The sequence below is a fragment of the Brevibacillus panacihumi genome, from assembly GCF_003710985.1.
GTDB lineage: Bacteria > Bacillota > Bacilli > Brevibacillales > Brevibacillaceae > Brevibacillus > Brevibacillus panacihumi.
Genome location: NZ_RHHT01000002.1, coordinates 287,343 through 345,013 on the forward strand (window position 1 = coordinate 287,343; position 57,671 = coordinate 345,013).

The window sequence follows — 57,671 nt, forward strand, 5'->3', positions numbered from 1 at the left end:
ATGCGAGCGAGCCTGCACCAACCAAGACAGAGGAAACAAAAGAAGAAGCAAAATAAGCCTGACACGAGGGCGAAAGCCTGGTGACCGGCGACAAAATGCAGACAAAATAAAAGCACAGGACAAAAGACCGGTTTGGTCCATTGTCTTGTGCTTTTTTGCTGCTTTCAGATTAATACAGCCAAGCCTTATCCGGTTATTTGCCATCAAGAATGGGGACGAGCCCATCCATTCTGATTTCCTGATGATCGGCTCTCTGCGTGTCAATCTGGTAAACTTCTTTTTGCGGAACAGGATATGTTTGGATGAAGGTGCCATTTTGAGTTATTTCACTGTCATAGCCCACGCCGTCTACTTTCAGTTGGGTCTCTTCTGTCATAGCTTCCCCGGGCAGAACCACATGCAGCTTATGATTTTCGTAATACGCGTTCAGGATTTGACTGCTTTTGTTTCCAAATGGAGCTTCGATCGGAAATTTTCCATGTAGCTCCAATCTGAAACTTCCCGTTGTCATTGTAGAAATGGTTGCGCCATCGAACTTCAGTGCCAGCTTTTCCGGAATGGCGTCGAAGTACAAGGATGGAATCATGTCCAGATAGTAATCTTCAGCCGTAGCCGTACCACTATTCCTGTTTTGGAGTGAAGTAGGCTCAAGTGATGTATACTCCTTTCCCTGATCATCTACTAGACGGGGATTGATTAGGTTGCGAAGGGTATAACCGGCCTTTGTTTGAGCCTGCACCTGCACCCTCATAACGGTAGGAAATAATTGTACCTGTTTAACCGCAAGGCCCTGAAGGACTTCTTGGTCCCCCAATTGAGGCTTGTTCATCGTTGCAGGCTGTATATTTTTCCTTGCAGTGGCAACATCTTTCGGTAGCGGCAACGGTATTTCTGCGAGGACAGCTTCTTCATCAATTACCCTATCATGGAATGGCTTCTTGAAAAATTTCACATCGAGAACCGGGTTTGGTTGCTTTAAGATTGTTTCCATTGAATCCATCGTATCCCACTCATTTTTATTCTCTGACAGGTTGTAGTTTCCAGTGAAGACGAGATAGTGGGAACCATTGATCAGCTTCAATTCTGCTCTTCCGCTACCTCCTCGAATATTGACGTCGATATCAGAGCTGAGGGAGTAGTCGTCTTGATAGAAAATGAGGTGGGGGTACTGCTTTAAGTCTTTACCGGTAGCGAGTGCTTCCTTCACGAGTTGTTCTACTTTTTCTCCGGATACAAGCATGGTATACGTGATTCGCAGTTGGTCTACCATTACATCCTTGATTTCGACAGTATAGCCGTTTACTTCCTTTTTTACTGAAGGGAGAGTGGGATAACCGTTTTGGAGCGCATGGGAGAATCCCTTGTCAGGTTCAATCCATTCGAATTTTTCTGGCGCCTGGACTGTGCCAATCTTATCGACAATGCCGCTTACGAAGTTGTTCGGGTTCGCTACGTGAAAGAATAAAAGGGCAGAAACCGCAATTCCGATCGGCCAAGCTACTATGCTCCATTTAGGCATTCGGGTCTGCTTCTGTACCTGCTTCATTACTTTTTCTTCCAGTTCGTATGAGTGAAACGGGTATTTTTTTCGAATCTGTTGCTTGGCTGATTGGACAACCTCCCTCATCAGGCGATCTTCTCTCATTGCAAATCCTCCTTTGACATGATCTTCCTCAACTGTTTTCTTGCCCGATGCAATCTGGTTCGAACAACATCTTGTGAGACAGACAGGATGCGGGCTATTTCTTTTGTCGTCAAATCCTCATAATAGTGCAAAATGATAACTTGTCGGTACATGGGCAGAAGGGACATGATCATTTCTAAGGTATCTTCGCGATTCAGTCTGTTCTCCACTTCCTCCTCAACACTGTCTTTTGCGTGTTGATCGAGATTGCTGCCCAGGCGCTCATCCACCATCGTCCAGATGTTGCGGAATGTCCAGGAGCGAAAGTATTTTTTCGATTCGTTCATGGCAATTTTGAAAAGCCAATGCTTGATTTCTCCTTCTCCGCGAAAAGTGTCCAGCTTACAGTACGCCTTGATGAATACGTCCTGTGTGATATCCTCCGCCAGTGCATGGTCCTTGACTGTCAGGAAGAGCAGATGATAGATGCTTTCCCCGTATTGCTGCATCAGCCACTTCAAGTTCGCTTCTCGACTTTTGGGCAATGTGGTCGACAGTATTTCGATATCGTTCAATCGTTTCACCTCATTATTCGTTCCTACTAAGAATGATCCGGCAGAGGAGGGAAGTGTGACAAGAAAAGATATGACCGAAGCAGATATCGCCACTATGCATCGAATCCAAAGGTTTGTAAAGGAATGACAAGACACATTAGGGAAACACCAAGAAATGCAGTTCAGAATATAAAAAAATTGCCCTCCACCTTGCGATGCAAGGATAGAAGAGCGATCCACTTTGCTAAAAAGCAGAGCTTTTTCCACAATCGGAGGCTGTCGACTTTCTCGACAGCCTGGACCTTACGAGCATTCCGTCTTGCCTAAAAGCGAGAATTCCGAGGGAACCCCGACCCTACCTTCTGGGCTTGAAGTTTCTCGGTTTATGACCGGAATTGGCGGAATTGACACCCAATATTCCCCCGACACCGGCAATCACGAATGCGCCGATCAGGAAGAAAAAGGTCTCCCATTGCATGGGAGCGTCAAATCCGAGAAAACCGATCAGAAGCACAAACAAAAAATAGGTGAGTCCAGTCAGACCGCCGTAGTACCAACCCTTTTCTCCGCGTCGGCGGCCTGTAACAAAACCTCCGATCAAGAGTCCCAAGATATTGATGACGTACGTAAAATAGGGCAGGGAACTTTCGCGCATGCTTGTAAAGCTAAGCAGCAGAGTGGCGAGCAAGGCTCCTGTCAAGACGAGACCAAGCGTGTACATGAGTCCGGTCAGTACAGAGGTGGATGCACTCCGCACAGTATAACCCCCTTACTGGTCAAGTTTGTACCATCTATATGAGTGGCTTGGTCCACGTATTCATCTTCGCGTTGAACATTGGAAGGAATTTTCGTATGATGGATGGGAATCGGACGGGAGTGAGAAGAAGATGATTAAAACCTATTTTTACAATCACTCAGAGCAAAAAATGTATCATGACGTCGATCTCACGACCAAAGACCAATGGTTGAAGTCACCGGAAGACTTGCTCTGGATTGATTTGTATGACGTAGGGAACCAGGAGCTTCCCTTCATCGCTCAGATATTCGACTTTCACCCTTTGGCAATCGAGGATTGCCTGCACGTCAGTCCGCGTGCGAAGGTTGACAAGTACGATGACTATTACTTTTTCGTTTTTCACGCACTGCGGTACAACGAAGAAAGTGATAATGAGATCACCACTGTAGAACTGAACGTTTTTCTCGGGCCGAACTACATCGTCACCATTCACAAATCTCCGATGAACAGCATCGGAAGGATTGCCGCTGTGAGCCATCGGAACAATTCCTATTTAAATCGCGGCCCTGACTATCTCTTGTACGCGATTGTCGACGGGATTACGGACGAATACTTCCCGATCATTGACAGGATCTCCGTGCGGATTGACGAATTGGAAGACGAGATTTACGAGCATCAAATGGAAGAGATCACGGAAGAGTTTCTTGCCTTGAAGCGAACGATTATTTTGATCCGCCGCGTCATCATGCCGCAAAAAAGAATCTTCGCCAACGTGAATGGACGCTATTCATTTGATATCTCCGAGGAAAACGTACCGTTCTACACGGACTTGACGGACCACCTGGAAAGAATTTCGGACTCGACTGAGACGTTTCGGGATCTGGTAAATGGTGCGCTTGATACGTACTACACCATTATCAGCGCCAAAACGACGGAAACCATGCGTGTGCTCACGATGATTTCCACGATCATCCTCCCGTTGACTTTTATAACGGGGCTTTTGGGAATGAACACCTTCAGCTGGCTGGGTGTAGAGGCAGAGCCGTATATGCTCGTTATCGGCGTCGCCATCATGCTTATCATGACATTATCGATGCTGCACATTTTTCGAAAACGCAAGTGGCTGTAATTGGTGCTCATAGTTTTCACGCCCCCCGCACAAGAATAGAAAGAAAAGAGGCGGGGGGAATTTCTGTGGATAACATTACCGGACTATTGCTGCGTACCCTTTTTACCTACTTCTTTATCTTGATTTTATTGCGGCTCATGGGGAAAAGGGAATTGGGCAAAATGTCGGTTTTTGATGTGGTGATCTCGATCATGCTGGCAGAAATGGCCGTCCTGTCTATCGAGAATACGGACAAGCCACTCATGCATTTCTACCTTCCAATGCTGCTGGTCTGCGTATTGGAAATTGCCATGTCCTTCTTGTCGCTGAAAAGCAAAAAAGTACGGGATGTCGTGGACGGCTCCGCTGACATGATTATAGAAAATGGCGAGATCCGGGAAGAAGCGATGCGCCGGAACCGCTTGAACATGGACGATCTGATGGTTCATCTGAGGCAGAAGAACGTAAAAAATATTGCGGATGTGGAGTTCGCTCTTCTGGAGCCGACCGGCCAACTAAGCGTCTTTGTGAAGCATGACAAATCCTTCCTCACCAAGGGCGATCTGGGAATCAGGCCTCCGCAGCCTGCCAATCCTGTCACGTACAAGGGGCTGCCTATTCCGTTGATCCTCGATGGCAAGGTGAGGACAGAGGCCCTGCGCAGGATCGGGCAGAACGAGCTGTGGCTGAAGCGGGAAATCCGCAAGTACGGAATCAAGGACATCAAGGATGTCTCGTTTTGCAGCATCGACGATCAGGGCATTATGTACCTCGATAAAAAAGACTCAAAAAAAGACACGCCGCAGAAGTAACTCAGCGGCGTGGAAAAAAGAGGGATAGCTGTTCACCAATCCAAGGGATGCGGCGCACGTCCTGCCTGCCCAACACCCGAAAGGCAAGAAGCAGAAGAAGATAGAGGCAGGAGCTGGCAGGAATGCTGACCAACATGGCATATGCCTTGGTCTCGTGCGGCAGCCACTGATTGGCAATGTACGATCCACAATAGCCCATGATCAGCATGGCGACGCCGATTTTGGCGAACTCCCAGACATCGATGGCAAAGCCGATTTTTTTTACCAGGCTGGAAAAATGCAATAGCGTAACCAGTGTAATCCCGATATTGAGGGCGATGACAGTGCCGTAAATGCCAAAGCTGGGCTGGGAGGTAAAGGCAAACATGGCAGCAATTTTTACAATCGCGCCAATAAGTGTGTTGCGAAAGACGACCTGTGCATAATCCAGTCCTTGCAGGGCCGCAGCCAGCGGTGCTTGAAAGAACAGGAAGACCGAGAAGGGAGCCAGCCCCTTCAGAATCAGGCCGACTTCATGAAACTTGTCGCCGTACAGCAATGCGCAGATCGGTTCTGCAAAAATGGTCAGCAATACCGTGCAAGGTGCTCCGATTACGAGTGTAATGCGCATAGCTTGATAGATGCGCCGATGCACCAGTGGGGCATTTTTTTGATAGGCGGCTTCCGCTACAGCAGGAACGAGTGAAACGGACAAGGAATTGGTTAAAAAGGTGGGAAATAGCAAAAGCGGGACTGCCATTCCTGCAAATTGGCCGTACAGGCCAGTAGCATCGGCAATGGCGTAACCTGCGATAACCAGGGCAAACGGAACGAGCATCGGTTCCAGTACATAAGCGATGGAGCCAATCACTCGGCTCATCGTTACAGGCAGAGCAACGTGGATCAACTGCTGGATGCTTGCCGTTCCTGCTTTTACTCTTGTATAGAACGGCCTTCGCAGCAGCTGAGCGGTTTTTTTTCTGCTCCCTTTGCGGTATTGCCAAAAAATGTACAAGAGCCCGGCAGCTTCTCCGAAAATGATGCTCCCTACTGCCCCCGCGGTAGCATACTCGATGCCGTAGGGGAGGAAGGTCATCGTCATGACGGCTACCAGCGCCATGCGTACTACCTGCTCCAGCAGTTGAGAGACAGCGGTCGGAATCATGTTCTGCTTTCCCTGGAAGTAGCCTCGCAGGACCAGGGAGATCCCGGAGATGGGAATCACCGGAATCGCAGCGAGCATAACCACATGGGCACGAGCGTCGGCAAACAAGAGAGCAGCGAGTAAATCGGAAAATAGCAGAAGCGGCAAGCAAACAACCAGGCTGATACTGCCTGCTACCAATAGGGAGACGTAGAGAAAGCGGCGAGTCTGTCGGTAATCCTTGGCCGCTTCCGACTCGGCTACCTGTTTTGCGATCGCCACGGGCAAACCAAAAGTTGTCACCGTAATGAGAAAGTACAGAAGCGGCACAACCATCTGATAGAGCCCCATTCCTTCCGCGCCGATGATGCGGGAGAGAACGATCCTGTGGGCAAAGCCGAACAATTTTGTCACGCCGCCAGCCAGGATGAGGATAACCGTTCCGTAAAAAAAGGACTGTTTCATGGAAGGCTCCTTTGCATGGATAAATGTACTCCATACAGAATATGGACGTGCTGAGAAAGGCATGACTACTTTGAGGGGGAAATGAAAATGGATCTAGCGAGCAAGCAGGAATGGTTTTCGGAGGTAGAAAGCATCTGCCAAAGCAAAGCAGAAGAATTTGCTTTGCTTGGCTATGACAATGTCACGGCACAGGATATATGGGAATGCGTCACGCAAGGATACAAAGAAATCCCTCCGTTGCACCGCATGGTAAACGATATTTTGTCGCTGAAACCGAATAAATACATGAACTACCTCATGATTCAAATGTATCGCAATTCATAATGAAACTTTTTCCCGCTCTATTCGTACACCATCTAGATACGCATGACGGGAGATGGTTACCATGATTCGCCTAGCCTGCAATAATTGACACTTTTTTTCATCGTTCGCTATAATGGGCATATTGGTTTTCGTCTAGGACGGGACCCTTTGAGGAAAGAGGGGTATTACGACAATGGTGAAATGGGGAAGATTCGTCCTGTTTTTGGTTGTTGTGGCTTTGTTGGGCACATTAGTCGCGACGACGACCAGAGATGTAGCAGGAAACATTACGCTCGGTCTTGACCTGCAGGGCGGGTTTGAGATTCTGTACGAGGTAGAGCCGCTGGAGGCTACGCATAAAGTTGACATTGAACTGCTCAAGGCAACTGCGTACATGATTGAGAAACGGATTAATATCGGAGGAGTGGCAGAACCGGTTATCGTGACAGAATTGCCCAACCGCATCCGTGTTCAAATTGCTTCTCAATCTGCCGATCAGGACAAGCTCAGAGAACTGATTGGCAAGCCCGCTGTACTTACTTTCCGCGATGAGGCGGGAAATATTATCCTGCGAGGTAGTGACCTGGCTCCAAACGGTGCGGCAGTCGGCTATGACGACCTGAGACGCCCGCTGGTAACAGTCAAATTTTCCGATCCGAAAAAATTGGAAGACGTGACACGCGCCAACTTGCACAAACGCATGGCGATCTACCTGGATGAGAACATGCAAACCAATCCGGTGATTCAATCTGTGATCCCCGGGGGCAGTGCGCAAATTACAGGTGATTACACTCAGGAATCTGCACAGGAATTGGCGGATTTGCTCAACTCCGGTGCGATGCCTGCGAAGCTGATTGAGAAGCAGGTAACCTCTGTAGGGGCATCTCTGGGTAAAATTGCTTTGGAGAAAACGATTTATGCCGGTTACGTCGGAGGAGCTTTGATCGTCCTCTTCATGCTGTTTGTCTACCGCATGCCTGGCATGATCGCCAATATAACATTGGCTGGGTTCTGTTTTTTCTGTTTGGTCGTGCTTGATTGGATGGACGCGACTCTTACATTGCCGGGGATCGCTGGCTTTATCCTGGCGGTCGGGATGGCTGTAGATGCGAATATCATTACGTACGAGCGAATTCAGGAGGAAATCCGCTCCGGCAAGACGATTCTTTCGGCTTTCCGCGCGGGTGAGCGCCGTTCTCTAGTGACGATCCTCGACGCGCACATCACGACGCTGATTGCGACAGGGGTATTGTTCTACTTTGGTACAAGCTCGATCCAAGGCTTTGCCATCGTGCTCGCTATGACACTCATTGTAAGTATTATTACGAACGTGTTCGGATCTCGATTCCTGCTCTGGCTGGTAGTACGCTCCAACATGTTTAAAAAGCCGTTCTGGTTCGGAGTAAAGGAGAGTGAGATCGGTGAGCTTTGATAAAGACCATACAGTGATTCGATTTGACATCGTAAAGAATCGCCGGAAGTTCTTCCTGTTCTCCGGAGCGATTATCGTCCTGGGCTTGCTGTTTTCTTTGTTCCAGGGGTTTAACCTGGGCGTTGACTTCCAAGCCGGGACGCGGTTGGATATCTACGTCGGAAAGGAATTCGTCCCTGCCGATGTGGAAGCAATCTTGAAAGAGCAGCTGCCGGAAGCAAAGTTCTCCGCTGTGACGCCATATGGCACAAATCAAGCCTACACCCGTTTTGACCAGACGGTGTCATCTGATAAAATGATGGAAATCGAGCAAGCGCTGAAGGCCAAATACGGGGATCAGGTGACCAAGCAGGTCGCGACAGTAGACCCAAGCATCGCACGTGAAATGGTGAAAAAGGCTGCGATTGCAGTATTGATCGCCTCTCTCGGGATCATTGTCTACATCGCGTTTCGTTTCCAATGGCTGTTTGGTATCGCTACGGTCGTAGGGCTGGCGCATGACGTGATTATCCCCATTGCGCTGTTCTCTGTCCTCGGTCTGGAGGTAGATATCACCTTCATCGCAGCGATTCTGACCATTTTGGGTTATTCCATTAACGACAAGATCGTTATTTTCGACCGGATTCGTGAAAATTTGAAAACGATGAAGTCCAAGTCAGTAGAGGAACTGGAGCATCTGGTGAACGTTTCCTTGTGGCAAACGATGCGCCGCTCCGTTTTCACGGTGGCTACGGTATTCTTTACTGCCATGGCGATTGCAATCTTAGGTAGTGAGAGCATCCGCAACTTCTCGCTGGCGCTGGTATTCGGTCTGGTGAGCGGGACCTACTCCTCGATCTTCATTGCCGCCCAAGTATGGGTCAACCTGAAGGAGCGCAGCATGCTGAAGAAAAAACGGACAACCTCACCATCCAACTAGGCTGACAAACAAGCCGCGGGTTCTTCCCGCGGCTTTTCTACTCTTCGAAAGACAAGACTGCTGCTATTGTCAGTCTCCCTCTCCATCCACTATAATGAATAGGGGATTGGAGGAACGCCCATGCTGAAAGCGAAAACACGCTGGCAATTGGCCGCCTGCGATGAGCGTCTGGCGGAAGAGCTGGCAGCGCAAGCCAATCTGACTCCGCTGGTATCCAAGCTGCTGGTGATACGCGGCATCCAAACACCAGAACAGGCGCGCGATTTTCTTCAACCGGGGCCAGAACAATTTCACGACCCATTCTTGCTGGACGGGATGGAGAAAAGCGTGCACCGTATCCGTCAAGCAATCGAGAACAAAGAGCCGATCTGTATTTACGGCGATTACGATGCGGATGGTGTAAGCTCCACGTCGCTGATGGTACACTTGCTTCGCCAACAAGGAGCTGTGTTTGACTACTATATTCCCAACCGCTTTACGGAAGGGTACGGGTTACATAAAGAGGCATTGGCCCATCTGCAGGAAAGCGGATTCAAGCTGATTGTCACTGTCGACACAGGAATTAGCGCAGCAGAGCAGGTGGACTACGCTAAACAATTAGGTCTGGATGTCATCGTCACAGACCATCATGAACCTCCGGCGGTGTTACCGGAGGCATTTGCTGTGATTAATCCCAAAAAGCCGGGATGTTCCTACCCGTTTGATATGCTGGCGGGTGTAGGGGTAGCCTTTAAACTAGGGCATGCTTTAACAGGAAAACCCCCGCTTCATTTGGCTGACCTGGCCGCGCTGGGGACAATTGCCGATTTGGTCCCCTTGGTGGATGAAAACCGGGTATTGGCAAAACTCGGCTTGCAGCGCCTGAACCAAACGACCAATCCGGGCCTGCAGGCATTGATTCGCGTCTGCGGCCTTACAGAAAATGAGCTGTCTGCCGGACATGTCGGCTTTGCATTGGGACCGCGCTTGAACGCAAGCGGGCGGCTTGAGACGGCAGAGGCCGCGGTCAAACTGTTGGTTACGGAAGATCCACAGGAAGCCGATGCCTGTGCAGTCGAGCTGGACAATCTCAACCGCGAGCGGCAGGAATTGGTGCAGCAGATGACGGAAGAAGCGGTGGAGATGGTGAAAAATCATTTTCCCCTCGAGCAAAATCAGGTTCTGGTCGTCGCCAAAGAGGGCTGGAATGTGGGAGTGGTCGGCATCGTCGCTTCCCGCCTGGTTGAGCAGTTTTACCGTCCGACGATTGTGCTGGGCATCGACCCGCAGAAAGGTACGGCAAAAGGCTCGGCGAGGAGCATCGCTGGCTTCGACATGTATGAAGCGTTGACCGCCTGCAAGGAATGGCTACCCCATTACGGTGGCCACACGATGGCAGCCGGGATGACGCTGCCTGTGGAAAATCTTGATTTTCTGCGTCAAAGACTGAATGAGCTGGCGAGAGAATGGCTGACAGCAGATGATTTCATTCCGTTGACCAAGGTGGACGTCTCCCTGGAGCCGGAGGAGATCCATATGGACGCGGTTGAGGAGTTAGCCAAGCTAGCGCCATACGGCATGGGAAACCCCACGCCGCTTGTCATGCTTCAGGAAATGGAAACGACAGGGATGCGCGCAATCGGCAGAGAAGAAAATCATCTGAAATGCACCTTGATGCGTGAGGGCTGCAGTCTGGATGCGATCGGATTCAATTGGGCGCATGTGACACAGCATGTAACGCCAAAAGCAAGATTTCATGTGCTTGGGGAGCTGTCGGTCAATGAGTGGAATGGCAATCGCAAGCCCCAGCTGACCATACGGGACTTGTCCGTGCCGCATCGACAGGTTTTTGACTGGCGGGGGAGCCGCGACAAAATGGAGAAATGGCGGCAGTTAATGCTTGCGGAGGACTCCTTGACCCTCTTGTTTCGCGAGGAGAGTCTGGAGGCTCTGCATGGCCTCTTGACACCGCAGCAACGCCGCTTTGTGCATCTAGTCGAAACCTTCGAGGCAGAACCCGCAGATCAGCCTGGCTTTCGCAATCTCGTATTATACGATTTGCCCAGACGACGTGCTGATCTAGAACGAATCGTCCCCATCTGGAATCAGGCAGAGCGCATCTATTGTCTGTTCGGGGATCCTGATCTGGGGATGGAGAGGCTCTTTTGTCCGGGGAGAGAACATTTCAAGCAACTGTATACGTTTTTTATGCAAGTACCTGCGGTCAAGCATGAACATCTGGACGCGCTCGCGAGAAAGCTGAAGTGGAAACGGCATGACCTGGATGGGATGCTGGAAGTCTTTTGCGAATTGTCGTTTCTGGCAAAGGAAGCAGATCAGTATTGTTTCCAGCCTGCTGCAACCAAGCGTCCCCTGGAAAGCTCCATGCTGTACACTGCCTGGAAAGAAGAAGCCCAACTGGCGACCGAGCTGCTGCTCTCCTCGTCAGAAGGCTTGATACAAATGTTTCACCAATTGGTGGAGCCTGAGCCTGTCACTTAGGAGGAATTTTAGATGGATTTTAAACAATATATTCGCGTGATCCCTGACTTCCCGCAACCGGGAATTCGCTTCAAAGACATCACGACACTTTTGAAAGACGGTCCTGCTTATCATGCAGCGATTCAGGAGCTGGCTGTTTTCGCGCGGGAGGTAGAGGCTGAAGTAATCGCCGGTCCTGAAGCCCGTGGCTTTGTCGTGGGTGCGCCCTTGTCTTATGAGATGAAGATCGGCTTTGTTCCGATCCGCAAATCCGGCAAGCTGCCCTATGAGTCTATCAAGGCAGATTACAACCTCGAATACGGAAAGGATGCACTGGCGGTCCACGTGGATGCGATTCAGCCCGGGCAACGTGTCCTGATCGCGGATGATTTGTTGGCGACCGGCGGCACCATCGAAACGACGATTCAACTGATCGAGCAATTGGGCGGCAAGGTCGTAGGAGCAGCTTTCCTGATCGAGCTGGGCTACCTCGACGGACGCAGCAAGCTGGGGAATATCCCTGTTAAATCCTTGATCCAATACTAGTTTGTACCAGGAAAACGGGCATTGAGCCCGTTTTTTGCTATTTTGCGGCATTCTTCTTGTCTTTACCGGGGAAAGCACCTTTACAACCCGAACGACTTACAAGATAATAGGATGAAATAGATATTTACCGCATATTCGCGGACACGCAGCGATGACACGACCGTTCTTCACCGTACTTGACGCTTCCTCTAAAGGAGTATCGGCTTCTTCGAGAAGGCTTCTATTCAAGCTTTTTTATGAGAGGATAAGGGAAGGAACTATGATTACGGGTATTGATGAGGTAGTAAAAAAAGCGAGCACATATCTATCACCTGCGGACTTGGACATGATTTCGCGTGCATATGAGCTGGCAAACAAGGCACACGAGGGTCAGATTCGAAAATCTGGCGTTCCCTATATTATGCATCCGATCGCGGTTGCGGGGATTCTCGCCAACCTGCATATGGATGCGGTAACGATCGCGGCAGGCTTTCTGCACGATGTGGTAGAAGACACGCCGGTGACACTGGATGATTTGCGGGAGCAGTTTGGACCGGATGTAGCTCTCCTTGTCGACGGTGTGACCAAGCTTGAAAAAATCAAGTACAAATCGAAGGAAGAGCAGCTTGCTGAGAACCACCGCAAGATGCTGATCGCGATGGCACAGGATATTCGGGTGATCATGATCAAGCTCGCCGACCGTCTCCACAATATGCGCACCCTGCGCCATATGTCAGAGGAGAAGCAGCGGGAAATCTCCGATGAGACGCTGGAGATTTTTGCCCCGCTGGCGCATCGCCTGGGGATCGCGTCAGTGAAATGGGAGCTCGAGGATACTGCTCTTCGCTACCTGAATCCGCAGCAGTACTACCGCATCGTCAACCTGATGCAGAAAAAGCGGGTAGAACGTGAAGCCTATCTGAACGAGGCCTCCGCCACCATCCGGGAAAAGCTCGGGGAACTGAACATCGAAGCCGAGATTTCCGGACGTCCCAAACATATTTACAGCATTTATAAAAAGATGACGAAGCAGAACAAACAGTTCAATGAAATCTATGACCTGCTTGCTCTGCGTGTGATCGTAAACGACATTCGCGACTGCTATGCCGTGCTGGGCATTGTCCACACACTGTGGAAGCCGATGCCTGGACGATTCAAGGATTACATCGCGATGCCCAAGACGAACATGTATCAGTCCTTGCACACCACGGTGATCGGTCCGAAAGGTGAGCCTCTTGAAGTGCAGATCCGCACATGGGAGATGCACCAGACGGCCGAGATCGGGATCGCGGCTCACTGGGCCTACAAGGAAGGCAAGAATGTGGTTCAGGGCTCATTTGCGGAAAAATTGGGCAATCTGCGGGAAATGATCGAGGGCGGCTCGGAGGAAGCGCCCAACGCTCAGGAATTCATGGAGAGCCTGAAGCAGGATCTTTTCTCCGACACCGTTTTTGTCTTTACGCCAAAGGGCGATGTTGTGGAGCTCCCAAAAGGCTCTGTCCCGCTTGATTTCTCGTATCGGATTCACTCTGCTGTCGGAAACCGGACGATCGGGGCCAAGGTCAATGGCAAAATCGTTCCGCTGGATTATGCGATGAAGACCGGGGACATCGTCGAGATTCTCACTTCGAAGCATTCGTACGGACCGAGCCAGGACTGGCTGAAGATGGCGAAGTCGGCCCATGCTCGAAATAAAATTAAACAATGGTTTAAAAAAGAGAAGCGGGAAGAGAATGTAGCCAAAGGCCAGCAGATGGTCGAAGGCGAGATCAAGTCCCGCGGCTTTGACGTCAAAGAAGCGATGTCGGAAGCCAACCTGAAGGAAGCGGCTGCCCGGTTCAACTTTCAAGGGGCGGAGGACATGTTCGCGGCGGTGGGGTATGGCGGAATCACGGCTTCGCAGATCGTCACCAGACTGGTAGACAAGATGCGCCGGGAACGCGAGGAGCAAAATCCGGTCATCCCCGAGCACAAGCCGACACCATCCCCGTCTGTTACGAGAAGCGAGTCAGGGGTCAAGGTGCGCGGGGTAGACAATCTGCTGGTTCGCATCTCCCGCTGCTGTACGCCGGTTCCGGGCGATCAGATCATCGGTTTCATTACCAGAGGACGCGGCGTGTCGGTACACCGTCTGGACTGTCCCAACATCGCGACAGAGGACTGTTCGGAGCGTCTGATCGATGTGGAATGGGACACCGAATTCAAGCACAATTTCCATGTGGATATTGAGATCACCGGGAATGACCGCAGCGGCCTGCTGAACGATGTCCTTCAGGTCGTGGCTGAGACGAAGACCAACATCTCGGCCGTCAGCGGCAAGGCAGACAAAAACCGCGTGGCGACCATCCACATGACGATCTCGATCAGCAACGTCGATCACCTGCATAAAGTGGTGGAACGAATCAAGCGCATCAAGGATATTTATTCGGTACGCCGAATTTTAAGCACCTGATCCCTGGATGGATTAGGTGTTCTTCTTTGGCCTTCAGCGAGGGGATGAAGAAGAATAGGATGAAGAGGAGGAAGCTGCGTGCGAGTAGTCGTACAAAGAACCAGGGAAGCCAGCGTGACAGTAGCAGGAGAGGTCGTGGGGCAAATCGAACACGGCCTGCTATTGTTGGTAGGAATTACGCATGAGGATAGCGAAAAAGATGTGGAATTCGTTGCGGACAAGGTGGCGCACCTGCGCATCTTTGAAGATGAAGCGGGGAAAATGAATCATTCGGTGCTCGACACAGGAGGTCAGATCCTGTCTGTCTCGCAGTTTACCCTGTACGGAGACTGCAGGAAAGGAAGACGTCCCAATTTTATGAGTGCAGCCCGTCCGGAGCAGGCGGAGCCTTTGTATGAGCTGTTCAACAACAAGTTGCGGGAAAAAGGCTTGCACGTGGAGACAGGCCGTTTTGGCGCGATGATGGATGTGCGGCTGCTCAATGATGGACCTGTGACCTTGATCGTAGAATCCTAGCTTTCGAAAAAGGAAGGGGAGTGAACCATGGGGCAAGAAGCGCTTGTAATTGGAGGAACGGGCATGCTGGCCGATACCGTTCTGTGGCTTGTCGGACAGGGGTATCGGGTCACGGTGCTGGCCCGTGACCGCAAAAGGTTTGAGCAATTGCGGCAGGACCTGCCTGATCCACAGGCAGTGCATTTCATCCAGCTTGATTACCACCAGACGGCGGTGCTGAAGCAAGCAATGGAGGAATGGGTTGCCGAGACGGGCTCAGTCGATCTGGTCGTATCCTGGATACATTCGAGTGCCCCGCTGGCACTGGAGACGATTCTAGACGCTCTCTCTGTTCAGCGCAAGCCATGGCGATTGTTTCAAGTTTGCGGAAGCCGCGCCTGGAAAAATCCCCCGCAAGAGATTGCAAGGGAGCACGTGCTATTTCGACGCGTCATCCTCGGATTCATCCTGGAGGAACAGTCGGCGAGATGGCTGTTCAATCACGAAATCTCACAAGGCGTCATCGATGCGATTCGCTCGGATCAGCCGCTATCTATTGTAGGCACGGTAGAACCTTGGGAGAAACGCCCCATATGAAAAGCCCTCCGGCGACAGCTTGGACGAAAAATTGTCTAGCTGCCGAGCCGGAGGGCTTCTTTTGTCTAGTACACAGTTGTTTAGCCGCCTTGATTGCTCAGAGTGGCAAAGTATTGAATAATCCCTTTGTACAAGCCTTCCGCAGCCAACTCCTGCTGCTGCTCAGAGCGCGCGCGGATCTCGTCATTGTAGTTGGAGAGGAAGCTGATCTCTGCCAGAATCGATGGGGTTGGATTCTCCCGCAAGACGAAGTAATTGCCGAAGCGTGCGTTCATATCCTTGTAGTTGGTCGCTTTGACGATTTCATTTTGCACGAGGGAGGCCAGCTTGCTGGAATTGCCGTCGCTGTAGTAGAAGACGATCGTTCCGTTCGTCGCCGTGTTCGGATGCGTATTGTGATGGATGCTGACGAAGATGTCCGCCTTGTTTTGAATGGCGATGTCTACCCGCTGCTGCAGGGTTAATTTGCGGTCATCAGCACGTGTCATGACCACCTTGGCTCCTGCTGATTCCAGCTTTTTGCGCAGGATGAGGGCGACTTGGAGGTTGACGGTCTTCTCTAGTGTCGCAAAGCTTGAGCCGGTTGCCCCATTGTCATTTCCGCCATGTCCCGGATCAACCACGATCACCTTGTTGACCAGTTCATTGCTTTTCAGGACGGCCGGAACCCCGACAGCCGATACAAGCCAGCCTGCTACGTAACCGCTGGAGCCGTCCCCGAAGCGAATGTGGAACCAGTCTCCCTCAGTATTGACGATTTCATATTTCTCGCCTGTTTGAACCCGTTTCACGATCTCGTGCTGTGTACCAGGACCTTTGCGGATGTTGGTATCGGGATTGATGATCGTCACGTGCGGTCCGGCAGGTGTCGGATACTCGGGTATCGATACGGTGATAAGCCAGCCGGCGACCCATCCGGTTTTGCCTTCAGGGGTAGTGACCCGGTACCAGTCTCCTTGTTTTTGGACGATCGTCAGCTTCGTGCCGATGGCCAAAGTGGCCAGGACCGCGCTGGACGTATTGCCTTCACTGCGCAAATTGAGTCCGTCCGTGTTGACTGTCGCAGTTTGTACAGCCGGGGTTTGCGGCGTGTTGGGCGCCTGGACGTTCGGCTGGCTGCCGGTTGTTCCCGCATCAGGGACAGGCTGCTGCGATGGCGCGTCCTCCTCTGTTTTGATCCAGGCGTTGACTCCTTGATAAGGAAATTGGACCCAGCCATTTTGCTTCGCCACGACCGTAATCGTGGAGCCCGCGTGCAATTGACCGATCGCTGGCGTAGAAGAGTCCGGAAATGCGTAGATATAGGGAGCGGAGTCCAGCGTCAGGCTGGCGCCTTGGACTGTGTCCTGTTTGGGAACCTGTACCTGGACGGGCGGGAGCTGCGTCACTGGAGCTGTCGTTCCGGTATTGCCGCTCACACTGGTTCCGCCGCTACCAGAAGTCCCTTGTTCCTTGACCAGCCATGCCGCGACCCACCCCTTTTTTGAGCCGGGCAATTGTATTTCGATCCAGTCTCCGCTCTTCTGCAGGACTGCAAAGCGGGTTCCTGGATTGATGGTTTGAACGATCTGATGATTGGTTCCTGGGCCGGAGCGAACATTCAGGTTCTCCGTGGTGCTCTCTATCGTTGCTGTGGCTGAAGGCGCCGCAGAGGCGGGCGGATTACTGCCTGCCGATGAGGAGGCGACGAATTGGCCGGATACCCAACCGCTCTTGCCGTCGGGGAGCTGCACTTGCACCCAGTCATTTTGTTGTGATAAGACTGGCAAAACAGTCTGGTTCGGGAGGGTCGTAATAATCGTGTCCTGGAGGCTGGGACCAGAACGGACGTTCAGCTTGTCCACAGTAACCTGAACAGAACCGGCGGCCCAAGCTGACGAGACAGGGATGGAGATGGCACAGACGATAGTCAGGAGCATCTTCAGGAATTTTTGACGAACAAACACGATAGACATCCTTTCCGAAAGATTTGCATACTCTCGCAATCATTTCTTGCATGATTTTGGCAATGTTTTGGGGTAAAGGTATTCCATTCTCCTTCCATCCTGGTTTTTCCTGCAACATCCGACAAACTTCTCGGGGAAATTGGCGTATGACATGCCGAAAAAGGCGGCAATACTAGCATATAGACTATCAATGCCAGGCAGGAGGGAAGACGTGAGACAGTCGAGTAAAGAAACCTTTGCCCAAGAATTGAACCGGAAACTGTTTTCCGTCGACTTTCACGATTTTTTGGAAAAAGAGTCTCGTTTAAACGATATTGAAATGTCCAGAGAATTCCATATCAGTGTCCGAGATGTCCGGGCTTTGCGCAGAGGGGCAAAGCCGTAATCGGTTCTTTCTCAAGGGTTCGCCACACGTACGGTTGACCGGGCTTTTCGGGTCGGCTAAGATGAAGGGTGGCAAATGAAAAAGCAGGTGAACCCAATGATTGAAATTACATGTGAAGGGCACGCTTTCGAGCGGGAAGTCTCTTTGATTCTCGCCTTGTTCTACGAAGACCCCGCGCTTGCCTTCGTCCCTAGCTGGACAGATGAGCCGGGACTTAAACTGAAATTGACCTTGTCGCAGAGGGCAGACGGAGTCGAGGCAGCCAGTCAGCTTTTTGACGGGCGAAGAAGTCTGGCTCACCAGGTTCAACGCACCTATACAAGCCGTGAAGAAAAAGAAATGCGCAGAACGGCCAAACAGGCGATCAACTACGCTTTGCTGCTGGTGTTGGAAGAATACACCGGGATGGAGCAGGGATGGGGCATTTTGACAGGAATTCGTCCGACTAAATTGCTTCATCAACTCCTCTCGTCTGGAATTTCCCGGGAAGCAGCCCATCAAAAACTGCAGCAGGAAGTCGTGTTGCGTCCTTACAAGCTGAAGCTTTTGCAGGAAATCGTGGATCGTCAGTTGCAAGTGGTCCCGGACTTTTATCAAATAGACCGCGAACTGTCGATTTATATTGGCATCCCCTTTTGTCCGACGAAGTGTGCTTACTGTACGTTTCCTGCATATGCCATTCGCTCGCATACCGCATCCGTCAATCCGTTCCTGGAAGGGCTGCACTACGAGATGGAGCGCATCGGAGAATGGCTGACGGCACATGACCAGAAAATCACTTCGATCTACTTTGGAGGCGGCACTCCGACCAGCATTACAGCAGAGGACATGGACCAGTTGTTCGAGACCATGCACCGCCGTTTTCCGCATATGGACCAGGTGCGGGAGCTGACTGTGGAAGCGGGCAGACCCGACACGATCACACGAGAAAAGCTGGAAGTGATGAAGCGCTGGGAAGTGGATCGGATCAGCATCAACCCGCAGTCTTTTACCCAGGAGACCTTGCATGCCATCGGTCGCCATCACACAGTGGAGGAAACGATCGAAAAGTATCACCTGGCGATGGAAATGGGGCTGACCAATATCAACATGGACCTGATCATCGGCTTGCCGAATGAGGGAATTGCCGAGCTGGCCCATAGCCTGGCAGAAGTAGAGAAGCTGATGCCTGCCTCCCTGACGGTGCACACCTTGTCTTTTAAACGCGCATCGGAAATGACGCAGAACAAGGAGCGTTACCGGGTAGCCAGCCGGGAGGAGATCAGCCGGATGATGGAGATGGCATCTGAGTGGACGCAAGCGAACGGTTATTCGCCGTATTATTTGTACCGCCAAAAAAATATTCTGGGCAATTTGGAGAATGTGGGTTACTCCAAGCCCGATCAGGAAAGCATTTATAACATCATGATCATGGAAGAAGTGCAGACCATTCTCGGACTAGGCTGCGGCGCGGTCTCCAAGCTGATGGCTCCGGGAAGCGGAAAGCTGACTCGCTGGCCCAACCCGAAGGACCCGAAGACGTACAATGACACCTACAAGACTCTGGTCGAGAATAAACTGAGGGACCTGGAAGAAATCTACGCGGAAAAATCCGTCACTCGAGGCTGAAATCCTGATCAAAAAATGTTTTTCAAAACCGCCTGTTGACGCAGGATTCCGAGTTTGCTATGATTCACATTAAGCTTTTTTCAACCGAATGGAACAAATCTGATGACGGGAAAAAGTAATCAGGAACCGCTGGAGCAGAGAGCAAGCATCGAGGCTGAGAATGCTTGCCGAAGACGACTTGGTGAAGGACATCCCCGAAGACCGCAGTGAACAGATGAGCGCATGGCTCTCCTCAGTAACTGGCTGGCGCTTAGCCCGCGTTATGGGCTTACAAGTGGAAGGGTCCCGAATGATCATATTGGGGGATCTTCAAACAGGGTGGCACCACGGAAGATAAACAAGTCTTTCGTCCCTGACATGCGGCGTATGCATCATGTCAGGCGGCGAGGGGCTTTTTTTATTTCTTGCCAAAAATGGAGGTTCAATTCTATGAAAAAAATTCAGATTCCACGCGGCACCCAGGATATCCTGCCGGGTACAGTGGAGCTGTGGCACTACGTGGAGAGCAAGGCCCGCGATCTCTGCCGCCGCTACAACTACCAGGAAATCCGCACACCGCTCTTCGAAAGCACCGAATTGTTCATTCGCGGCGTGGGCGAGACGACAGATGTCGTGGAGAAAGAGATGTACAGCGTCGCCAATCCGCGCAGTACCGATGCTCTGACTCTTCGTCCAGAGGGGACGGCAGGGGTCGTTCGCTCATACGTGGAGAACAAGCTGTACGGTTCACCCAATCAGCCGACCAAGCAGTACTACCTGGGACCGATGTTCCGCCACGAGCGTCCGCAGGCGGGCCGCTATCGCCAGTTTGTACAGTTCGGCGTAGAGGCGATTGGCAGCAGCGACCCGGCAATTGACGCGGAAGTCATCAGTGTCGCCATTCGCTTGTATCAGGAGCTGGGACTTACCGGGCTATCTGTAGAACTGAACAGCGTAGGGACGCTGGAGGACCGGGCACGTCATCGCGAGCACCTGCTCGCTCACCTGAACGCGGTGCGCTCGGAGCTTTGTGAGGATTGCCAATCCCGCATCGACCGCAATCCGCTGCGCGTGCTCGACTGTAAAAATGAAAAATGCCGCGAGCTGACCAAAGACGCGCCATCCATCCTGGATTATCTGAGTGAAGAGTCTGCAGCCCACTTTGAAGCTGTTAAAGGCTATCTCGAAGCGCTGGGAATCTCGTACTATGTCAATCCACGCCTGGTTCGCGGACTTGACTACTACACCCTGACTGCATTCGAGATCAAGATGGCGGAGATCGGCGCGGTCGAAACGCTTTGCGGCGGCGGCCGCTACAACGGACTGGTTGCCGATCTGGGCGGAGACGACATGCCGGGAATCGGATTTGCACTCAGCATTGAGCGCTTGCTGCTGGCATTGGAGAAGCAAGGGATTCAGCTTCCGACCCCCAGCGGAATTGATTGCTTCGTAGTCGTTCAGACACCGGAAGCCAAAAAAGCTGCCTTTGTTCTCGTCGATCAGCTTCGCCAGGCAGGAATCTCCGCCGAGCAGGATTACCTCGACCGCAAGATGAAGGCGCAGTTGAAACAAGCCGATCGTTTGGAGGCGCGTTTTACCGCCATCATCGGCGAATCGGAACTCGCGAATGGCACCGTCGTCGTCAAGGAAATGGCGACAGGCGAACAGCAAGAAGTCAAACAGGAAGACCTCGTCAAATATTTGACAGAGAAAAAATAAAGAACCTTAGTGGAGGGACTCATCATGGCATGGCAATCTCGCTCCGTGCATTGCGGAGAAGTGACAAAAGAACACGTAGGGCAAGAAATCGTCTTGAACGGCTGGGTACAGACTCGCCGCGACCTTGGCGGCGTCATCTTTATTGACTTCCGCGACCGCACCGGGATCGTCCAAATCGTCTTCAACCCCGAGTACAACAAGCCCGCTTGGGAAATCGCCGACAAAGTAAGAAGCGAATATGTTCTGGCCGTAAAAGGGGAAGTGGTCAATCGCGCTCCAGAAGCGGTCAACCCGAAATTGCAAACGGGCGAAGTGGAAGTCCATATTTCCGAGATCCAAATCCTCAACGACGCCAAAACACCGCCATTCCCGATCGAAGACGATCTCAATGTCGATGAGCAGGTGCGCCTGAAATACCGCTATCTCGACCTTCGCCGTCCGGAAATGCAGCGTTCTCTGATCCTGCGCAGTAAAGCAGCCAAAGCTTTCCGCGATTACCTCGACGAGAATGGCTTCGTGGAAGTAGAAACACCGATGCTGCAAAAAAGCACGCCAGAAGGAGCGCGCGATTATCTGGTTCCTTCCCGCGTACATCCAGGCGAGTTCTACGCATTGCCGCAATCTCCACAGCTGTTCAAACAGCTGCTGATGGTATCCGGTCTGGAGCGTTACTATCAGATCGCCCGCTGCTTCCGCGACGAAGACCTGCGTGCCGACCGCCAACCGGAGTTTACCCAGGTGGACATCGAGACCTCCTTCCTCCCGATGGAAGAGATTTTGCCGATGATGGAAAAAATGGTTGCATACGTCTTCAAGCAAACCATCGGCGTCGATGTGCCAACACCGTTCCCGCGTCTCACTTATGCAGAAGCGATGGGACGCTACGGCTCCGACAAACCAGACGTTCGCTTCGGCATGGAGCTGACAGATGTATCGGACGTCGTAGCCAACAGTGATTTCAAAGTGTTTGCCAGCGTTGTAGCAAGCGGCGGTCAGGTAAAAGCGATCAACGCGAAAGGCTGCGGCCACTATTCCCGCAAGGAAGCAGACGATCTGGCGAAATTCGCTGCCCGCTATGGAGCGAAAGGCTTGGCTTGGATCGGTCTGAAAGACGGCGAATTGAAAGGGCCAATCGTCAAGTTCTTCAAAGAAGAAGAAATGAATGAAATGAAAAAACGTTTGAACGCCGAAGAAGGAGACTTGCTCCTGTTCGTGGCAGACAAGCCAAAGGTAGTAGCGGATGCCCTCGGCGCCCTGCGTACCAAGCTGGCAGCCGAGCTGGGACTCATCGACCACAGCAAATTTGCTTTCCTGTGGGTCGTGGACTTCCCGCTGGTCGAATGGGACGAGGAAGCGAAACGCTACGTAGCACTGCACCATCCTTTTACCCGTCCAAAAGACGAGGACCTGCACCTGTTCGACACCGACCCGGGACAGATCCGTGCGCAAGCGTACGATATGGTCCTCAACGGCTACGAGCTGGGCGGCGGTTCGATGCGGATCTTCAAACGCGACGTACAGGAGAAAATGTTCAAAGCACTCGGCTTTACACCGGAAGAAGCGCGTGAGCAGTTCGGCTTCCTCCTGGATGCCTTTGAATACGGGACGCCACCGCACGGCGGAATCGCGCTTGGCTTGGATCGTCTGATCATGCTTTTGGCTGGACGCAACAACCTGCGCGAAGTAATTGCCTTCCCAAAAACTGCCAGCGCGAGCGATCTGATGGTAAACGCTCCAGATGTGGTATCCCCGAAACAGCTGAAAGAACTGCATATCGACACGATTGCAGAACAGGAAGACAAGGGAAACGCATAGCGGCAAGCGACTTGCACAGATGCATGACACTTTGATACATTGGTTATAGTAGAAGATAAGCCCTACGATGTCCGTGACATCTGATCGTTTTGAGCCACAATGTTTGAATCGGGAGTCGAACGTCCCAACTGGAAAGGCATGCCTCCGCAAGAGTGGAAGTCTTGTTCAGTTGGGCAGACGCCCACCTGCGATGAGCAGGTTCAAAACGTAGGAAATCACGGCATAATGGGGCTGCTTTATTCCCTGGAATCCTACTTTTCCGATGGACAATTACTCTGCTTTGAAAGGTGAAAAATACGTATGCTTCATCAATTTTCCCGTTGTGAATTGGCCTTCGGTCCTGAAGGTTTGGAAAAAATGAAAAACAGCCGCGTCGCCGTCCTGGGGATTGGCGGGGTAGGCTCCTTTACCGTAGAAGCATTGGCGCGAACTGGCGTAGGCAAGCTGGTGCTGGTGGACAAGGATGTCGTCGATATTACGAATTGCAACCGGCAGATTCACGCGACTTTGCATACCATCGGACAGAAAAAAGCGGAGCTGATGAAAGAGCGCGTGGCGGCCATCAATCCCGAATGCGAGGTCATCACGCTGAACATGTTTTACAGCGAAGAGACCGCCGATCAATTTTTTGCCCATGAAGTGGATTATATTGTAGACGCGATGGATATCATGTCTGCCAAGCTCCACATCATTCAGGAGGCAAAACGGCGCAATATCCCGATTATCTCCAGCATGGGCGCAGCGAATAAAATGGACCCGACCCGCTTTGAAGTCGCGGACATTTCGCAGACGAGCTATGATCCAATCGCCAAGGTCATTCGTCGCGAGCTGCGCAAAAAAGGCATCTATAAAGGGGTAAAAGTGGTGTATTCCCGCGAGATTCCGGTCGAGATCCGCACGGATGTACGAGAGCAGATCGTCACCAACCCGGATTCTCCGATCAGCAAGGTTCGGCAGCCTCCAGCGAGCAATGCATTCGTCCCGTCTGTGGCAGGATTGATCCTGGCCAGTGTGGTCGTACGCGATCTGCTTGAGTGGCAGCCGGTGAAAGGGTAGGAAGATGGACGATCTATTCTCGTTTGCCTACGAACAACAGGGTGGCAGCGGCAAACAAAAGCCGCTTGCCGCTCGCATGCGTCCCCAGACGATTCAGGATGTAATCGGCCAATCGCATATTATCGCTCCTGGAAAGCTGTTGCGCCGGGCGATTGAGGCAGACCAGGTCTCTTCCTTGATCTTCTATGGTCCGCCGGGTACGGGAAAAACGACTTTGGCTAAGGTGATCGCTCGTTCGACGCGTTCGTATTTTTCAGAACTCAATGCAGTGACTGCCGGTGTAGGCGACATTCGCAAGGTTGTGGAAGAGGCGAAGGAAAGATTGGTGATGGGCGGTCAGCGCACGACGCTGTTTGTGGACGAGATTCACCGCTTCAACAAATCCCAGCAGGATGCGTTGCTGCCTTTTGTGGAAGAAGGGACGATCATTTTGATCGGAGCCACTACGGAGAACCCCTTTTTCGAAGTAAATGCGGCCCTGCTGTCCAGGTCCCAGATCTTCTCCCTGCAGCCGCTCACCCATGAAGAATTGAAACAGGTCATAGACCGGGCATTGCAGGATGAGGAGAACGGACTGGGAGAACTTGACGTGCAGCTCACGCCGGAAGCGCAAGAACATTTGATTCAGTATGCCGAGGGAGATGCGCGGCGCTTGCTGAATGCTTTGGAACTGGCGGTCACCACGACACCCCAGGGAGCAGACGGGAGCATCACTGTCACCTTGGATGTGGCGGTGGAATCCATTCAGCGCAGGGCTGTCAGGTATGATAAGAGCGGGGATAATCACTATGATACGATCTCTGCATTTATCAAATCGATTCGCGGCTCTGACCCCGATGCTGCCTTGTACTGGCTGGCGAGGATGATCGATGCCGGGGAAGATCCTCGCTTTATCGCCCGCAGATTGGTCATCTCCGCATCAGAGGATATTGGCAATGCCGACCCGCAGGCGATAACCGTAGCCATCTCCTGCTTTCAGGCGGTCGAACTGGTCGGGATGCCGGAGGGGCGAATTGCATTGGGACAGGCTACCACCTATCTGGCTACCGCGCCAAAAAGCAATGCGGCGTACAACGGGATCAACCAGGCTTTGGCCCATATCCAAAAAGAAGGACACAAGCCTGTCCCGATCCATCTGCGCGACTCCGCCTACAAAGGCGCGTCCAAGCTGGGACACGGCAAGGGATACCTGTATCCGCACAACTACCCGTACGGCTACGTGCAGCAGCAGTACCTGCCAGATGGCCTGGATATTGTGTTCTACGAGCCAAAGGAATTTGGCTATGAGCGCCATATCCGAAAATTCCAGGAGGAAAGGCAAAAGCTGGCGAACCCGAAGAAATCTTCCTCGGACTAAGGCTTAAAGAAGAAGGGAACTCCCTCGCAAAAGAGGGAGTAACACGCTTACGTACGGACGTTTCCCCCAGGCTTGTTGGGCAAGTCGCCGTTTTCATTGGGCTGCTTGCTTTGTTCGCTCGCACCGTATCGCGCTTTGTGTGCAATCGTCCCGGCCGGGTTTTCGTACAACGTTCCGGACGGATGGTTGCGGCCTCGTTCAGAACGTTTATTTGTGGTCATTTTGCACTCACCCCCTGTAGGTAGTGTATCCCGGACCGATGAACTCATGTAGGAAGCAGGAAAGAAGGGAAATGTAAATATAGAGGAGAGTTGTGACTGTGAAAATATCGACGAAGGGACGTTACGGTCTGACGATTATGATGGAACTGGCCAATCGCTGTGGAGAAGGGCCAACCTCATTGCGCAGCATCGCACAACGCCATGACTTATCAGAGCATTATCTGGAGCAGTTGATCGCACCGCTGCGCAATGCGGGCCTGGTAAAGAGCATTCGAGGGGCTTACGGCGGCTATGTTCTTGCCAAGCAACCCGACGAGATCTCCGCAGGCGATGTCATTCGCGTGCTGGAAGGGCCGATCAGCCCTGTGGAATTCGCGGAGGAGGAGGATGCGGCGAAGCGCTATCTGTGGCTGCGCATTCGCGACAGCATCTCTTCGGTGCTGGATTCTACTTCGCTACAGGATTTGATTACCTTCCAGGATGACGGACGTACGGACAACTACATGTTTTATATCTAATGATGGAAGCTGAAGGTGACTTTCGTGTCGGAAATGATCTATTTTGACCATGCCGCCACCACCCCTGTACACCCGCGTGTCGTAGAGGCGATGACACCCTACCTCAGCCAGGTGTACGGCAATCCTTCCAGTGTGCACGGCTTTGGGCGCAAGGCTCGCCAAGCATTGGAAAAAGCCAGAGACGGGATTGCGGGCTCCTTGCATGTCGATCCGCAGGCTTTGATTTTTACCAGCGGCGGCACGGAGGCGGACAATCTGGCGGTGATTGGTGGTGCGTTGGCTCAACAGGGCCGAGGACGTCACGTCATTACGACGCAGGTCGAGCATCACGCTGTCTTGCACGCCTGTGAATATCTGGAGCAGATCGGATACGAGGTGACGTATCTTCCGGTGGATGAGACGGGGATGGTACGCATGAGCGACCTCGAAGCGGCCGTTCGTGAAGATACAGTGCTCGTCTCGGTGATGTATGGCAACAACGAAGTGGGAACGCTCCAACCGATTGCAGAGATCGGACGTTTTTTGCGTGAGCGCCGCATTATCTTTCATACGGATGCCGTGCAAGCATATGGGGTGCTGCCGCTCGATCCAGAGCAGCTTTTTGTCGACATGCTCTCGGTCTCGGCACATAAAATCAACGGCCCCAAGGGAGTCGGCGCCCTGTACCTCGGCAAGCACGTTCCGATTTCTCCTTTGTTGCATGGCGGGTCACAGGAGAGGAAACGTCGTGCAGGGACGGAGAACCTGTCCGGGATCGTCGGCTTTGCAGAAGCTGCCCGGATTGCAACAGAAGAAAGGGAAGAACGGGTAGCCAAGTACAACCAGATCAAGGCTGCTATGCTTGGGCGTTTTCAGGAGGCAGGAATCGCGTACTGCGTAAATGGACATCCTGAACGCACGCTGCCGCATATCCTGAATGTCAGCTTTCCTGGAATCGAGACCGAAACCATGCTGATGAATCTGGATCTGGTGCAGGTAGCGGCTGCCAGCGGTTCGGCCTGTACATCGGGATCTCTTGAACTGTCGCATGTCTTAAAAGCGATGAATCTCGGTGAGGAAAGGGCGGAATCCGCGATACGCTTCAGCTTCGGGATCACCAATACCGTAGAGGAAGCAGAGCTTGCCGCGAAAAAGATCGTACAGATCGCAACGCGTTTGCAAAAATAAAAGACGAAAGACCAGTCAAGGCGAATCAATGCCGTTGACTGGTCTTTGTTTTTTAATGTTTATCGCGGTCAGATTGTGGGAATCGATAACAAATGGTAAAATATTTCTGCTTTAATCAAAATTCTTCCTCATTTGCAAAAGAAAAGGAGTGCATCATCATGATAGCAAGAAAGGCTTCTGTGAGATTCAAGCTGCTCGCGACCATGCTGATCATTACGATTGTCCCGCTCATGATCGCAGGCTATCTCCAGTTTGAGAACGCCAAAAGAGCTGTCTATCAGCTTACGATTTCTGATTTGCAATACATAACAGATTTGAAAATGCGGGAGTTGGCTCCTTATACGCAAGATACGAATATTTTTGACGGCAATAGACAGAAAATAAAGGATATTTTGAATGAGATAGCAGAAAAATACTACCAGCCAAATGGGATGAGCGGCTATGCTTATATCATGGATCAACAAGGGATACTGATGTTTTATCCCGATGAAAGCATGGAAAACACCTCTTTATGGGAAGAGAGCTTCACTCAGGAAATGGTTGCGAACAAAAACGGGTGGATGGAGTACAATTTCCAGGGGGATGACAAGCTCGCCGTCTACAAGGAACTTCCCAATGGATGGATCCTGGTGACAGCGAGCTTCCAACGGGATTTGTTAAACCCGATAGAAGCAAGTCGGATCACTATGTTTATCATCAGCCTGATCAGTGCGATTGCAGCGCTGGCTATCGGCAGTTTTGTCGTGTACAAGCTGCTTTCGCCTCTGAAACAATTGGTTTCGGCAATGAAGGCGGCTGAAGCGGGAGACTTGACTCCGCGGGTTGAGATTCATACCAGGGACGAGTTCGGCCAGCTTTCACAGAATTACAATGAAATGATGGACGGTTTCTGCCGGATGTTGCGTGATGTGCAGGAGGTATCGCGGCAAGTTGAAATCTCATCTGTCGAATTGAAGGCAAGCGCATCCGAAAGCGCACGTGCGTCGGAACAAATTTCCCACTCTTCTGCGGAAATCGCAACGTCCTCTGACCAGCAAAAAGAAACGGTCCATTTGACAGGAGACTTTATTCAGCGAATCGGCAAGGATATACAAGAGATAGCTCAATCGACGAGTCATGTTAACGAAGAGGCCTCACATGCCTATGCGCTTGCAGGCCAAGGGGGAGAGAAGCTGAATGTTCTCGCCCAAGAGATGGATCAGATCACAGAACAGGTGCAGCGGACGGAGCAAGTGGTGCGGGAGCTGGGGATGCAATCCGAAAAGATCATCGGAATCATCTCCATTATCCAGCAAATATCCGAGCAGACCAATCTGCTGGCTTTGAACGCAGCCATCGAAGCGGCACGAGCTGGAGAGCAAGGGCGCAGCTTCGCGGTTGTCGCGCAGGAGGTGCGAAAATTGGCTGAGCAATCCGGTCAGGCAGCTGAAGAGATCGCAGCTTTGATCCACAACGTCAATCAGGAAATCCTGGAAGCTGTCGGAGCGATGAGCAAAACGACGGGTGCCGTACAAGAGGGACGCGGCGGGGTCGCATCCGCGGGAGAAAGCTTCCGTCTGATCCTGCAGGCTGTCCAGGATGTCAGTCAGCAGGTTGACCGCATGAACGGGGCTGCACAAAAGATACATCGAGATACGGAGGAACTGCTTGTTCACTCCGGCACGATTCAAGAGCTGGCAGAAATGACAGCGCGCAACACACAGGAGGTGGCTGCAGCATCCGAAGAGCAGACGGCCTCGACCGAGGAGATGGCTGCAGCGGCGGAGACTTTGGCCCAAATGGCCCAGCGGTTGTCAGAACAAGCAAAACAATTTACAATCAAATAGAAGCGATGGTGAAATCCACTTTGTGATAAAGTGGATTTTTTCCATCTTTAAGGGCAAATCATCTGTTCGCGTAAAATGGCACAGGTGAGAGGAGGCGTTTGGGATGGAGGAGCAGCAACAAATCTCCTTGTTTTCCGAAACATATATTCGCGGATATGTCAATCAAGAAATATTTTACAATGAAGAAACATGGTATGGAATTATCCGTCTAAAGATAGAAGAGACCACGGAGAACATCAAGGACTCCGAGGTCATCATCGTCGGCAATTTTCCGCGGCCCCATCCGGAAGAACGGTACACCTTCTACGGGGAGTGGAAGACGCATCCTCGATATGGACAACAATACGTCGCCAAGCGGTATGAACGGGAAACGCCCAAGACGGCGGCTGGGGTAGAACGATATTTGGCTAGCGGGCTTTTCCAGGGAATCGGCAAAAAGATGGCAAAGCGCATCGTCGAGGAATTGGGCGTTGATGCACTTAGCATCATTGCGCAAAATCCGGAGTGCCTGGCGCAGCTGCCGGGGATCTCGGAGGCAAGGGCCAAGACCATCTACGACTCGGTCATGGAACATCGCTCGTTGGAAAGCGCCATGGTCTTTTTGTACGACTTCGGGATTGGAGTCAATTTGGCCTTGCGCATCTATCAGCATTACAAGCTGGAGACGATGGAGGTTTTGACCAAGGAGCCGTATCGCCTCATCGAGGATATCCAGGGCATTGGCTTCAAACGGGCTGACGACATTGCCCGTGCTACAGGAATTGCCGCTTCCTCCGAGGAACGGGCAAAGGCTGCTGCTTTGTTCGTGCTGCAGGAATCCTCTTACACGGAAGGTCATGTGTTCGTCCCGGTAGATGAGCTGTGTGAAAAGACAAAGCGGTTGCTGGATGAGTGCGGCGGGCATGCTTTTACTCAGGAAGATATCCAACTGGCAGTCGAAGCGTTGTTCGTCCAGAGCAAGGTTGCTTGGGAGGAAGAACGCATCTACTTGCCTTCCCTGTTTTTTGCAGAGATCGGTTTGGCCAAGCGGCTCCGCCATTTTGCGCAACGCGAGGATTTCGGTACCTTTCCTGTGTCAGAGTTTTACAGCGCTCTGGGCAAGGTGGAGGACGAGCTGGGGATTACGTACGCTGACACCCAGCGCGATGCGATTGAGCGGGCCATTACGAGCGGACTCATGCTCCTGACCGGCGGGCCCGGCACCGGAAAGACGACGGTCATACGCGGGATCTGCCGTGTTTTTGCCCAATTGCATGGCGTTTCGCTCGATCTGAAAAAATACGGAGAAGACAATCCCTTCCCCATCTTGTTAGTCGCACCAACGGGACGAGCTGCCAAGCGGATGACCGAGACGACCGGATTGCCCGCGATGACGATCCATCGGCTGCTGGGCTATAAAGGAGAAAGCTTCGAGCATGACGCCGAACATCCGATTCAGGGAAAACTGTTAATCGTAGACGAAATGTCGATGGTGGACATTTGGCTTGCCAACCAGCTTTTTCGGGCCATTCCCGACGAGATGCAGATTATCCTTGTCGGCGACCCTGACCAGCTCCCATCTGTCGGTCCCGGCAATGTGCTGCAGGATATGATCACGTCTGGACTGCTGCCGCTCGTCCAGCTGAAGGATATTTACAGGCAGGCACAGGAATCCACGATCATTCAGCTGGCACATGAGGTACGGCAGGGTCGAGTGCCGGCGGATTTGTTGAAAACGACGCAAGATCGGAGATTTTTCACAAGTTCGCCACAAGATGTGCCGGAAGCAGTGAAACAAATTTGTGCGGCAGCCGTAAAAAAAGGGTATACGGCCAAGGACGTGCAAGTCCTCGCCCCGATGTACAAGGGGATGGCCGGTGTAAATCGATTGAATGAAGAATTGCAGGAGCTGTTCAATCCGAAAACCGCACAAAAGCGGGAGGTTACCTTCGCGGAAACTGCTTTTCGGACCGGGGACAAGGTGCTGCAATTGGTGAACAACGCCGAAGAGCATGTGTTCAACGGTGATATGGGTGAGATTGTCGCGATTTTTTTCCCCAACGAAAATGCGGAAAATGAAGAGATGCTGGTCGTCAATTTTGATGGTCGGGAGGTAGTGTACAAGCGTTCTGCCTATCATCAGCTAACGCTTGCCTACTGCTGTTCCGTGCACAAGTCGCAGGGTAGTGAATTTCCGATTGTGATTATGCCGTTTGTCAAAAGTTATTACCGGATGCTGCGCAGAAAGCTGGTCTATACCGGCATTACACGCAGCAAGTCATTTCTCATCATGTGCGGGGAGCCGGAAGCTTTCCTGGCAGCCGTGCAGACAGATGAGGAAGGAGTCCGTTACAGCTATTTGGAAGAGCGCTTAAAGCAAGTGTAGGTTGGAACCATTTGCGCCGAATGAGCCTTTGTCTTTCGCCGATACTAAAAAGGCGGAAGGAGGATGTCCCACATGCGCAAGGCATTGGATGTAGTCGGTTTGCCCGTCATGTGTCTTCAGACCGGAGAGACGATCGGCACCGTCCGTGACATTCTTTGCGACCCCACTTGGCATGTACAAGGAGTCTTGCTGAGCGAACAGGGCTGGTTCCACCCAGGCACCTATATTCCTTCCGAACGGATTCACGCGGTCGGCGAATCTTGCCTGACCGTTTCGGGAAAAGACGCAATCACTCCCTTGCTTGATCTCGCCGGTATCGAACCTGTCGGCATCGTGACGGGAAAGACAAAATTAAAAGGGAAAGCGGTCATAACCGCTTCCGGAAACATCCTGGGCAGAGTGGAAGATGTTTACTTCTCTGCAAACTGGGAGAAACTTGTAGGGTACGAACTATCCAATGGTTGGATTGCGGATGTCACTGAAGGGCGAAAACGCTTTTCCGCACCACCTTCTGTCATTGTCGGGGAAGAAAACCTGATCGTGCCGGACTAGGTTCGTATCCAGGCGTGAAAGGGAGGATTTAGGTGATGCGTGTCATTTGCCCGAACTGCAGTTCGAAAGACGTCGGAAAAATTGGGACGAACCAGTACTACTGCTGGAACTGCTATATCGAAATGAGCGTGAGCAATGAACAAATTGCCTCCGTCTACCAGGTAGAGGAGGACGGTTCTTTGCATTCCTTGAATGATCTGTTCATCGAGGAGCAGACCGCTGCAGCTCAGATCAATATGTAGTCTGGCGAAAAAAAACATCCTATGGAGGTGGCCGCGAATGTTCATTCGAAGCCTGATGCGGATTGTCGCGACTGGCGGAATCGTCGCTTTGATCGGCTATTTGATGGCCCCGCGTCGCAAGAGACGAGGATTTTCGTTGAATTTCAACCGTTTGCCCTTCTCCATGAAAGATGTCAATCGCATGGTCAAATCTGGCCGCAAGCTTATGCGGGCTATGGCTAGGTAAACGCAATAACCCCCGCTTTGGCGAAATCAATAGAAATGCCCGAACGCTCATATGGCGTCCGGGCATTTTTTTATGCGTTGCTGTGCTTAGGATTGTTCGGCCATTCTTTTTTGTTTCTGGTTTTTCATGCGGCCGATCAAGAGCACACCAACCACTACTGCTACGATGAATACCCATTTTACCCAAGGATAGGCTGCGAAGAACGGAGCGAGCAATTTTTCATTGGTGACCATGCTTCCAGCGGTGTAAGCCAGTACACCAGCCCCGATAAAAATGACGATCGGGAAACGCTCCATGAATTTGAGGATCATTGTGCTTCCCCAAACCATGATCGGAACGCTGATGATCAAGCCGATCACGACAAGCAAAAAGTCTCCATGAGCTGCACCGGCGACCGCGATCACATTGTCCAGACCCATGACCGTATCCGCGACGATGATCGTCCAGATTGCTGAGCCGAGTGAACCGCTTGCTTTCATGTTTTCATGGCCTTCTTCCTGGACCAAAAGCTTCAGTGAAATCCAGATGAGGATCAGACCACCGACCAGCAAAAGACCGGGTATTCTCAGCAACCAGACAACGGCCAAGGTGGCTAGAGCGCGTATGATGATAGCTCCGACGGTCCCCCAGATAATCGCTTTTTTCTGTTGGTGTGCAGGCAAGTTGCGGGCTGCCATGCCGATGACAATCGCATTGTCGCCAGCCAACACGAGATCGATTACAATGATGGCTAATAGTGCGGACCAAAACTCGGGTGTTAAAAGTAGTTCCATTTCTTTCTCCTCCTCGTCCTCGAATGGTGAAGAATCCTCGGCCGTTTTCTTACAATCTCCCTTAGTGTTAGTAGATAGGAGGAAAAGAAAACGACCTTTCCCTGGACAGGTAAAGGTCGTGTGAAAAACAAAAAAAGACCATTACCCTACAGGCAAAGGTCTTGCTTACAACATTTCCGGAAATGTTGCCAACATAGCCGGGGATTTCTCCCGTAATGACGACTATGCTGCAGAAAAGCTACTCCCCTTTGGAGATATCTTCTTGTATTTCAAATTTTATTTGCCTTTTGGCTGCATGTCAATAGTCAGTTTTCTTGGGCGTACATGTTTTTTTTGCTTTGAGACAGGCTAATTTTTAGGTTCCACCATCAGGAAGGGGAGTGACAGCGGTGGATGAATTAAAGCGAAGTCGTTGGTTCGCTGCTGCCGTCTGGCTGATCGCTCTGTTGATTATAGGGAATTTGCTCTGGTTGCTTCGTCCCGTACTCATTCAAATTCTGCGCTTGATTTCCGAAGTGTTTATGCCTGTTCTGGTTGGCTTGCTCATTGCCTACATCCTTCATCCGATTGTTGAATTGCTTGAACGCAGACGTGTGCCGCGTCTGATGGCTGTCCTGTTGATCTACGCATCTTTTATTCTGGTGATTGCGATCGTGGTCGTCAATGCTATACCGGTGTTTACGACACAGTGGATTGAGCTGTCGGATGACCTGCCGCGCCTCAAAGAGTGGTATACCAAGTGGATGAGCGAATGGGAGGCGCATAAGTATTTCTTGCCGGAAAGCATCTCGCACGGGGTAGACCGTGTCATCATTCAATCTCATGAGCGCGTCTCCCATTCTGTCACGGAGCTGGTGAACAATGCCCGCAATACGTTGGGCAAGCTTCTGGCTTATGCAGTCGTGCCGTTTATCGCCTTTTATCTGCTCAAGGATATGAAGCAATTGCACCAGTCCAGCATGCTCATTATCCCAGCTGCATACCGTAAGCGCGTTTTGACCGTGCTGCGCGATATTAATGTGTCGCTCGGGGACTACATCCACGGGCAGATGATGGTCGCCCTGATCGTCGGGGGCTGCGCTTACCTGGGGTACTGGCTGATCGGCATGCCATATCCGTTTGTCTTGGCTGCCTTTGTCTGCCTGACCAATGTCATACCGTATATCGGCCCTCTGATCGGAGCAGGTCCAGCCGTCATCATCGCGTTGACCATCTCGACAAAAATGGCCATCATGGTCGTGACCGTCAATTTGATCATCCAGGTGCTGGAAGGGAATGTTTTGTCCCCCCATATCGTTGGCCGCTCTCTTCAATTGCATCCTTTGCTGATCATCATGGCCCTGCTTGCCGGTGAGGCCATCGGAGGGATTGTCGGCTTGATCGTAGCGGTGCCTTTTTTGGCTGTCTGCAAGGTCGTGATCAATCGCATCGCTTTGATGATGCATGAAAGTTGACAGTGATCGGCAAAAAAATTTATAATACGAAAAAGCACCACACGTAAAACGATCAATGAGGGAACGAGTATGTCGCAGACCTTTTACAGAGAGGGCGCTCCATGGTTGAGAGGGCGGCCAGAAGAAGTGCGACGGAAGGCTACTCCCGAGACCGGGCAAAAACCGGCGGCTTGGCACCGTTACTTGTCTGTAAAGCGACAGAATCTCGCTTGCGATAGGCAGGCAGATCTGTAAGCAGGGTGGTACCGCGAGAAAAACAGTTCTCGTCCCTGAGGGGATGAGGGCTTTTTTTATTTATTCAAGTTTTCTATTTTTTGGAGGAGATTGCCATGAAAAAACTGACAGGAAATCAGATTCGCAGGATGTTTCTTGATTTTTTTGTGGAAAAGGGGCATCGCATCGAGCCCAGTGCATCACTGGTGCCAGTCGACGATCCTTCCTTGCTGTGGATCAACAGCGGTGTTGCGACACTGAAAAAATACTTTGACGGACGGATTATTCCGGATAACCCGCGCATCACCAATTCGCAAAAATCCATCCGTACAAACGATATTGAAAATGTGGGACGCACAGCACGCCATCACACGTTTTTTGAGATGCTGGGCAACTTCTCGATCGGAGATTACTTCAAGGAAGAAGCGATTGAGTGGGCATGGGAATTCCTGACCAGTCCGAAATGGATTGGCTTTGATCCGGAACTGCTGTCCGTGACGATCCATCCAGAGGACGAAGAAGCTTTCGAGATCTGGAATAAAAAAATCGGCATTCCCGAAGAGCGGATTATCCGTCTGGAAGGGAACTTCTGGGATATCGGGGAAGGTCCAAGCGGTCCGAATACAGAGATTTTCTACGACCGTGGCGAGAGCTTCGGCAACGACCCGAATGATCCCGAACTGTATCCTGGAGGGGAGAATGAACGTTATTTAGAAGTGTGGAACCTGGTATTCTCCCAGTTCAATCACAACCCGGATGGCACCTACACGCCGCTTCCGAAGAAAAACATCGATACAGGTATGGGTCTGGAGCGTATGGCTTCGGTCATCCAGGGAGTCGACAACAACTACGAGACCGATCTGCTGTTCCCGCTGATCGAGAAAACCAGCGAGATTTCCGGTGTCAAGTACAAAACCAGTCCAGACCTGGATGTTGCCCTCAAGGTGATTGCGGACCACGCTCGTACGGTCGTATTCGCGATTGGGGACGGAGCCCTGCCAGCCAATGAAGGACGCGGCTATGTCATTCGCCGTCTGCTCCGTCGCGCCGTGCGGATGGGCAAAAAGCTGGGAGTGGAAAAGCCGTTCCTGTACAGCCTGACAGAGACCGTCGGCACGATGATGGGCGAATTTTATCCAGAAGTGGTGGAAAAGCGCGCCTTTATAGAAAAAGTCATTCGCGCCGAGGAAGAGCGTTTCCACGAGACCCTGAATGACGGACTCAATATCCTGACCGATATGGTGAAAGCGGCAAAAGCAAGCGGCCAATCCCAAATCGCGGGCAAAGACGTGTTCAAGATGTACGATACGTACGGATTCCCCGTCGACCTGACAGAGGATTTTGCCCAGGAGCAGGGATTGACCATCGACCGCGAAGGCTTCGAGCAAGCGATGGAAGAACAGCGGGAGCGTGCCCGTGCAGCGCGTCAAGACGTAGACAGCATGCAGACTCAGGGAGGTCCGCTGTCAGATTTGACGGTTACGAGCCAATTTGTTGGTTATACTGAATTGGTAGCGACAGGTAAAGTCGAAGCGATCATTTTCAACAACCAACTGGTCGACGAAGCGGAAGAAGGACAAACCGTACAGGTCGTACTGGACCGCACGCCATTCTATGCGGAAAGCGGCGGACAGATCAATGACGAAGGTCTCTTGCTCTCCGATTCGGTAAAAGCCCGGGTGCAAGATGTGCAAAAAGGACCGATGGGGCAAAATGTCCACTCTGTTCTGATCGAGGCAGGCACCCTGCGCAAGGGAGATGAAGTGCATGCGGAAGTAAACCGCGATGCGCGACTCGCCATTACCAAAAACCATACGGCTACCCATCTCCTGCACCAGGCGCTCAAAGATGTACTGGGAACGCATGTAAACCAGGCAGGGTCACTCGTGGCACCGGAGCGTTTGCGCTTTGACTTCACTCATATCAGCGCAATTACGCAAGAAGAGCTGGAGCGCATCGAACGAATTGTCAATGAAAAGGTTTGGGAGAATCTGCTGGTGGACATCTCCAACAAACCTCTGGCGGAAGCCAAAGCAATGGGAGCGATGGCCCTCTTCGGCGAGAAGTATGGGGACATCGTACGCGTAGTTCAAGTAGGCGACTACAGCCTGGAGCTTTGCGGCGGCTGCCATGTAACCAATACCGCTGAGATCGGTCTGTTCAAGATCGTCAGCGAAAGCGGCATCGGTGCGGGAACCCGCCGGATCGAGGCTGTGACCGGACGCGGTGCTTACCAGTTCCTGAATCAGCAATTCGCGATCTTGAAAGATGTGGCGAATGCGCTGAAGGCACCTGTACTGACCGAAGCTCCTGCCCGTGTGGAAGGATTGCAGCAACAACTCAAAGAAGTTCAGCGTGAAAACGAATCGCTTCGTGCAAAACTGGGCAATATTGAAGCGGCTTCGCTGACTGACCAGCTGAATACCGTAGAAGGCATCCAGGTGCTCGCCGCTCGCGTGTCCGCATCTGACATGGATAATCTGCGCGGCATGGTGGATGAACTGAAGAACAAGCTGGGCTCCGCAGTCATCGTGCTTGGTTCCGTCGACGGCGATAAAGTAAATCTCGTCGCGGGTGTAACCAAAGACCTGATGGACCGCGGTATCCACGCCGGAAAAATCATCAAGGAAGTTGCGACTCGCTGCGGCGGTGGCGGCGGCGGACGTCCCGACATGGCGCAAGCGGGCGGGAAGGATCCGTCCAAGCTGCAAGAGGCATTGGACGCAGTCGCGGATTTCGTAAAAGCACAAGCTGTGGCGAAATAAGTGCACCTTCTGTGGAATTTTTGCAGTTTCGACAAGGAGTAAAGTTGGAGGGAGTCGAATACTTGTGATCATAGGCTCCCTTTTTCAAAAAAGAAGTCTCAAAGGAAATCGAGGTGTTGATTGTGAGTTCGTTGGATAATACCATGAAATTCACGGTGCCCAAGGAAGCGAATGCGGCGGACGTTCAGGAGACATTGACAGAGGTGTACAAGGCCCTGCAGGAAAAAGGATACAACCCGATCACCCAGATCGTGGGATACTTGCTTTCTGGAGACCCGGCGTTTATCCCGCGCCACAACAACGCACGCAGCTTGATCGGCAAACTGGAACGAGACAAAATCATAGAAGAGTTGGTGACTGTTTACTTGGCAGAGCGCAAGTAAACCAGACGACATGGCGCGATTACTGGGATTGGACGTCGGCGACAAGACAATTGGCGTCGCAGTAAGTGATGAATTGGGCTGGACGGCCCAAGGGCTGGAGACGATCAAGCGGCAATCCAAGGAAAAGGATTTGACTCGCATCCAAGAGTGGATCGCCAAGTATCAAATCGGCGGCATCGTGGTCGGACTCCCCAAAAACATGAATGGAACCATTGGCCCAAGGGCGGAAATTTGCCAGGCTTTTGCGCGCTTTTTGGAGGAACGCACATCTCTTCCCGTCTATATGTGGGACGAGCGCTTGACGACAATGGCAGCGGAGCGGATGCTGATCTCAGCAGATGTCAGCCGGCAAAAACGTAAAAACGTAATAGACAAAATGGCGGCCACTTTGATCCTGCAGGGATATTTGGACGCGAAATCGAGGTGACCATGATGAGTGAAGAGATGACAGAGGAGTTCGAAGTGGGCGATGTGATCGCCCTGACAGAGGAAGGGACAGAGGAGCCGCGAGATTTTCGGATCATGTACATTTTTGATATCGAAGATCGCAGCTATCTCGTACTGGTTCCAGTGGACCAGGAGGAAGAAGAAGAGTATGAGGTACACTTCCTGCGTTACGACGGAACCGATATGCTGATTCCGATCGAGGACGACGAAGAATGGGAGCAAGTCGAAGCCACCTTCGAAACCCTGATCACCGATCTGGAAAAAGAAGGAATTTAATCGCGAAGAGGAGGGCCCAAGGGTCCTCTTTTTTTGTATTGCCAACCTTGAGAAGCCCGCAAAAAAAGGTGGACCAAAAATGGCTGGCTGAGGAAAAAAGGGAGAAAAGCGAAGGTATTTGGGATCTTGACCCAGACGCAACGGAAAAGGCGGAACCCGCATTCAGCGGCCAACCCTGAATCACTTCTTGGAGAGGGCTGCTTTTGGCCGCGGTTCCGCCTTTGGAGTGGAGGCGGCCGGGAATGCCCCCCAGCGAAGATCCCACCCCACCTGAGCGTTCTCCCTTTTTTCCTCCCTTCCACTACAGTTGGACGACCACAAACCAAAGAGGTTTTTCAGTCTTTGATAGGAGCCTATCCCACGTACATGATAAGATAGAAGTATGACAATCCGGGAGAGAAGGCATGCTAAAAAAAATCATTCTAGCCGCATGTTATCTGGCAATCGGCTACTTCATCTATCAATTCGGCGAAGGTATTCTGGCTTGGATCCAGGATTCGAGCAATGTTTTGCTGGTAGCGGCACTGGCGACGATCATGGCTCTGTTTCCAGTGATTCCCTATCCGCTCGTCGGTGGCGTCATCGGTGCCGCGTACGGCCCATTCCTTGGAGGCCTGATCACCTGGATCGGCTCGACAGCAGCATCCATCCTGATGTTTGCGTTCGTGCGCTATGGCTATCAGGAATGGGGAATTCAAATCCTCAATCGCTACAAGCGAATTGGCGAGCTGACAACTATTTTTGAACGTCATGCTTTTTTGGCGATCGCGTTCGCCCGATGCATTCCCATCGTTCCGTCGATCGTGGTCAACGTGTATTCTGCTTTGAGCCGTGTATCGTTTTGGAATTATACGATTGCCTCAGCCCTGGGAAAAATACCAGCGATGCTGCTTTTTGCTGTCGTAGGGGACAACCTGATGACAGAGCCACGCAATATTTTGCTTGCAGTCGGGATATACGGCCTGTTTTTGGGATCCGTCTTATGGATTCACCGAAAATGGAGAAATGCGAACAGGCACTCAAGCACCTGAAAAAAGGGTGCTTTTTCTACTTTCCGAAATAAGCCAAGTTCTTCCTAATCATGATTCGGCAAAATCCAACACGGTGACAGCGTGGATTGCCTCCTGTATAATAAAAAAGATTGAGAGAAGAGACGCTAGGGGGATTCCTACCTTGAATCAACTGTTAGAGAAACCAGATTTCAAGGCCGAGCGCCCGAAAGAACAACGCCGCAGGAGAGGCGGGCGACTGTTTCGCTGGCTGGTGCTGTTCTTTTTTGTTCTGGTACTTGCTGTCGGAGGGACAGCCTTCTATGTTTATCAACAGCTCCAACCTGTACCCTCAGAAGAGGTGACGAAAAATGTCGTCATTCCGACGGGGTCTTCGGTGCTTCAAATCGGCCGATTGCTGGAAGAGCAAGGATTGATACGAAACGCGGAGATGTTCTCCTATTACGTACGGTATACAGGTGTGGCTCCCAAGCTGAAAGCAGGGGAATACGCCTTTACTCCCGGGCAGACGCACGACGAGATGCTGCAGGCGATGATCGAGGGCAAAACCGTCGTCCGCGCCCAGCGCTTTACGATTCCCGAGGGGTGGAATGTGGAACAGATCGCCGACCATCTGGCTTCCGAGGGCCTTGTCGATAAGAAGGTCTTTTTAGACGAGGTCAACAACGGCAGCTTTGAAGAGTTTCCATTTGTAGCGCAAATACCCAAAAACGAAGCGCGGACTCATCGTCTGGAAGGATATTTATTTCCTGAGACCTATGAAATCAAAGAGGGCGCTACCGAGCATGAGATTATCGAACGGATGCTGGCCCAGTTCCAAAAAGAATGGAAGCCGGAATGGACAGAGAAAATCAAGGAACAAAACTTGAGCCTTGATGAGGCAGTTAATCTCGCCTCTATCGTAGAGCGTGAAGTGACAGTGGATAAAGAACGTCCGACTGTAGCCGGGGTCTATTACAATCGGCTGCGCGACAAATGGCCGCTTCAGGCGGATGCCACGATCCAGTTCATCCTGGGCAAGCAACGGGATCGTCTGACCTATGAAGATCTCAAGGTGAAGAATCCTTACAACACTTATGCCAATCCAGGCCTGCCTCCAGGTCCAATCGCAAGTCCGGGCAGGGCTTCGCTGGAAGCGGTCGTCAATCCGGAAAAACATGATTACTTCTTCTATGTTACGAAAAAAGACGGTACCTCTGAGCATTACTTTTCCAAGACATTGAAGGAACATAATGCGAATGACGCGAAAAGCAGGAAAAACTAGAGGAGTGATACGATGATTACCAACCCGCAAGTAGATGAGTATCTCTTCCGTCTGGTGCCAGAAAGATCCCCGTTGCTGCAGCGGCTGGAGCAGGAAGCGGCAGACGAGGGAATCCCGATTGTCCAGCTTCCATCGGCACAGGTGATGCGGATGCTGCTCCTTTTGCACCGCCCCGCCTCGATATTGGAAGTTGGGACCGCTATCGGGTATTCGACAATCTGGCTTGCTGAAGCCGCTCCGGACGCGCGTATCGTGACGATGGAGATCGATGAGGAAAGGCTTGCCCGTGCCCAAGCCAATATCAGGGAAGCGGGTTATGCGGATCGGGTAGAGATTCTCTCACGGGATGCTACCCTTGGGCTGCCTGACAGCTACCAGTTTGACTGTCTGTTTATTGATGCAGCGAAGGGGCAGTACCAGAAGTTTCTGGATCTGTATCTCCCGATGCTGCGCGTCGGAGGACTGGTGATCAGCGACAACGTGTTGTTTCGTGGACTGGTGGCAACCCCTGAAGACGCAGGAAAGCGGCAGCGGCCTTTGGTGGACAAACTCATCGACTTCAACCAACAGCTCGCGACACGGCCTGATGTGGAGACGACATTTATCCCCGTTGGAGATGGCCTCTCCGTAAGTGTAAAAAGGGCATAGCAGCGGTCAACGCAGAGAATAAATCAGGCAAGAGAAGGCCTTGGATACATGAAGGAAGGGGACATGCAGGATGAAGAACCCCGTGCTCATTGGGGTAGCAGGAGGAAGTGGATCCGGTAAATCCACAGTGGCGGGAGAGTTGTTCCGCCAATTTCAATACGATCGCGTGGCGATGATCGAGCAGGATTCCTATTATAAAGATCAAAGCCATCTCAGCTTTGAGGAGCGTGTAAGCACCAATTACGACCATCCGCTGGCGTTTGACAATGACCTGCTTCTGACGCATCTGCAAGAGCTTTTGCAGGGGCGTGCAATTGAGAAGCCGATCTACGATTTCAAGGAGCACAATCGCAAGCAGGAGCGCGTGCTAGTGGAGCCCCAGGATGTCATCATTTTGGAAGGCATGCTGATCCTGGAGGATGAGCGCATCCGCAATTTGATGGACATCAAGGTATTTGTGGATACGGATGCGGACGTGCGGATTGTTCGCCGAATCGTTCGGGATATCGAAGAGCGCGGACGTTCGCTCGAATCTGTCGTCAATCAGTACTTGAATGTCGTGCGCCCGATGCATTTGCAGTTTATCGAGCCGACGAAGCGATACGCGGATGTCATCATTCCCGAGGGCGGTTTCAACCGTGTCGCGCTCGATCTGTTGTCCACGAAAATCAGCAACATCCTGCTGGAAAAAAGAAAATACGCCCATGCAACTCCCTAGGCAATGACCAGGAAACACGCCCCTTCGGCGTGTTTTTTTGTATGATCCGCAACGTGTTCCCGTTTCCGCTCAACTCAATCCGGCAATACTTGGAGGAAAGAGAGCTGGAGGGGGGCCTGGGATGCAACTGGAACAACGAATCAAACGGCGTCATTTTCTGGTGCTGATCTTTATGACGTTTGTCTGGATCGGTTTGCTTGCCCGTCTGTGGTGGATTCAACTGGGGGCTCCGCATCATTTTTCCCGCAGAGGCATCGATCTGGTAAAAGGCGCCGTCAAGCAAAGGCAGCAAAGCATCGTACTGCACAGCGGTCGTGGCGATATTCTGGATCGCGACGGCTACGCGTTTACAGGGAGCGAAAATCTGGCCTTGATCCTTTTTCCCCTGGCGCGCGGCAGTCTGCAAGGTACGGACGGGATCAAACAGCTTGCTGAGATCGTAGGACAATCCCCGGAGCATTTGACTGCGACCATGGAGAAGGCCAAGGCGCCTGTCCTGCTCCGCAATCCGGGCGGCAAGCTGATCGTTCTGACTGAGAAGCAGAGCAGCCAGGTGAACAGCTTGGCGATACCTGGAGTAGTCGCTCTGAAAGTGACAGAGCGTTACCGTCAGGATGAGGTAGCGAAGCATCTGATCGGCTATATTCATCAGAATCCCACCCTGGTCCAAACGCTGTATCCGGAGGAAGTAGCCAGCGGAAAGATGAATCAGGAGAGCACGATTGGGGCGTCTGGACTGGAGCGCAGCTTTGACCGCTTCTTGCAGGGAGTGGAGCCTTCTGTTCTGTCCTACTATGTGGACGGACAGGGCCGGCCGCTGCGCGGTCTGGACATCCGTTACAGCAAGCAGGAAAACGAATACTATCCGCTTTCCCTGACAACGACGCTGGATGTCGGGATTCAACGCAGGATGGAACATGTCGCAGATCAAGTAGGGCTGCAGGAAGGCTCTCTGGTCGTACTGGATGTCAAAAACGGAGACGTTCTTGCGATGGTGAGCCGGCCCGCCTATGATCAGACGAAGGTAAACGTACAGTCAAGAGAGTGGCAAAATCGTGCGGTCAAGCAGCTTCCCCCCGGATCCGTCTTCAAAACAGTTGTAGCTGCAGCGGCGCTTGGAGAAGGAGTAGTGCTTCCGACAGACCGTTTTACCTGTACAGGGGACTATGGCAAATACCATTTTTCTTGCTGGAAAAAGGAAGGGCATGGGACTCTTACGATGGAAGAGGCGTACGCCCAGTCCTGCAATATCGCCTTTGCCGAGATCGCCAAACGGGTAGGCGCGAAGAAGCTGGAGGAGTACGCTCAGCGTCTGGGCTTGTCCGTGCCTGTCGGCCATACGACGGCTCACATGTTCAAGCTGGATGGTTTTAGGCAAATCGACGGGGAAGAGCGAGGCAGCATATTTGCCAAGGATGTATCTGTCCATGATGAAGGCGTGTTGATTCAGACGGCTATCGGTCAGCGGGATGTCCGTGTGACCCCTTTGCAGGCGGCCAATTTGATGGTCACGATCTTGCGCGGCGGTCAGCCTGTCCAGGTACGGCTGGTCAATCAAATCTCCTATAAAAACGGACAGACCTTTTTCCGCTTTCCGGTGCAGGATCTGGGTCAACAAGGCATTGACTACGTGACAGCAAGCAAATTGCGCAAAATGATGCGCAAGGTCGTCACCGAAGGAACAGGAAAAATGCTGAACGATTCAGTCTGGCAGATCGCGGGAAAAAGCGGAACGGCACAGACAGGGGGGGCAGGCTCATCTGCCAACCATTACTGGTTCGTGGGTTACGCCCCCTACGATGAACCGCTGTATGCCATCAGCGCTGTTGCCGAAAACAGACCGAGCTGGGGGCAAAATCAGGCAATGGAGATGTTTCGCCGGGCTATCGATGAACTTTCCGATCATACAACTCGATCTTCCCGACCTCGCGCAGGGAATTCCCCAGAATAAACCCTCTCGCTTGGATCTGATTCTGTTTGCTCAGCCCCACGATCAGCATGAGCGGAGAGGCAGACATATACTTGGATTGTACCGCCTTGGACCAAATCGTCCGCTTGTCGCCCTTGCTTGGCGACAAGCGCCGGATCGTATGGCTGTGCCAATCGCCAAGATACTGCCAGCGCTTGCTGCGATTTAATTTGCGGACTAGCTTGCGCAGATGCTCGTCATCAAAAAAAATGGACGTTGGACTTTGGATGGCTTTTGGCCCCGGTTCGCTGGCATAGGCAATGACCCACTTGTCGTCGCCCAGAGAATATCCCATCATCACCCCTCCTGTTTCCAGCGAGGGGTTTTTACGCACCGCGTTTTCTATCTGTTTCCACGCTCTTGGTGTAAGGTACAGCGTTGTCATCGAAAAACGATCCTCCTTGTTTTTCGCCAAATGCTTCGCCTTTTATCCTATGATTCGGCAGAAAAGAAGGTCCCGGTGTGCAAAAAGTTAAGAATTGTCGAAAAAATCGTTGTCACGTGAACCCTTTCTTTCTATAATTTAGGAAAAGGACTTGAGAGGTTGATCCTATGTCTTATATGCCCGTTAACGGTTCATTGGTAGGGCGAGTGTTGGCTTCTGACCTGTTCACGAAAAACGGAATCTTGCTACTGCCACAGGATACCGTGATTACTGCCACTCATGTACATATTTTGCAAAAACAAAGCATCTGGGAGGTAGAAGTCCAGGACGTCTGGACGGAAGGCACAGGAGAAGACATCTCGTCACAGCTTGCGGAAATGGCAGCAGATGCAACCGCCGTCGCGGTATATCTAGAAGCCCTGGACAAGACACGAGAGATTTTTGAACAGACTTATCAAGATGTCAAACCGAGACTGGAACAATTCTCGGAGATTTTTTGCGACGTAGCTGGACAAGCATTGAAGCAGAAGGGACTGTTTCGTTCCCTTTACTTCCTCGAAGGGGCAGACAGTTATACATACCGTCATTCCTTGAACGTCGGCATCTTGTGCTCCCTGATCGCATCCTTGCTCAAATGGGACGAGGATCGGGTAGCTTTCATGGGTACTGCCGGCTTTTTGCACGATCTGGGCAAGATGCGGATTCCCAAGGAAATTCTTCTGAAACCTGGGAAGCTGAGCGAGGAAGAGTTTGCCATCATGCGCCAGCATACCGTGTATGGATATGAAATGATCCGAACCATGGAGGGCGGCTCCGAGGAATTGGCGCTCTGTGCCCTCTTGCATCATGAACGCCTTGACGGGTCTGGCTATCCGCAGCAGCGAAAAGGCGATGACATCCCGATCGAATGCCAGGTGCTGGCGGTGGCCGACATGTTCGATGCCATCTGTTCAGACCGGGTATACAAAGACAGAACCTCCCCTTTTGAGGCTGCACAGCACCTCTGGAAGGAAGCCTGCAACGGTACCCTCAACATTGAGATCGTTGCCCAATTTGTCCGCTATATCGCTTTGTTGTACGTCGGAGCCAAGGCTCGGCTGAGCTCCGGCGAAGAAGTGGAGGTCATTTTGATCAATCAAGACGAACCGATGCGTCCACTGGTTCGCCGAAGCGGAGAATTTCTGGACTTGCGACTGGAAAGAAAGCTGACAATTGAAAAAATGATTGGTTGACCGCTCTGATCTCAGGGCGGTTTTTTCCTTTTTGACGAGCCAACAGGCTTGTGACAAAATAAGAGACGGGATTCGCCCGAGAGATAACGCCGACAACAAGAGAGGAGGACTCCAAAATGATCCGAAAAGCGTTGCCTGCCGATGCGAAACACGTAGCCCCGCTCATCCTGGAGGCGATTGGCCTTGATATTGCACACAGTTTGACTGGTGCCAATGAATACGATGAGGCTGTACGAAGAATAGCCAGCTATTTTGTCACGCCGCAAAATCGGTTGAGCTATGAAAATGTGGTCGTAGCGACGGATCGGGAGAGAGTAGTGGGATTCGCCTTGTTCTACCACGGCAGCGAAACGGAGCGGCTGGACCGTCCCTTTGTGGAAGGGTGGCTGCAGCGTACCGGACAAGCTCCGGTCATCGTAAAGGAAGCGCGTGATGATGAATTCTATCTTGATTCCCTCGCTGTGCACCCTGATAGCCGCAGGATGGGAGTGGGCAAGTCCCTGCTCCATGCTTTCGAGAAGGAAGCAGAGGCTCGCGGGCACGACCGCGTCGCATTATTGGTCGAGGAAGAAAATGTGAAGGCTCGCAAACTGTATGAATCGGTCGGTTTTCGCCCAGACGGCAGCTTGATGGTTGCAGGGCATCTGTATCATCATATGGTCAAGCGTGTCCCTGTACCTGTACCGTAAACAGCAGACCAGATTGAATCAGCCATTTCTTTGATGAAAAGGCTGGTTTTTTTATGTGCCAAATTTCACTAACTTGCTTTTCTATTCAAAAGGTTCACGCTTCGATGGTCAAGGAGGCGAACACCTGATAGAATACTTGCATGAGTCAGTAGGCTATTCAACTTGCGGAAAGTAGGGGTATGTGTGACGCGTACACTGTTTCTGGTTCTCACACTTCTCAGCCTGATTTGGGGTGGGTCATTCTATTTCATAAAAATTCTGTTGCCTGATTTTGGGCCGTGGAGTATTGCTTTCCTGCGGTCCTTTTTTGGTTTCTTGACCATCGTCATCGTGATGCTTCTTCTGAAAAAGCCTTTTGGTCTCAAGCAAATTGCTTGGATTCCGATGGTCACGATGGCTTTGATCAACACGGCAATCCCGTGGGCATTTATCGCATTTAGCGAAACGAGATTGACGAGCAGCATGGCGTCTGTTCTGAACGCGACCACGCCGCTGTGGACGTTGACGATCGGGATCTTATTTTTCAAGGCGGTCTCGGGGCGCATGCAGTGGCTGGGTATGCTGATTGCCTTCCTGGGTATCATCGTATTGCTGGACATTAACCCGGTTTCCCTGGTCTCTGTAGATGTCATCGGATTTATCTGTATGCTCCTTGCTACTTGCTGTTATGCGATTGGAACGCAATTATCCAAACGCCTGCCGGGCAACTTGTCGATGTATCAGATTACACTGGGGACCCTCTTGAGCACGATGGTGGGAAGCGGCAGTCTTGCGTTTGCATTGGAATCCTTCTCTTTTGCTCCGCTCGCTGCGCCAGGATCGTTTGGAGCGGTAGTGGGCATCGGTGTGATCGGTTCGGGGATCGCCTATATTTTGTATTATTATCTGGTACAAAAAGGTGGGCCAGAGATCGCTTCCCTGGTCACGTATTTGATACCGGCGAGTGCAATTGTTTGGGGGTATCTGTTTCTGAACGAGGAGGTCACCTGGAATTTGCTCGCGGGAACCATCCTGATCGTCGGCGGCGTCTTTCTGACGGGCAAGAAAACAAACCTCCCCGCCTCCAAAGCGACGATGGATGCGTGAAAGATCAAGCAGGCTGGCCGAGAGCTTCGGGAGCCTGCTTTTTCTATGCTCGCACGAATGCTAGTTCGATCATCATGCCTTGCAAAAACAAAAGAATAAAAAGGAAATATAGTGGAAGTAGAGAAATGTACATTAGAAATGTACATTAGTATTTTACATTTTTTCAACAAGATGAAGGGATGGAGTGGGTGAATGTGTCCACAAAGGATGACAAGGAGATCAACGAGTTTCATCTGAATCAATTGGCATCAGTGGGTCAGATTGCGGCAGGGATCGCACATGAGGTGAAAAACCCGTTGACTGCCGTAAAGGGATTTCTTCAGCTTTTAAAGGAAAGTCCCGCTGATGAATATCTGGATATTGCTCAATCCGAATTAAACAATGCGCTTGCTACGTTAGAAAATTTATTGCATGTGTCAAAGCCTGATGCGGAGGACGAGCCGTATCAACCGATCAAAGTGGCGGTTGAACTGGAGGTATTGTTTACTCTCTTCCAAGACCAGATCTACCGGGTAGAAATACAGAGAAATCTTCGTGATACAGAGACGCCTATCTATGGGAAGAAAAATCAACTGAAGAAGGCGTTGTTCAATCTGTTGAAAAATGCATTTGAGGCCATCCCCCAAAAAGGGACAATATCTGTTGAGCACTACGCGACTGATGAAGAAATCCATATTTACATCAGAGATACCGGGGTTGGCATCCCTCCAGAAAAATTAAAAATGCTGGGAACCCCGTTCTACACAACCAAGCCCGACGGCACGGGAATGGGGCTTACACAGGTATTTTCGGTGATTTATGAACACCAGGGAAAGATTGATGTACATAGCGTTCCGGGCGAGGGCACTGCTTTTCATATTCGATTGCCCAAGATGACAAATACGCCGACTCGTGGAGTGATCAATTTGAATGTGGAGTATGCACCAGGTGAAGAGATCAGACATTTTTTGCTCCGAAATCAAGATGTATTTGAAAAGCGCTTGTTGGCCGAGGCAGTCAATGTCAAAGAAAAAATCCATGAGATTCAGAGGGTAGGCAATATCGACCTGTTGTCCAACGCTCACAAGCTGGTACTGTATATCGTCGATGGCAGAGAGCATGAAATGATTTCTTTTGCCAGGAAAGAAGGGGTGTCATGGGCAAAATACTCCCTGACACTCGCTTTTAAGCTGGAATGGGTACAAACAGTGCGCAGAGTGCTGTGGGACTTTTTATATAATTATGATCGATTGCATTCCATTGAGACACAGAGCAATCGGGAACAGTTCTTCGAGTTGGAGAGAAGAATCAACCATATGATGGATCAGTTTCTCAATCACTTTTTCATCACTTATACGGAGTGCAAAGACCAATTGATTCAATCGCAAAGGGAAATGGTAAACAATTTGTCCGTTCCCATTATTCCTCTCACTCCAAATGTTTGTATTCTTCCACTAATTGGGACAATTGACGAGGAGCGTGCTGCCCTTATAGAGGAGAAGGTCATCAACCATATTGGGGACACGCGGATTGAAGTGTTGATCTTGGATTTGTCGGGAATTTCCAGTATGGAGAGCTCGATTCTCAACCAACTTATGGGCTTGCTCAATGGGATGACGATGATGGGGTGCAAGGCAGTAGTCACAGGATTGCGTCCTGAAGTGGTCAAGCAGATCATTCGCAGCGGCATTTCTTTTGAAAAATCAATTATTACCAAGGGAACGCTTCAGCAGGCGTTGGTTGACTTTTTGCACGAATCACGAAGGCAAACATCAGATTGTCCTTTCTGCTGTACATGCACAAATAGGCGATTGCCCACATAAGGTTAGGAGAACGCAATTCCTGACGTGGAGGTGGCAGCCATGTCCAGCATTTTAGCAGCACTCTCGTTGGTTTTTAAAGAGCTTCTGATGTTTGTGGCTTACGTGAAAAACAATGCATTTCCTCAGCCGCTTCCAGATACAGAGGAGGAAAAGTATCTTCGGCTGATGGCAAAGGGCGACCCGTATGCGCGAAACAAACTGATTGAGCATAATTTGCGGTTGGTCGCCCACATCGTGAAAAAATTTGAAAACACTGGAGAGGACAGCGAGGACCTGATCTCGATCGGTACAATTGGCCTGATCAAAGCCATTGAGAGCTATCAGGTAGATAAGGGTACCAAGCTGGCAACGTATGCTGCACGTTGTATTGAAAATGAAATCCTCATGCACCTCCGCAGTCTGAAAAAAACCAAAAAGGACGTGTCCCTGCACGACCCGATCGGTACGGACAAGGAGGGCAACGAAATTACTTTGATCGACGTCCTGGGAACAGAGACGGACGAGGTCGTGGATGCCGTACAGCTGAAGCTGGAATCCAATAAGATCTACCAGCACATTCACATTCTTGATGAGCGGGAAAAAGAAGTGATTATCGGCAGATTTGGTTTGGACCAGGACAAAGAAAAAACCCAGCGGGAAATTGCGCGTGAGCTGGGCATCTCCCGTTCGTACGTCTCGCGGATCGAAAAACGGGCATTGATGAAGCTGTTCAACGAGTTTTATCGGACGAAACAGACGCAAAACCGATAATGGAACCCGCCAGGAGGTCATGTTAACCCATGTCCTTCTGGCGGGCATTTTTTATGTGGATACCATACGGAGTCCCTCCTCGTTCTCGATCCCGAACAAGGCGTACTCCGTTTTTTGTTTTGAATAGGAGAGTAGCTAGAGCAGCCAGATTTTGTGTCTCGGAGAATACAGTGAAAGGAGAAGGGGATATTACAAAAGAGTCGTAGGGATATCCAGGGGAGGCTATATCGTTATGACTACGAAAACCCTTCATGGACAAGAGCAGCAGTCTTCGCTTCCTTCAGAGGTTATGCAGACCCTTGCGCTTTTGCAGAGAAGACTGGGACATAGTTCCGATATATCTATCCGAAAATTGAACTGGCCAGAGGATTCGTCCCCTTTCGCCATTGTTTGTCATTTGAATGGCCTCGTGGATGATAAAGAAGTCAACCAGATGATATCAAATATCAATCAATACGTAATTGCAAAGCGTGAGAATGACGGGATGTCAGTGGAATCCCTCCTGCAAGAGGTGCTCCCGGGTAAACTGAAAGCGATCAGAGACGAGGAAGCCATGGTACAAGCCGTGTTGGATGGACGAACTGTCGTCCTTATCGATGGCCTCGACACCGCTATGGCGGCCTCTTTGCTTGGAGGGGAAAGGAGATCCGTTGAGGAGCCCACCTCTCAAACGGTGATCCGCGGCTCAAAAGAGGGGTTCACAGAAGATATCTCGACGAATATCGCTTTGATTCGCCGGAAAATCAGATCCGCTGATTTGAGATTTGAAGACCGAATTATAGGGAGAGTCACGCGAACCCGAGTCTCTGTCGGCTACATACAAGGAATCGCCAATCCGAATGTGGTGCAGGAAGTATTCGCAAGACTGGATGCAATAGACACAGACAGCATTTTGGAGAGCAGTTATATCGAGGAGTTTATACAAGACTCGGAGCTAACTCCATTTCCTACGATGATCAATACAGAACGGCCCGATGCTGTGGCGGGAAACCTGCTGGAAGGTCAGGTAGCGATTCTGGTAGACGGAACCCCGTTCGTACTGATTTTGCCGGTCACGTTTTTTAGGTTTTTTCTGTCCAGTGAAGATTATTACCAGAGGTACGATATTTCTACTTTTCTTCGCTTGATCCGTCTGTTTTCTTTCTTCGTAGCTTTGCTGCTGCCTTCAACCTATATAGCCGTGACAACGTTTCAGCAGGAGATGATTCCGACTACACTGCTGATCAGCCTGGCAGCCCAACGAGAAGGGACGCCATTGCCGGCTTTGGCTGAAGCACTGCTTATGGAGCTGACCTTTGAGGTAATCCGGGAAGCAGGGGTTCGCATGCCCCGGGTTGTCGGACCGGCGATTTCCATTGTTGGCGCCCTCGTATTGGGACAAGCGGCCGTACAAGCGGGCTTGGTATCGGCTGCGATGGTCATTATCGTGTCTTTTACGGCCATTGCCAATTTCGTAATTCCTTACTTCAGCATGTCATCCGCCGTTCGCATCATCCGATTCGGTTTTATGATCTTAGCGGGAACTTTTGGTCTGTACGGTATTTTGGCAGGGGTTATCCCTCTGCTGGTTCACTTGGTTGCCCTCCGATCGTTCGGCATACCCTATTTCTTGCCGGCTTCGCCCCTTAGCTTCTCCAACATGAAAGATGTATTTCTTCGGATTCCCTGGCCGAAAGCAAAATACAGGCCGGACTATGTCAGTGAAATAAATAAACGGCGCCAGTCTGATTCTTCAGGCGAAAATCCGAAGGAAAAACTAGGTGATTGAGTTATGAATCGAAACGGATTGCTACGATTGTTGTTTCTGTCCTTTTTGCTGCTTTCCGGCTGCTGGAATCGGACCGAATTAAACGAGCTGGGGATTACCGCAGCCACTGGATTTGACAAGGAGGGCAAGGAATGGGTCATGTCCTACCAAGTAATCGTTCCATCCGTGATGGCGATCGGGCAGGGAGGAGCGGGAAGCGGGGGAAAATCGAAGCCAAACGTGCACGTTTTTACGAATAAGGGAGCATCCATTCGGGAAGCGGCAGATATGAGCTATATGGAAAACGCCCGCCGGCTGTACTTTGCCCATACGGATGTTTTGGTGCTTGGCATAGATGCCGCCAAGGAGGGAATCGATGAAGTCCTTGATTTATACTTTCGCAATAATGACGCCAGGGAAACAGTATTGGTGACCATTACGGACGGAAAAGCCTCCGATATATTAAAAAAGCTCATTCCCGCCGAAAGTCTGCCGGGCACCGCGCTGTCCGAAATGATAAGGAAAGAATCGGCTTTCTCGTCGAGACTTCCATCGATTAAAGTCTACCAATTGGCTCAGAGAATTACATCCGACTCGGCCGCGGCCGGGGTGCCAGAAATTAAATTTACCGGCAACATAAAAGGGGAAATGGAGTCGCTGGACGACGAGAAGAGGACCTCGGCTCCAGGCAAGCTCGTGTTAAATCGATTGGGAGTTTTTCGGGGCGACCGCTTTATCGGCTGGCTCAACCGCAGGGAAAGCTTCGGTGTTTCCTGGCTGACCGATCAGGTTAAGGGAAGCACAATTGCCTTTTCCAGCGATAGCAAATCAGGAAAACCAAATTCCATCCGGATAACCCAGGCCAAAACCAAAGTCACCCCTGAAAAAGCAGGGAACCGTTTTAAAATGAGAATTGAAGTCAAGCTTAGCGGAGCCCTGCTCGAGGCGGGTACGAATCAGGATTTGATGAAACCTGAGAACATTTATAAACTCGAGCAGGATCTGGCGAAAGAAGTGACTGACATAATGAATATCGGATGGAAGGCATCCAAAAGGATCGGCGTGGATTTGCCGGGATTTGCCGATAAAATCCACCGAAAGTACCCGAAGGATTGGAAGAAAATGAAAGAAACCTGGACGGAAGACTTTAAAAAAGTAGAGCTGGATGTCCAAGTCAAGGCGAAGATACTGCGTCCGGGTCTATTAAAGAAAGCATTCCGGACGAATCAAGAAGGATCGTCTAAATCCGGAAAGTGAGTAACACAAAGGGGTGAGGGAAATGCATGCGCGGCAGAACAGAGTATCCGAACTGATCGCCAGCTATATTTTGTTCGAGATCGGCAGTACCACTCTGTTTTTTATCGGTGCGAAAGCCAAGCAGGATGCCTGGCTGGCGATGCTGATCGGCGCCGCTCTGGGTTTTGTTTTGGTGCTCTTTTATTGGGGGACGTACCTGATGGACCCCAAGAGGAACTTATTTCAATTGTTCAGCCATTATCTTGGGAAATGGCCCGGAGCTATGTTGACAATTTTGTATGCCGTGTACTTCGCGTATGAGGCGTCCAGGAATTTACGGGACCTGGTTGAACTTGCGGCATTTGCACTTCTGAACCGAACACCGCTGTTCATTCTTACGCTATTGGCGATCCTGGTCATTGGAAACAGTGCGCGCTACGGGGCTCGCATCGCTCTCCAGCTGTGCCTGGCTTTACTTCCGGTCGTCATTGTCAGTTATTCGGCATTAATTCTGGCCATTATCGGCAAGGGAATGCTGAGATTTGAGTATATGCTGCCTGTATTGGAACAAGGGATGGGTCCCGTCGTCCAAGCTGCCGTGCCTGAGATCGTTTCCTTTCCATTTGCCCAGACCTTGCTGTTTTTGGTGTATTTTCCGCTCATTTCAAGCACGAAGAAGATGGGAAAATCGTTCTTCTTGACCTATGGAATCGTAGCCTTGGTCTTAACGATTGTCAATCAAATCAATGTGCTGGTTTTGGGGCCCACCCTTGCAGAAATGATGACGTTTCCTTTGCTCGAGGTGGTGCAATTGATTGAACTGGCGGAGGTTTTCGAGCGCATGGATGTCTTGTTCGTTCTCGTTTTGTTTATCGGACTAGGCTTTAAAGTGTTGTTGTTTTATGTCGGAGCGGTTACAGGCATCTCCGAAATTTCTGGGACAGGCTACAAAAGATGGGTAATACCAGTCGGGTTATTCATCTTTGCGTCCTCTCTGACATCGCCGAACTTCTCTCATCATATGTGGGTTGGCATCGACGTCGTCCTGAACCAGGTATACCCGTATATCCAGATGGCAATCCCCCTGTTGTTGTTCCTGGTCATGTTCTTTCGGCGAAAAAAAAGACTGCAGTCTTAACTGTGTGATGCTCGGTAAGATGACTCGAAATCGCGACCAGGAAAGGGGTTATCAGAATGGATTGACCCACCAAAAGGTATCACTATTTACAAACAGTGAAAAAGTGGAAATGAATCATTGACTCATTTTATTGGATTGTGATAAAATAAAAAATTTTAAACGAATAAAGTGTGTTATAATAGATGGAGGTTGTCTGGGAGGTGGACGTATGTTTGAAGTAGGAGACAAGATTTTTTACCCCATGCATGGAGCCGGAATCATTCAGGCCCGGGAGGAAAAAGAATTTCTCGGCGAGAAACATTTGTATTTTGTGTTGAACATGCTGCTGAAAGATTTAGACATCATGGTTCCTGTTGAGAAGATGTCCGCACTAGGCATTCGCCACGTAGTTGAGCAAGACGTCCTCTACGATGTTTTGGCGCGTTTGCAGGAGGGAGAGGCAGATCTTTCCGTTCATGCCGGCCAGCGTCAAAAGATCAATTTGGACAAAATGAAAAGCGGAAACCTATACGAGATCTCTGAGGTGGTCCGCGATTTGACGACGATTAGCAAGAACAAAATCTTAGGCACCTCTGACAAACTCATGCTGGATAATGCTCAGCAAATCATCATCAGTGAAATAGAACTGGTCCTGGGACTGGATACCGAACAGGCTTCTGAACGTTTGAAGCAAGCGGTATGCAAGCAAGAAACAGTCGGTAAAGCATAGAGAACGTTGTGGAGGCAGTGTATAAGAAGGACGCGGATACCATTATCCGCGTCTTTTTTTATAGGTATCGTTTGCCGATAATCTGTTTCACTCGTCCCCATGCACGCTGATAGTAGGGGGAGGGTTTTTGCAGTAAAGCCCGCAACGGAACGATGCGGTAAGCGATTCGGCCTTTTCGCGAAAACCGTTGTGTATAGGTAGGGACCACAGAGATCTGTGTGAGCTCAGCTTGTCTGCCGTCCTCTTTCTCGATGGTCAAAAAAAGAATCGCCCCGCATTGCGATTGTTGGATATTCAGCATCGGCTCGGAGGAGAAATTACCCAGTGAATAGGCAACAGCCGTTTTCCGAAGCTGGTTGTTTTTCTGGCGGATCATAGGGGTGACGACAGGCTGCAGAACATGGGGATGAGCACCGAGTACGATGTCGGCTCCGCGGTCCAGAAGGGCCTGCACGAGTATCCGTTGCCTTAGTGTCGGAGTGTAACGGAATTCAATCCCAAAATGCAGCGAGACGATCAATACATCGACGAGCGGCCTAAGCTTGAGGATGTCGGCTTCCATACGATTTCGATGGAGGAGATTGACCATCCAGGGTGCATCGGCTGGTATCTTTTGCTTGTTCGTTCCGTAGGTATACGCCAGGACCCCGATACGAATCCCTTTCACCAGCTTGATATAGGGAAGCTGAGCCTCCAGCTTGTTGCGATAGGTGCCGGTATGATCGAGCTGGTATTGGTCCAGCACATCCAAGGTTCGCGCAAGGCCCTTGGGCCCGCCATCCAGACAGTGATTATTGGCCGTCGTTAAAAGCTGAAAGCCAGCCTGTTTCAAATCGCGGGCTAGCTCATCCGGACAGTTGAACCGGGGATAGCCGGCGCGAAAGGAGCCGATCTGATAGGGCTGCTTGGTCCCTGAAAATGTCGTTTCCAGATTGCCGATGGTAAAATCGGCACGCTTCAACAGCCCGGCGACAGGGGCGAACTGTTCGGCGAAGGAAAATTGGCGGGTGCCCGGGATTTGAGCTGCAGCAATCTGACTTTTCCACATCAGGATGTCACCGACCGCGGCAATGGTCACCTTTTTTTTCATCAGCCTCACCTCTCTTCCTACTCTATGCATCCTGTCGTCCACCGGAATGGAACAGAAGTGGAGACAGCGACTAGATGACGGTCTATACAGGCTGTCTACTCCCTTCATACTATGAGGGAGAATTTGGTGTGGACTCGAATAAAGGAGAGGCTGCTTTTGAAAAAAATAGGGAGAAAAGAGATAGCCAAGCTGCCCACCAAGCCGCTCATTCTGCGCATTCCGGTCATCGCGGTTACCGGCAGTGCAGGGAAAACGACGACGAAGGAAATGATTGCAGCGATTTTGGGGCGCACTCGGCGAGTGTACAAATCGATGTTCAACAAAAACTTCCTAGGCAATACGAGAGCGCATGCACGACGAATCAAGAAGGAGCATCAGGCAGCGGTTCTGGAGTTTGGCATGCTGCGAAGAGGGCATATCATGAAGCATTGTCAAATCATCAAGCCTTCCTATGGTGTGATCACGAATATTGGGACAGCCCATATCGGCAATGTCGGCGGTACCAAACAAGGAATCGCGTTGGCCAAATCGGAATTGATTCGTCACATGCAGCCAAATGGGAAGGTCTTTCTGAACATGGATTGTGCGTACTCGCGCATGCTTTGCAAGCAGCCGTATACAGGCAAATTTACCGGCACGTTTATCACTGTAGGGCTGCAGCAGGAAGCGGACTATCGTGCGACCAATTTCAGCCAGTCGGAAGAAGGCACATCTTTTACTTGTGAGCTAAAAGGCGAAGAGCACTCATTTTTCATTCCCGTATTGGGCGAGCATAATATCTACAATGCGCTGTTTGCCATCGCGGTCGCGGATTCTCTCGGTTTGAAGCCCGCGGTGATCCAAGAAGGCTTGCGCTGTTTCCGTCCGCAAAAAAAGCGCCTGACCCATTATCGGACGGTTCGCAACGTGCATATTCTCGACGATTCGTACAGCTCCAATCCCAATGCCGCCAAAGCTGCCATCGATGCACTGTGCCAGGTGGCCAGAGGTACAAAAGTCGCTGTTCTTGCCAGCATGCTGGAGATGGGCAATTACGAACAAAAGGGGCATGAAGATGTCGGGCGGTATTTGAGCCAAAAGCAGGTTGACTACGTCTACACCCTGGGCAAAAGCGCAAGGTATATCGCGCGTGGGGCGATTCAGGCAGGCTTCCCTCCAGAACGCGTTGTCCACTGTATCAGCAAAAGACAGCTTCATCGAATGCTGATGAAGCGCTTGAGACCGAATACGTATTTTCTCGTAAAGGGCTCGCGAAAATTGCGAATGGGAGAGACCGTCTTGTTTTTATATCGCGAGGCTA

Annotated in this window: 53 protein-coding genes and 1 other RNA gene (2 of these 54 cut by a window edge); 45 read left to right on the forward strand and 9 right to left on the reverse strand. The window is 51.2% G+C overall.

Annotated features, from left to right (window positions below; genetic code table 11):
• Positions 1-56 carry the 3' end of a preprotein translocase subunit YajC gene (gene yajC, locus EDM58_RS01425; protein ID WP_023554946.1) on the forward strand. The gene continues 262 nt to the left of window position 1, outside the view, so only the last 56 of its 318 coding nucleotides appear in the window; its start codon lies beyond the left edge, outside the window; its stop codon occupies positions 54-56.
• Positions 57-193: 137 nt separating this feature from the next.
• Here the strand turns inward: yajC and EDM58_RS01430 are convergent, their stop codons facing one another.
• From EDM58_RS01430 to EDM58_RS01440, 3 genes are all read right to left on the reverse strand, one after another.
• Positions 194-1,546: a DUF4179 domain-containing protein gene (locus EDM58_RS01430; protein WP_148039298.1), complete on the reverse strand. Its 1,353-nt coding sequence runs from the start codon at positions 1,544-1,546 to the stop codon at positions 194-196.
• 95 nt (positions 1,547-1,641) lie between these two features.
• Complete coding sequence (locus EDM58_RS01435; RefSeq protein WP_246000475.1) at positions 1,642-2,208, reverse strand: sigma-70 family RNA polymerase sigma factor; 567 nt, start codon at positions 2,206-2,208, stop codon at positions 1,642-1,644.
• Positions 2,209-2,533: 325 nt separating this feature from the next.
• Entirely contained in the window at positions 2,534-2,935 is a 402-nt protein-coding gene (locus EDM58_RS01440) for a TIGR04086 family membrane protein (protein ID WP_122911742.1), read from the reverse strand.
• A 130-nt stretch (positions 2,936-3,065) separates the two neighbouring features.
• Between EDM58_RS01440 and corA the strand changes: the two genes are divergently transcribed.
• Together corA and EDM58_RS01450 are read left to right on the forward strand one after the other, a co-directional pair.
• Positions 3,066-4,043: a magnesium/cobalt transporter CorA gene (corA, locus tag EDM58_RS01445; RefSeq protein WP_023554944.1), complete on the forward strand. Its 978-nt coding sequence runs from the start codon at positions 3,066-3,068 to the stop codon at positions 4,041-4,043.
• Between the two features lie 65 nt (positions 4,044-4,108).
• Positions 4,109-4,834: a DUF421 domain-containing protein gene (locus EDM58_RS01450; protein ID WP_122911743.1), complete on the forward strand. Its 726-nt coding sequence runs from the start codon at positions 4,109-4,111 to the stop codon at positions 4,832-4,834.
• Position 4,835: 1 nt separating this feature from the next.
• Here the strand turns inward: EDM58_RS01450 and spoVB are convergent, their stop codons facing one another.
• Positions 4,836-6,422 carry a stage V sporulation protein B gene (gene spoVB / locus EDM58_RS01455; RefSeq protein WP_122911744.1) on the reverse strand — a complete coding sequence of 529 codons (1,587 nt, stop codon included), beginning with the start codon at positions 6,420-6,422 and terminating at the stop codon, positions 4,836-4,838.
• Positions 6,423-6,509: 87 nt separating this feature from the next.
• Between spoVB and EDM58_RS01460 the strand changes: the two genes are divergently transcribed.
• The 8 genes from EDM58_RS01460 to EDM58_RS01495 all read left to right on the forward strand — a co-directional run bounded on the left by EDM58_RS01460 (position 6,510) and on the right by EDM58_RS01495 (position 15,605).
• Positions 6,510-6,746, forward strand: coding sequence for a post-transcriptional regulator (locus EDM58_RS01460; protein WP_122911745.1), 237 nt, complete (start codon positions 6,510-6,512; stop codon positions 6,744-6,746).
• 172 nt (positions 6,747-6,918) lie between these two features.
• The gene (secD, locus tag EDM58_RS01465) at positions 6,919-8,157 is read left to right on the forward strand and encodes a protein translocase subunit SecD (protein WP_023554940.1); all 1,239 of its coding nucleotides are present in this window, start codon (positions 6,919-6,921) and stop codon (positions 8,155-8,157) included.
• Complete coding sequence (secF, locus tag EDM58_RS01470; RefSeq protein WP_122911746.1) at positions 8,147-9,076, forward strand: protein translocase subunit SecF; 930 nt, start codon at positions 8,147-8,149, stop codon at positions 9,074-9,076. The genes secD and secF overlap by 11 nt, the downstream gene beginning before the upstream one ends.
• Before the next feature lie 120 nt (positions 9,077-9,196).
• Positions 9,197-11,557, forward strand: a complete 2,361-nt coding sequence (gene recJ / locus EDM58_RS01475) for a single-stranded-DNA-specific exonuclease RecJ (RefSeq protein WP_122911747.1) — start codon at positions 9,197-9,199, stop codon at positions 11,555-11,557.
• Between the two features lie 12 nt (positions 11,558-11,569).
• Positions 11,570-12,082, forward strand: a complete 513-nt coding sequence (locus tag EDM58_RS01480) for an adenine phosphoribosyltransferase (RefSeq protein ID WP_122911748.1) — start codon at positions 11,570-11,572, stop codon at positions 12,080-12,082.
• 259 nt (positions 12,083-12,341) lie between these two features.
• The gene (locus tag EDM58_RS01485) at positions 12,342-14,513 is read left to right on the forward strand and encodes a RelA/SpoT family protein (protein WP_122911749.1); all 2,172 of its coding nucleotides are present in this window, start codon (positions 12,342-12,344) and stop codon (positions 14,511-14,513) included.
• A 78-nt stretch (positions 14,514-14,591) separates the two neighbouring features.
• Positions 14,592-15,029, forward strand: coding sequence for a D-aminoacyl-tRNA deacylase (dtd, locus tag EDM58_RS01490; protein WP_023554935.1), 438 nt, complete (start codon positions 14,592-14,594; stop codon positions 15,027-15,029).
• A 27-nt stretch (positions 15,030-15,056) separates the two neighbouring features.
• A complete protein-coding gene (locus EDM58_RS01495; protein ID WP_122911750.1) occupies positions 15,057-15,605 on the forward strand; it encodes a short-chain dehydrogenase in 549 nt (182 codons plus the stop codon).
• 80 nt (positions 15,606-15,685) lie between these two features.
• Here EDM58_RS01495 and EDM58_RS01500 read toward each other — a convergent pair whose 3' ends face one another.
• Positions 15,686-17,560, reverse strand: a complete 1,875-nt coding sequence (locus tag EDM58_RS01500) for an N-acetylmuramoyl-L-alanine amidase family protein (protein ID WP_122911751.1) — start codon at positions 17,558-17,560, stop codon at positions 15,686-15,688.
• 202 nt (positions 17,561-17,762) lie between these two features.
• Here EDM58_RS01500 and EDM58_RS25585 point away from each other — a divergent pair, with 202 nt between their 5' ends.
• The 7 genes from EDM58_RS25585 (at position 17,763) to EDM58_RS01530 (ending at position 25,470) form a co-directional block, all read left to right on the forward strand.
• Positions 17,763-17,936: a hypothetical protein gene (locus tag EDM58_RS25585; RefSeq protein WP_023554932.1), complete on the forward strand. Its 174-nt coding sequence runs from the start codon at positions 17,763-17,765 to the stop codon at positions 17,934-17,936.
• A gap of 96 nt (positions 17,937-18,032) precedes the next feature.
• Complete coding sequence (locus EDM58_RS01505; RefSeq protein WP_122911969.1) at positions 18,033-19,544, forward strand: coproporphyrinogen III oxidase; 1,512 nt, start codon at positions 18,033-18,035, stop codon at positions 19,542-19,544.
• Positions 19,545-19,973: 429 nt separating this feature from the next.
• Entirely contained in the window at positions 19,974-21,242 is a 1,269-nt protein-coding gene (gene hisS / locus EDM58_RS01510) for a histidine--tRNA ligase (protein WP_122911752.1), read from the forward strand.
• 24 nt (positions 21,243-21,266) lie between these two features.
• Complete coding sequence (gene aspS, locus EDM58_RS01515) at positions 21,267-23,057, forward strand: aspartate--tRNA ligase (RefSeq protein WP_122911753.1); 1,791 nt, start codon at positions 21,267-21,269, stop codon at positions 23,055-23,057.
• Positions 23,058-23,113: 56 nt separating this feature from the next.
• Positions 23,114-23,293: non-coding RNA, 6S RNA (gene ssrS, locus EDM58_RS01520), on the forward strand.
• A gap of 64 nt (positions 23,294-23,357) precedes the next feature.
• Complete coding sequence (locus EDM58_RS01525) at positions 23,358-24,113, forward strand: tRNA threonylcarbamoyladenosine dehydratase (protein WP_122911754.1); 756 nt, start codon at positions 23,358-23,360, stop codon at positions 24,111-24,113.
• Positions 24,114-24,117: 4 nt separating this feature from the next.
• A complete protein-coding gene (locus tag EDM58_RS01530; RefSeq protein WP_122911755.1) occupies positions 24,118-25,470 on the forward strand; it encodes an AAA family ATPase in 1,353 nt (450 codons plus the stop codon).
• A 47-nt stretch (positions 25,471-25,517) separates the two neighbouring features.
• On the opposite strand, the gene EDM58_RS25590 is transcribed toward EDM58_RS01530, so the two are convergent.
• A complete protein-coding gene (locus tag EDM58_RS25590) occupies positions 25,518-25,691 on the reverse strand; it encodes a hypothetical protein (protein WP_183187376.1) in 174 nt (57 codons plus the stop codon).
• Between the two features lie 98 nt (positions 25,692-25,789).
• Here EDM58_RS25590 and cymR point away from each other — a divergent pair, with 98 nt between their 5' ends.
• The 7 genes from cymR (at position 25,790) to EDM58_RS01565 (ending at position 32,587) form a co-directional block, all read left to right on the forward strand.
• Positions 25,790-26,209, forward strand: coding sequence for a cysteine metabolism transcriptional regulator CymR (gene cymR, locus EDM58_RS01535; RefSeq protein ID WP_023554924.1), 420 nt, complete (start codon positions 25,790-25,792; stop codon positions 26,207-26,209).
• Between the two features lie 24 nt (positions 26,210-26,233).
• A complete protein-coding gene (locus tag EDM58_RS01540; protein WP_122911970.1) occupies positions 26,234-27,376 on the forward strand; it encodes a cysteine desulfurase family protein in 1,143 nt (380 codons plus the stop codon).
• Between the two features lie 158 nt (positions 27,377-27,534).
• Positions 27,535-29,202, forward strand: coding sequence for a methyl-accepting chemotaxis protein (locus tag EDM58_RS01545; protein ID WP_122911971.1), 1,668 nt, complete (start codon positions 27,535-27,537; stop codon positions 29,200-29,202).
• 103 nt (positions 29,203-29,305) lie between these two features.
• Entirely contained in the window at positions 29,306-31,567 is a 2,262-nt protein-coding gene (gene recD2, locus EDM58_RS01550) for an SF1B family DNA helicase RecD2 (RefSeq protein ID WP_122911756.1), read from the forward strand.
• A 72-nt stretch (positions 31,568-31,639) separates the two neighbouring features.
• Positions 31,640-32,119 (forward strand): PRC-barrel domain-containing protein, encoded by a 480-nt coding sequence (locus tag EDM58_RS01555; protein WP_122911757.1) that lies wholly within the window; start codon positions 31,640-31,642, stop codon positions 32,117-32,119.
• Between the two features lie 35 nt (positions 32,120-32,154).
• Entirely contained in the window at positions 32,155-32,361 is a 207-nt protein-coding gene (locus EDM58_RS01560) for a hypothetical protein (protein WP_023554919.1), read from the forward strand.
• Positions 32,362-32,398: 37 nt separating this feature from the next.
• Positions 32,399-32,587 (forward strand): hypothetical protein, encoded by a 189-nt coding sequence (locus EDM58_RS01565; RefSeq protein WP_122911758.1) that lies wholly within the window; start codon positions 32,399-32,401, stop codon positions 32,585-32,587.
• A gap of 86 nt (positions 32,588-32,673) precedes the next feature.
• On the opposite strand, the gene EDM58_RS01570 is transcribed toward EDM58_RS01565, so the two are convergent.
• Positions 32,674-33,360, reverse strand: a complete 687-nt coding sequence (locus EDM58_RS01570; protein WP_122911759.1) for a TerC family protein — start codon at positions 33,358-33,360, stop codon at positions 32,674-32,676.
• A gap of 389 nt (positions 33,361-33,749) precedes the next feature.
• Here EDM58_RS01570 and EDM58_RS01575 point away from each other — a divergent pair, with 389 nt between their 5' ends.
• The 10 genes from EDM58_RS01575 (at position 33,750) to EDM58_RS01620 (ending at position 44,489) form a co-directional block, all read left to right on the forward strand.
• On the forward strand, positions 33,750-34,814 hold the full coding sequence (locus EDM58_RS01575) for an AI-2E family transporter (RefSeq protein ID WP_122911760.1): 1,065 nt from the start codon (positions 33,750-33,752) through the stop codon (positions 34,812-34,814).
• Between the two features lie 329 nt (positions 34,815-35,143).
• Positions 35,144-37,792 (forward strand): alanine--tRNA ligase, encoded by a 2,649-nt coding sequence (alaS, locus tag EDM58_RS01580; protein WP_122911761.1) that lies wholly within the window; start codon positions 35,144-35,146, stop codon positions 37,790-37,792.
• 122 nt (positions 37,793-37,914) lie between these two features.
• Complete coding sequence (locus EDM58_RS01585; protein ID WP_031305400.1) at positions 37,915-38,175, forward strand: IreB family regulatory phosphoprotein; 261 nt, start codon at positions 37,915-37,917, stop codon at positions 38,173-38,175.
• Between the two features lie 10 nt (positions 38,176-38,185).
• Complete coding sequence (gene ruvX, locus EDM58_RS01590) at positions 38,186-38,602, forward strand: Holliday junction resolvase RuvX (protein ID WP_122911762.1); 417 nt, start codon at positions 38,186-38,188, stop codon at positions 38,600-38,602.
• A 5-nt stretch (positions 38,603-38,607) separates the two neighbouring features.
• Complete coding sequence (locus tag EDM58_RS01595) at positions 38,608-38,898, forward strand: DUF1292 domain-containing protein (RefSeq protein WP_023554912.1); 291 nt, start codon at positions 38,608-38,610, stop codon at positions 38,896-38,898.
• A 404-nt stretch (positions 38,899-39,302) separates the two neighbouring features.
• Positions 39,303-39,929, forward strand: coding sequence for a TVP38/TMEM64 family protein (locus EDM58_RS01600; RefSeq protein ID WP_122911763.1), 627 nt, complete (start codon positions 39,303-39,305; stop codon positions 39,927-39,929).
• A 151-nt stretch (positions 39,930-40,080) separates the two neighbouring features.
• Positions 40,081-41,172 carry an endolytic transglycosylase MltG gene (gene mltG / locus EDM58_RS01605; RefSeq protein WP_246000501.1) on the forward strand — a complete coding sequence of 364 codons (1,092 nt, stop codon included), beginning with the start codon at positions 40,081-40,083 and terminating at the stop codon, positions 41,170-41,172.
• A gap of 12 nt (positions 41,173-41,184) precedes the next feature.
• Positions 41,185-41,820 (forward strand): O-methyltransferase, encoded by a 636-nt coding sequence (locus EDM58_RS01610; RefSeq protein WP_122911765.1) that lies wholly within the window; start codon positions 41,185-41,187, stop codon positions 41,818-41,820.
• 70 nt (positions 41,821-41,890) lie between these two features.
• Positions 41,891-42,538 carry a uridine kinase gene (udk, locus tag EDM58_RS01615; protein WP_122911766.1) on the forward strand — a complete coding sequence of 216 codons (648 nt, stop codon included), beginning with the start codon at positions 41,891-41,893 and terminating at the stop codon, positions 42,536-42,538.
• 121 nt (positions 42,539-42,659) lie between these two features.
• Entirely contained in the window at positions 42,660-44,489 is a 1,830-nt protein-coding gene (locus tag EDM58_RS01620) for a peptidoglycan D,D-transpeptidase FtsI family protein (RefSeq protein ID WP_122911767.1), read from the forward strand.
• On the opposite strand, the gene EDM58_RS01625 is transcribed toward EDM58_RS01620, so the two are convergent.
• Positions 44,422-44,892, reverse strand: coding sequence for a Mov34/MPN/PAD-1 family protein (locus tag EDM58_RS01625; RefSeq protein ID WP_122911768.1), 471 nt, complete (start codon positions 44,890-44,892; stop codon positions 44,422-44,424). The genes EDM58_RS01620 and EDM58_RS01625 overlap by 68 nt on opposite strands.
• Positions 44,893-45,059: 167 nt before the next feature.
• Here EDM58_RS01625 and EDM58_RS01630 point away from each other — a divergent pair, with 167 nt between their 5' ends.
• From EDM58_RS01630 to EDM58_RS01670, 9 genes are all read left to right on the forward strand, one after another.
• Positions 45,060-46,124 carry an HD-GYP domain-containing protein gene (locus EDM58_RS01630; protein ID WP_122911769.1) on the forward strand — a complete coding sequence of 355 codons (1,065 nt, stop codon included), beginning with the start codon at positions 45,060-45,062 and terminating at the stop codon, positions 46,122-46,124.
• A 116-nt stretch (positions 46,125-46,240) separates the two neighbouring features.
• On the forward strand, positions 46,241-46,813 hold the full coding sequence (locus tag EDM58_RS01635) for a GNAT family N-acetyltransferase (protein WP_122911770.1): 573 nt from the start codon (positions 46,241-46,243) through the stop codon (positions 46,811-46,813).
• 183 nt (positions 46,814-46,996) lie between these two features.
• Entirely contained in the window at positions 46,997-47,899 is a 903-nt protein-coding gene (locus EDM58_RS01640) for a DMT family transporter (RefSeq protein ID WP_122911771.1), read from the forward strand.
• A 194-nt stretch (positions 47,900-48,093) separates the two neighbouring features.
• Entirely contained in the window at positions 48,094-49,701 is a 1,608-nt protein-coding gene (locus EDM58_RS01645) for an ATP-binding protein (protein WP_246000476.1), read from the forward strand.
• A gap of 39 nt (positions 49,702-49,740) precedes the next feature.
• On the forward strand, positions 49,741-50,451 hold the full coding sequence (gene sigK / locus EDM58_RS01650; RefSeq protein WP_122911773.1) for an RNA polymerase sporulation sigma factor SigK: 711 nt from the start codon (positions 49,741-49,743) through the stop codon (positions 50,449-50,451).
• A gap of 232 nt (positions 50,452-50,683) precedes the next feature.
• Positions 50,684-52,219, forward strand: coding sequence for a spore germination protein (locus tag EDM58_RS01655; protein WP_122911774.1), 1,536 nt, complete (start codon positions 50,684-50,686; stop codon positions 52,217-52,219).
• Between the two features lie 3 nt (positions 52,220-52,222).
• Positions 52,223-53,455, forward strand: coding sequence for a Ger(x)C family spore germination protein (locus tag EDM58_RS01660; protein WP_122911775.1), 1,233 nt, complete (start codon positions 52,223-52,225; stop codon positions 53,453-53,455).
• 22 nt (positions 53,456-53,477) lie between these two features.
• Positions 53,478-54,572 (forward strand): GerAB/ArcD/ProY family transporter, encoded by a 1,095-nt coding sequence (locus EDM58_RS01665; protein ID WP_122911776.1) that lies wholly within the window; start codon positions 53,478-53,480, stop codon positions 54,570-54,572.
• A 208-nt stretch (positions 54,573-54,780) separates the two neighbouring features.
• Positions 54,781-55,281 carry a CarD family transcriptional regulator gene (locus EDM58_RS01670; RefSeq protein ID WP_122911777.1) on the forward strand — a complete coding sequence of 167 codons (501 nt, stop codon included), beginning with the start codon at positions 54,781-54,783 and terminating at the stop codon, positions 55,279-55,281.
• Between the two features lie 58 nt (positions 55,282-55,339).
• Here EDM58_RS01670 and EDM58_RS01675 read toward each other — a convergent pair whose 3' ends face one another.
• Positions 55,340-56,371 carry a CapA family protein gene (locus EDM58_RS01675; RefSeq protein WP_122911778.1) on the reverse strand — a complete coding sequence of 344 codons (1,032 nt, stop codon included), beginning with the start codon at positions 56,369-56,371 and terminating at the stop codon, positions 55,340-55,342.
• A 156-nt stretch (positions 56,372-56,527) separates the two neighbouring features.
• Here EDM58_RS01675 and EDM58_RS01680 point away from each other — a divergent pair, with 156 nt between their 5' ends.
• Positions 56,528-57,671, forward strand: the 5' portion of a protein-coding gene (locus tag EDM58_RS01680; RefSeq protein WP_246000477.1) for a UDP-N-acetylmuramoyl-tripeptide--D-alanyl-D-alanine ligase. 29 nt of this gene lie beyond the right edge of the window; only the first 1,144 of its 1,173 coding nucleotides appear in the window; it begins with the start codon at positions 56,528-56,530; the stop codon falls past the right edge of the window.

Coding starts and splice junctions, on each gene's coding strand:
- EDM58_RS01430 (WP_148039298.1), bottom strand. CDS start 1,546: ATGAAGCAGGTACAGAAGCAGACCCGAATGCCTAAATGGAGCATAGTA.
- corA (WP_023554944.1), top strand. CDS start 3,066: ATGATTAAAACCTATTTTTACAATCACTCAGAGCAAAAAATGTATCAT.
- spoVB (WP_122911744.1), bottom strand. CDS start 6,422: ATGAAACAGTCCTTTTTTTACGGAACGGTTATCCTCATCCTGGCTGGC.
- EDM58_RS01460 (WP_122911745.1), top strand. CDS start 6,510: ATGGATCTAGCGAGCAAGCAGGAATGGTTTTCGGAGGTAGAAAGCATC.
- secD (WP_023554940.1), top strand. CDS start 6,919: ATGGTGAAATGGGGAAGATTCGTCCTGTTTTTGGTTGTTGTGGCTTTG.
- recJ (WP_122911747.1), top strand. CDS start 9,197: ATGCTGAAAGCGAAAACACGCTGGCAATTGGCCGCCTGCGATGAGCGT.
- EDM58_RS01480 (WP_122911748.1), top strand. CDS start 11,570: ATGGATTTTAAACAATATATTCGCGTGATCCCTGACTTCCCGCAACCG.
- EDM58_RS01485 (WP_122911749.1), top strand. CDS start 12,342: ATGATTACGGGTATTGATGAGGTAGTAAAAAAAGCGAGCACATATCTA.
- EDM58_RS01495 (WP_122911750.1), top strand. CDS start 15,057: ATGGGGCAAGAAGCGCTTGTAATTGGAGGAACGGGCATGCTGGCCGAT.
- EDM58_RS01500 (WP_122911751.1), bottom strand. CDS start 17,560: ATGTCTATCGTGTTTGTTCGTCAAAAATTCCTGAAGATGCTCCTGACT.
- EDM58_RS01505 (WP_122911969.1), top strand. CDS start 18,033: ATGATTGAAATTACATGTGAAGGGCACGCTTTCGAGCGGGAAGTCTCT.
- hisS (WP_122911752.1), top strand. CDS start 19,974: ATGAAAAAAATTCAGATTCCACGCGGCACCCAGGATATCCTGCCGGGT.
- aspS (WP_122911753.1), top strand. CDS start 21,267: ATGGCATGGCAATCTCGCTCCGTGCATTGCGGAGAAGTGACAAAAGAA.
- EDM58_RS01525 (WP_122911754.1), top strand. CDS start 23,358: ATGCTTCATCAATTTTCCCGTTGTGAATTGGCCTTCGGTCCTGAAGGT.
- EDM58_RS01530 (WP_122911755.1), top strand. CDS start 24,118: ATGGACGATCTATTCTCGTTTGCCTACGAACAACAGGGTGGCAGCGGC.
- EDM58_RS25590 (WP_183187376.1), bottom strand. CDS start 25,691: ATGACCACAAATAAACGTTCTGAACGAGGCCGCAACCATCCGTCCGGA.
- EDM58_RS01545 (WP_122911971.1), top strand. CDS start 27,535: ATGATAGCAAGAAAGGCTTCTGTGAGATTCAAGCTGCTCGCGACCATG.
- recD2 (WP_122911756.1), top strand. CDS start 29,306: ATGGAGGAGCAGCAACAAATCTCCTTGTTTTCCGAAACATATATTCGC.
- EDM58_RS01555 (WP_122911757.1), top strand. CDS start 31,640: ATGCGCAAGGCATTGGATGTAGTCGGTTTGCCCGTCATGTGTCTTCAG.
- EDM58_RS01560 (WP_023554919.1), top strand. CDS start 32,155: ATGCGTGTCATTTGCCCGAACTGCAGTTCGAAAGACGTCGGAAAAATT.
- EDM58_RS01565 (WP_122911758.1), top strand. CDS start 32,399: ATGTTCATTCGAAGCCTGATGCGGATTGTCGCGACTGGCGGAATCGTC.
- EDM58_RS01570 (WP_122911759.1), bottom strand. CDS start 33,360: ATGGAACTACTTTTAACACCCGAGTTTTGGTCCGCACTATTAGCCATC.
- alaS (WP_122911761.1), top strand. CDS start 35,144: ATGAAAAAACTGACAGGAAATCAGATTCGCAGGATGTTTCTTGATTTT.
- ruvX (WP_122911762.1), top strand. CDS start 38,186: ATGGCGCGATTACTGGGATTGGACGTCGGCGACAAGACAATTGGCGTC.
- EDM58_RS01595 (WP_023554912.1), top strand. CDS start 38,608: ATGAGTGAAGAGATGACAGAGGAGTTCGAAGTGGGCGATGTGATCGCC.
- EDM58_RS01600 (WP_122911763.1), top strand. CDS start 39,303: ATGCTAAAAAAAATCATTCTAGCCGCATGTTATCTGGCAATCGGCTAC.
- EDM58_RS01610 (WP_122911765.1), top strand. CDS start 41,185: ATGATTACCAACCCGCAAGTAGATGAGTATCTCTTCCGTCTGGTGCCA.
- udk (WP_122911766.1), top strand. CDS start 41,891: ATGAAGAACCCCGTGCTCATTGGGGTAGCAGGAGGAAGTGGATCCGGT.
- EDM58_RS01620 (WP_122911767.1), top strand. CDS start 42,660: ATGCAACTGGAACAACGAATCAAACGGCGTCATTTTCTGGTGCTGATC.
- EDM58_RS01625 (WP_122911768.1), bottom strand. CDS start 44,892: ATGACAACGCTGTACCTTACACCAAGAGCGTGGAAACAGATAGAAAAC.
- EDM58_RS01630 (WP_122911769.1), top strand. CDS start 45,060: ATGTCTTATATGCCCGTTAACGGTTCATTGGTAGGGCGAGTGTTGGCT.
- EDM58_RS01635 (WP_122911770.1), top strand. CDS start 46,241: ATGATCCGAAAAGCGTTGCCTGCCGATGCGAAACACGTAGCCCCGCTC.
- sigK (WP_122911773.1), top strand. CDS start 49,741: ATGTCCAGCATTTTAGCAGCACTCTCGTTGGTTTTTAAAGAGCTTCTG.
- EDM58_RS01655 (WP_122911774.1), top strand. CDS start 50,684: ATGACTACGAAAACCCTTCATGGACAAGAGCAGCAGTCTTCGCTTCCT.
- EDM58_RS01660 (WP_122911775.1), top strand. CDS start 52,223: ATGAATCGAAACGGATTGCTACGATTGTTGTTTCTGTCCTTTTTGCTG.
- EDM58_RS01665 (WP_122911776.1), top strand. CDS start 53,478: ATGCATGCGCGGCAGAACAGAGTATCCGAACTGATCGCCAGCTATATT.
- EDM58_RS01670 (WP_122911777.1), top strand. CDS start 54,781: ATGTTTGAAGTAGGAGACAAGATTTTTTACCCCATGCATGGAGCCGGA.
- EDM58_RS01675 (WP_122911778.1), bottom strand. CDS start 56,371: ATGAAAAAAAAGGTGACCATTGCCGCGGTCGGTGACATCCTGATGTGG.